The following is a 53,315-nucleotide window of genomic DNA, read 5'->3' as shown; positions in this document are numbered from 1 at the left end:
TGCCGCTGGCAGCCACCTGCCGGCACACGGCGGCGATGACCGGAAGGGGAACGCCGAACGCGGCGGGGGCGCTGACGCCGGGCGCCACGCCGGCGGGGAGCACATCCAGGTCGATGGTCAGGTAGAGGACGTCGATGTCCGCAAGGAAGGACGCCACGAACTCCCGGACGCGGTCCGTCCCGCAGTCCTCGTCCAGCAGGTACTGCACACCCAGGTGCCGGGCGGTGTCGAACAGTGCCCGGGTGTTGTTGGCCTCCGAAATGCCGACGACGGCATACCGGAACTGGCGGCCGGCGGCGGCTTCAGCGCGGGCCATCTGGAGGAACGGCGTGCCGGAGCTGGGAACCGGCTCGTCCCGCAGGTCGAAATGGGCGTCGAGGTTCAGCACACCCAGGCGGGCGCCCTGCTGGACCGCCTGGGATGCACTCATTCCCAGATAGCTGGCGTAAGCGGTCTCGTGGCCCCCGCCGAGGACCGCCGTGAGGTGCCCGGCGTCGAGCAGTTCGGAGACCGCGCTGCCGAGCCGCGCCTGGGCGTCCTCGAGCGCACCCTCGGACACGGCCACGTCGCCTGCGTCCGCCACGGAACGGTCCGAGTGGAAGGCCAGGGGGCCCAGGGCTTTGCGGATTGCGGCAGGTGCGGCTGCGGCGCCGGTCCTGCCCTTGTTGCGGCGCACCCCTTCATCGCTCGCAAAGCCCAGCAGCACTGCGGGCCTGGAGGAGGTTCCGGAATCGCCGGTACCGGTGAAGGGCACCACCGCCTGCCACCAGCGGCGGTGTTCGGGGGCATCGCCGTCGAACCTTCCCGTCCAGGGCTGGGGCGGGACATCGACGGAAGGTTTCACGGAAGCCATGCCTCCAGCTCACCGCATGCCGGAGGCGAAAACCAGCAGCGCCGCCGCGGTGGTGTCTGGAATGCAAGAAAGCGACTCCCGGCGCTGCCGGGCCTAAGTGCAGGGGCTATGGTGGAGCAAGCCCTCCCGGGACCGCACTACGTTGCCTGCGCCGGACCGGCGCAACGAACAGGCCGGAGAACAGCACGTGTTTGAAGCCCCCAATATCCTGTTTGCCGCGGGAGGCCTGGCGGTGTTTACCGCCGCTGTGTTGCCCAAACTGCTGCGCAACATGCCGTTTTCGATGCCCATGGTCTTCCTCGGCGCGGGGATGGCGGCCTTTGCCTTGATTCCGACCCTGCCTGACCCTGACCCCCTGGCCCACGGCGACTTTGCCTTGCATCTTTCCGAGCTCTGCGTGATCATCTCGCTGATGGGTGCCGGACTGGCGCTGGACCGGCCACTGGGCCGCAGGAGCTGGTCCACCACCTGGCGGCTGCTGGGAGTGGCCATGCCGCTGTGCATCGTGCTCCTCACAGTGCTCGGGATGGGGTTCCTGGGGCTGGGCCTGGGTGCCGCCCTGCTGGTGGCCTCGAGCCTCGCCCCCACGGACCCTGTCCTCGCGTCGGAGGTCCAGGTGGGTGAACCGGCGGATAACGACGACGATGCCAACCAGGAGGACGAAGTGCGGTTCGGCCTCACCTCCGAAGCCGGCCTTAACGACGGCCTGGCGTTCCCCTTCGTGTACCTGGCCATTGCCATCAGCATCGCCGGTTCAGACCCCGCGGTATGGTTTCCGCAGTGGTTTGGCCTGGACGTGCTGTGGCGGCTGGCCATCGGCCTGCTCCTGGGCTTCCTCACCGGCAAGCTGCTGGCCCGGGTCTTCTTTTCGGCCCGGAAGGAAAGCCTGCGGCTCTCCAACCACTCAGAGGGGTTCGTCGCCCTGGCCGCGACCTTCCTGGCGTACGGGCTGGCCGAGATGGTGGAGGGGTACGGGTTCATCGCCGTGTTCGTCTGCGCCGTCACCATCAGGGCCGCGGAGCACACGCACGGCTACCACCGTGTGCTGCACTCCTACGTGGAGCAGTTGGAACGGCTCCTGACGGTGGTCATCCTGGTCCTGCTCGGTGGTGCCATCGCGCGGGGCCTCCTGGCCGGGATGGGGATGGCGGAGGTGCTGGTGGCGCTGGTGTTCCTGCTGCTGGTCCGCCCGCTGGCCGGCTGGCTGGGACTGATGGGCGGGAAGACCGGCCCGCGGGAACGGATCGCCCTGTCCTTCTTCGGCATCCGGGGCATCGGCTCCCTGTACTACCTCTCCTACGCACTGGGCAAGGGCGAGTTCTCCGACCAGGGGGAGTGGCTCTGGGGCTTCATCGGGCTGGTGGTGGCCATGTCCATCGTCATCCACGGCGCCACCACCTCGCCGCTGATGAACCGGCTGGACCGGCTGCGGGAAAAGAAGGCTCGCGCAGTCTTGGGGGACGAAGGCCTGGCCCCGAACACGCCCGTGTAGGGCTACATTCCCAGGGCTGCCTCGATGGGACCTACGGCGAAGAACAAAAGGAATGCTGCGGCCACGGCCCACATCAGCGGGTGGATGTTCTTCACCCGGCCCTGGACGGTGCGGATCAGCACGTAGGCGATGAAGCCGGCGCCCAGGCCGTTGGCGATGGAGTAGGTGAAGGGCATCAGGGTGAAGGTCAGGAAGGCGGGGATGGCGATGCCCCAGTCCTGCCAGTCGATCTTGCCCACCTGGGACACCATCATGAAGCCCACCACCACCAGCGCCGGTGCCACGGCCTCGAACGGGACCAGGTTGATCAGCGGGGTAAAGAACATGGCCACCAGGAACAGCAGGCCCGTGACAATCGATGCGATGCCTGTCCGGGCGCCCTCGCCGATGCCGGCGCCGGCCTCGACGTAGATTTGGTTGGAGGACACGGACGCGCCGCCGCCAACAATGGCACCCAGCGCATCCACCTGGAGGACGCGGTCCACGTCCGGAATGTTGCCGTGCTCGTCCACGGTGCCTGCTTCATTGGCCAGGCCCACCATGGTGCCCATCGCATCGAAGAAGATGCTGAGCAGGATGACGAAGGCCAGCAGCGTGGCCGCCACGAAGCCCAGGCGTTCGAACGCGCCGAAGGGGTCTGCCTTGCCGATCAGGGAAAGGTCCGGTGCGGCCCACTCCGAGAACGAGGGGGCCACCAGGGACCACCCCTCGGGGTTGTATTCCTTGCCCGGAACCACGCTGGGGCCGATGCGCAGCGTCTGTTCCAGGATGACGGAGATGACCGTGGAGGTGATGATGCCGATCAGGATGGCGCCTTTGACCTTGCGCACCACCAGCGCGATGGTCAGGACCAAACCGAAGACAAACACCGCCGTCGGCCAGCCCAGGAGCTTGCCGTCAAAGCCCAGGCCCACCGGGACGGTTGTTCCGGCCACGTCCGGGATCCGCCGGACAAAGCCCGCGTTTACGAGCCCGATCAGGGCGATGAACAGGCCGATCCCCACCACGATGGCGGTCTTGAGCCCGTCCGGCACGGCCTTGAAGACGGCGGTCCGGAAGCCCGTGAGGACCAGGATCAGCATGGTCACGCCGGACAGGACCACCAGTCCCATCATGTCCGGCCACGTCAGCCCTGGGTTGGTGGCCACGGTGACGGCAACGAAGGCGTTGACGCCCAGGCCGGTGGCAAGTGCGAAGGGATGCTTGGCCCAGGCACCCATCAGGATGGTCAGGATGCCCGCGATGAACGCCGTCACCGCTGCAACCGCCGGGAACCCAAGCGTGGTGCCACTGGAATCGGGGCCCGAGAGGATCAGCGGGTTCAGCACCACGATGTAGCTCATGGCGAAGAAGGTGGCGAAGCCGCCGCGGATTTCGCGGGAGAGGTTGGAACCGCGCTCGGTGATCTTGAAATACCGGTCCAGGGCAGAGCCTTGCTTAAGCATTAGTCCTCCGGGGGAGTATGTGGGGATAACTGCATCCTATGGCGGCGGCGGCGGAGGGCCCGGCAAATTCCCCTAGTCTGTAAGGAAGCCAACACAAGGAGCAGTCCCGCATGCGCCCCATCCGCCGTCCACTGAGCTTCCTGCTCGGTTTCCTCGTCTTTGCCGCCGCAGTGCTGGGCCTGGCCGGTCCGGCCGCGGCCCACGACGCCGCAGAGTCCAGCAGCCCGGCGCAGGGCGCGTCGGTTCCCGCCCCGCCCGAACAGGTGTCGGTGACGTTTAACAACAACCCCCTGGGCATCGGCGCGTCCTTCTCGGTCAAGGATGCGTCAGGCACCGAATGGGCCGACGGGCCGGTGCAGATCGTTGACAACGTGGCGTCGCAAAAGCTTCGGCCGGGAGGACCGGCAGGGGCATACACGGTTTCATGGCGGGTGGTCAGTTCGGATTCACACCCCATTGAGGGCACCTTCGGCTTTTCCGCGGCCGGCGCTGCGGGAGGGGCTGCACCGGCAGGAAGTCCGACGGCGGCCGCTACAGTTCCGGGAATGGGTACGGCTGAGCCGGGCGCGACGGCGGAACCGTCGGTGCCGGTGAACACCGAACAGCCGTTTCAATGGAGCATTGTGATTTTCGCCGCTGTGGCCGTGGGCCTGCTCGTTGCCCTGGCGTTCATCGCAAAGCGTCGGCTGTCAGTTGGCGAAGATCAGGCGGACGCTGAGTAGCCGGCGCAAGAGATCCAGACGCGAACAGGTTCCGGACGGTCAGCGCGGTCAGCCCCGCTACCAGGACAGCATCGCCAGGGTTCCCGTTGCCGGGGATGCCAGGGTGTCTGGATGGACTTTGGCCGAAATGGCCAGGCCAACGGTCTTGGCCTGGCGCAGGACTTCCTTGGGGGAGGGCGTAATCAGCTCACCGACGCCCACCAGGTAGATACCGATAGCCCGCATGGCCGCAGCCAGGTTCCGCCCCACGGCGATGCCGAACTCGTTGATCATCCGCCGGAGCTGGCCCTGCGCACAGCGGGTCAGGACGATGTGGTCCGCCAGGAGGACACCTGTGGCCGTGTGGACCTCCCACTGCGGGGCGGCCTCGGCGGGAGCGCCGTCCACCATTGTCAGCTGCATTGCACGGGTGCTGTTCCGGACGTCCACCTTGTGGCTGGCGGCATAGTTCCGCAGGTGCCGCAGGATCTCGTTCCGCTCACGGAGGGTGGCGGGGTCCGCCGCATCGCAGCGCTGCAGCGAGGCCGTCGCTGGCTGGGCGGCGCCCAGGACGTCGAGGCCGTCCACCACGATGGAGTCCACCCCGCGCCGGCGCAGCTCGGCCGCCACGGCAAGGCCGGAAAGCCCCGTGCCAATGATCACGGTGGTGGTCTGTTCGGTCCCGGCACTCCCAGGCATGCTTGACACTACAGTTCCCTCCTTCGAAGTTTCGGCTGGTGCCGGCATCCTTGCCGGCGCGCGCGTTCCGTGCCCCCCCAAAGTCCGGCCGCAGCACATTGGAGGGCAGCCCTGGCAGGCGGTGCCTGCGGGCTTCCCGGACCAACAATGTCCTGAAGACTACAGAACATTTCCGGCCAGGGATAGCCCAAAACGCAAACATTCTTCTGCGGGTGAACGCGCTTTCCGAGAGGGTGTGGAAAGGCTGTGGATAACATGTGGATTTCCGCGCTGGTCAGGCTTGCGAAGGCATCGCGGACGGAGAATAGTGAGAAGCGGAGGCGGGTTGTTCCGCCGGCGCGTGCGGCTGCCCGCCGGGTGCGGGAAACGCTCCCCGCTTCTGGCAGAATAGCCGCAGCATCAGGCGGCAGTAGCGCAAGGAGGCGGCCCCATGGGCGCACACGAGTTGCATCCGGATCCGGCCCGGGACGGCGGAGGCACTTCCGCCACGCCCGAGGGAATCGTGGTTGGCGTTGACGGCTCGGACCACGGCCAGTGCGCCTTGGTGTGGGCGGCCCGTGAAGCCCAGCGCCGGCGTCGTCCCCTGCACATCGTTACCGCATACTCAGTGCCCATCTTCGCTGCGTCCGGCTTGGACGGCGGCTATGCCACAGTGGACGACTCCGTGATCCGTGAGGGTGCCGAGGCTGTTGTCCGGCAGGCCCTGCAGAAGGTTTCCCAGTACGACATCGAGGTGACCTCGTCCGTGGAAAACGGGGACGCCTCTGGGGTGCTGCTGGAGATGTCCGAAACTGCCGAACTCCTGGTGTTCGGCACCCGCGGCCGCGGCGGCTTCGTGGGCCGGCTCCTGGGGTCGGTAAGCAGCGCCCTGCCCGCCCACGCCAAGTGCCCCACGGTGACCGTGCCGCTCGTCTGCTCCGACCGGCTCGGCGAAACCACCGAGGACCGGCGCATCAGGGCTGAACAGGCAAAAGCCGGGCATCAACGCGTGGAAAACGTGGTGGTGGTGGGCGTGGACGGGTCCGAACAGGCCCGGGTTGCCGTACTGGAAGCAGCAGACCAGGCTGAGCGGCTGGGGGCCACCCTGCGCGTAGTCTGTGCCGTTCCCCAGTACAGCGGTTCGCTGGCCTGGGTTCCGGCACCGATGGACCGCAAGGCCCTTTTCGCTGACATCCAGGTGACCCTGGACGCCGGTATGGCCTGGCTCCGCAGCCACTACCCGGCCCTTCCCGCCGAATCGCAGTTGCGGGACGGATCACCGGTGGACGTGCTGGTGGAGGAAAGCCGCCACGTGGAGCTGGTGGTGGTGGGAACCCGCGGCCGCGGCGGCTTCACCGGGATGCTGCTGGGTTCCACGTCCGACGGCGTGCTGCACCACGCCAAAGGCCCCGTCATGGTGGTCCCGGACCGGGAAGACCCCCGGCTGGCGGACCGTGCCAGGTTCGGACCCATCCTCGGCGACGCCGCCTGATCCCGTAGCCCCGCCACCAGGGACACACGGACATGCGGCCGCACGCGGAGCCCGAGGGAAGCCTTGCGGCGGACAGTCCCGGACTGGTCCGGGACCTGTCCTCCGTGAACGCCGGCATGCTGGACCTGGCAGGAGGCAAGGCTGCCAACCTGGGCGAACTGATGTCCGCGGGCCTGCCCGTGCCGGACGGCTTTTGCCTCACCACGGAGGCGTACCGCCGGGCCACCGGCACGCCTTCCTCCCTGCTTCCCGGCATCGCCAACGTCCAGGCCGCCCTGAAGGCGGCGCCTGGTGCCGGCCCCTTGGATCCTTCGGAGCTGGCCGATCTTGCTGCGGGTGCCCGCAGCGCTATCCTGGCCGCACTGATCCCCAATGACGTAGCTGCCGCCGTTGAACAGGCCTACCGTGGGCTGGGCCAAAACGCGCCGGTGGCGGTGCGGTCATCTGCCACCGCTGAAGACCTGCCGTTCGCAAGTTTCGCCGGGCAGCAGGACACCTACCTCAATGTGGTAGGCGTCGAGCCAGTGCTGGAAGCGGTGCGGAAGTGCTGGGCGTCGCTGTGGACGGACCGTGCCACCGCATACCGCGCCAGCCTGGGCATTGATCCCACCGGCGTCGCCCTTGCCGTGGTGGTCCAGCGGATGGTGGAGGCAGAGACCGCCGGGGTCATGTTCACCGCCAACCCGCTGACGGGCCGCCGGGGCCACACCGTCATCGATGCCAGCCCCGGCCTGGGCGAGGCAGTAGTGTCCGGGGCGGTAAACCCGGACCACTACGTGGTTGATGCCCTGACAGGCAGGGTCCTGGAGCGGAAACCGGGGGACAAGAAGCTGGCGGTCCGGGCAGTCCCGGGAGGCGGGACCCGGACCATCGAGGCGGCCGGCGCCGCGGCGGGCGAGTGCCTTGCCGACAGCCAGGCCGCCGCGCTGGCACGGCTGGGCCGGCAGGCAGAGCAATACTTCGGAGCGCCGCAGGACATCGAATGGGCCATCGACGGCTCCGGAATCCTGTGGCTGACCCAGTCCAGGCCCATCACCACCCTCTATCCGGTCCCGCAGCGGTCCGAAGCGCACGGCAGCGGTAACGGCACCAGGGTCTACCTCTGCTTCAGCCTTGCGCAGGGCCTGACCCGGCCCATCACACCCATGGGACGGGCGGCATTCCGGCTCATCGCCTCCTCGGTGGCGCAGGCGGCAGGGTTCCACGTTCCCGATCCGCGCCGGGGGCCGTCCCCCTACGCGGAAGCCGGGCAGCGGCTGTACTTCGACCTCACCACCCCGCTGCGAAGCACCGTGGGCCGGCGGATCCTTCCCCGCGTGTTCGACGTCATGGAGGCCCGCTCGGCCGGCCTGCTGAGGCAGCTCTTCGACGATCCGGCATTCTCCGTGACCCGCCGGACGCCGCTGGCGCTGCTCCGCCATGTTGTTCCCGCCGCGGTCCGGGCCAGGGCCCCCGAGTCGGTCCTGCGGGGGATGTTCAGGCCCGCTGCTGCACTCCGTCGCCTGGACCGCTTCACCCGCGAGTTCGAGGCGGCGCTGGAGGCACCGGACGCCGCCGGACCCGCCAGGCGCCTCGAGCACGCCGAAATGCTCCTGCGGACCCGCCTGTTCGCCATCGTTCCCGCCATCCTGCCGCTTCCCGCCCTGGGATTCGCCATGATGGCCGTGGCGGGGAGGGTGCTGGGCGGCACCCGGTGGGACGAACTCCAGCCGGTGCTTCGGGGCCTGCCCAACAACGTGACCACCGAGATGGACTTGGAGCTGTGGCGGCTCGCCGTCGCCATCAGGGACGACGCCGAGTCATACACCGCCCTCACAACCCAGGACCCCTCAGGCCTGGCCAAGGACTTCCAGGCCGGACGTGTCCCCGCCCGGCTTGAGGCCGGCCTCACCAGGTTCCTCGACCGGTACGGCCACCGCGCAGTGGCGGAGATCGACGTCGGGATGCCGCGCTGGTCCGATGACCCCGCCCACATCATCGGTGTCCTGGCCAACTACCTTCGGCTGGAGGACCCGGACCTGGCACCTGACGTGCAGTTCAGCAAGGCGGCCGAGGATGCAAACGCGCAGGTTGCAAGGCTCGTAGCCCGTGCAGGGGCACGCAGCCGCGTGCACGCTATGGTGGTCCGGGCTGCCCTGCGGAGGGCGCGGCTCTTTGCCGGGCTGCGGGAGCTGCCGAAGTACCAGCTGGTCCTGGGCCTCGCGGAGGTCCGCAGGCAGCTGCGGCACGTGGGCAGGGAACTCGCCGAAGCCGGAATCCTTGAACAGCCCGACGACATTTTCTTCCTCGACTTCCACGAAGCGCATCAGGCGCTGCCGGAACAGGCAGGCGGCGGAGCCCTGGACCTGCGGGAGCTGGTGGCGGAGCGGCGGGCCGCTTATGAGTGGGAACTCGGGCGGCGGCGCGTCCCCCGGGTGCTGCTCTCGGACGGCACCGAGCTCGAGGCGCTGCAGCCGGCGGCTGGTGCAGCTTCGAACGGCGCGCTGGCCGGGAGCCCCGCCTCCGCGGGATCCGTGACAGCAGCTGCCCGTGTCATCCTGGATCCCGTGGGCGCACACCTTGAGCCCGGCGAAATCCTGGTGGCCCCGTCCACGGACCCCGGCTGGACCCCGCTGTTCCTCACGGCGGGCGGCCTGGTGATGGAAATGGGCGGCCCCAACTCCCATGGCGCGGTGGTGGCCCGGGAGTATGGCATTCCGGCCGTCGTTGGTGTTCCCGATGCCACGGGCAGGATCACCACCGGGCAGAGGGTTACGGTCGACGGCGGCTCGGGAACCGTGACGCCTGCGTGACCGGTGCCCGTGGTACCAAAACGCCTTCCAGGAAGGGGCTTCCGGCCCGTGTCTACGCGCCTGCGCAGGCGTAATCTTGAGCTATGGGCTCAGACACAGCGGGCTCCGACACCACCGGCTCCGGCAGCTGGCTTCCACGGCGGAATCCGCCGGGTGCCAGGCGTGCCTGGCTGCGCTGGTTGCCTGCCATGACAGTACCTGCAGTGATCGCCGCCGGGGTACTCGCGGGAACTATCCCGGCCCGGGCTGGCGACCCTCTGCCCGAAAAGTCGCCGGCGGAAGTGCTGGCCCTGCTGGCTCAGCACAAGGTCTCCACCTTTTCCGCCACTGTTGAGCAATCGTCAGATTTGGGATTGCCGGAACTGCCCGCTGCCGGGCCCACATCCGGGCCCGCCTCTGCAGGCGGCGCAGCCTCCCTGTTCGAGCTGCTCTCCGGCGAGCACACCGCACGGGTATACATGGACGGCAAGACCAAGGTCCGGGTGCAGGTGGTGGACCGGCTGGCCGAACGGGACATAGTCCGCCGGGACAATGACCTCTGGTTCTATTCCTCCAAGGACAACTCCACGGCGCATCTGACCCTTCCGGCCGTCGCCAGCGACCTGCCGCTACACGTGCCGCCAAACGCCGGACATCAGGACCCGAACTTGCCTCCGGCCGAACCGGCCAACCCGGACGGCGTGCACACGCACACGCCCGCGGACATTGCCGGACATCTCCTGGCCAAGGTGGAGCCAAGCACGGCAGTGTCAGTGGGTGAGGACGTGGACGTGGCAGGGCGCACCGCCTACAACCTGGTGCTTGAACCGCGCACCGATGCCACGCTTGTGGGCAAGGTGGCCATTGCCGTTGATGGGGAAACCGGGCTGCCCCTGTCCGTCCAGGTGACCGCCCGGGGTGCCTCCACGCCGTCGTTCCGTGCCGGCTTCACCAGCCTGTCCCTGGATGTGCCGGACGACTCCCTCTTCACCTTCGTTCCCCCGCCCGGCAGCACCGTCAAGGAACTGCAGTTCCGTGACCCGGCCCGGTGGCCGCTCAGCTTCCGCGCCCCCGGCATGGTCATCACTCCCGAACATCTGGCGGCCCTCCGGCAGCATCAGGCCCGTCCCTCCGTCACGGGGAAGGGCTGGGAGACGGTTGTTGGCATCCCGGCCGCGGCGGCGGGCGGGACCCTTGCGGACTCCCTGCTGCGGGATCCTCTGCTGTCCCAGGCCGCAGTCGCCGTCCCGGGCGGACGGCTGCTGTCCACCACGCTCCTGAACGTGCTCGTCACCGATGACGGCCGCATCTTCGCCGGCATGGTGCCGGCGGACAGGCTGCAGGCCGCTGCCTCGGCGGCTCCGTGATCCCGCCGGGCGCAAGCGGCCCCGGGACATACAATCTTGCCATTGAGACGCAGGGCCTGACCAAGAACTTTGGCCGGCAGGTTGCCGTGGACGCCGTGGACCTCGCCGTGCCGCCAGGTTCCGTGTTCGGGTTCCTTGGTCCCAACGGATCCGGCAAAACCACTACTATCCGCATGCTGCTGGGACTTGCCGCGGCGTCAGCAGGAACGGTGACCCTGCTGGGAATGGAGATGCCGGGCAGGTTCCGGGACGTGCTGCCATGGGTGGGCGCGCTCGTGGAGGGACCCGCCTTCTACCCGTTCCTGTCCGGTGCAGCGAACCTTGCCCGCCTGGATGCCGCCGGCCGCAGCACCGTGCCCGCCACCCGGAAGGACCGGGTGGACCGTGCCCTTGAACGGGTGGGGCTCTCGCATGCCGCCGGCAAGAAGGTGCACGCCTACTCGCTGGGAATGAAGCAGCGGCTGGGCATCGCCAACGCCCTGCTCGCCCGCCGGGAACTGCTGGTGCTGGACGAGCCCACCAACGGACTGGACCCGCAGGGCACGCGCGAGGTGCGCAACCTGGTCCGTTCGCTGGCCCATGACGGGGCCACGGTCTTTGTCTCCAGCCACCTGCTCGCCGAGGTGGAGCAGATGTGCACGCACGCCGCCATCATGAGCGCCGGCCGCCTCGTGGCGCAGGGACCGCTCGCCGAACTGCGCCGGGCCGGCAGCGCACGGATCCGGCTGCTGACACCCGACGCCGGGCCGGCCAGGTTCGTGCTGGCCGGCCTGGGCCTGGCCGCGGAGGGCGGTGGAGCCCAGCCCGACGGCGAGGTCCTCCTCGCCAGCCTGTCCGCGGCAGCCGACGGCCGACTTCCCGAGGATATTGTGGGGCACCTGGTGGCGGGCGGCGTGCGGGTGCGGGGATTCGCCGTCGAACGCGAAAGCCTGGAAGACCGCTTTGTTGCCCTGACTGGAGAGGGGTTCGACGTTGCCCAGTAGCGTGCCGGCGGAAGTCCCCGGAACAGCCGCACCAGCGGCCCGGGAGGCGCGGGAGTCCGCATTCTCCCTGATGCTCTCGGAGCTGCGGGTCCTGTTCGGCCGCCGCCGAACGTGGGCGCTGCTGCTGGCGCTGGCAGCCATTCCCGTGCTGATCGCCATCGCGGTGCGGGTGTCGTCCGCCGTTCCGCCCGGCCGTGGCCCGGCCTTCTTGGACCGTATCAGCCAGAACGGCCTGTTTGTTGCCTTCACTGCCATGCTGGTCTCGGTGCCGCTGTTCCTGCCGCTCACGGTGGGGGTAGTGGCCGGGGACACCATCGCCGGCGAGGCAAACCTGGGCACCCTCCGGTACCTGCTGGTCGCGCCCGCCGGCCGGGTCCGGCTGCTGCTGGTCAAATACGCAGGGGCGCTCGCGTTCTGCATTGTCGCGCCGCTTGCTGTCGGCCTTGCCGGTGCCGCAATCGGTGCCGCCCTGTTTCCGGTGGGGCCCGTGACACTGCTGTCAGGCGACGTCATCCAGGCGCCCGAAGCCGCCGTCCGCATCCTCCTGATTGCCGCTTACCTGGCCGTCTCGCTGGCGGGGCTTTCCGCCGTCGGGCTCTTCCTGTCCACCCTCACGGTGGTTCCGGTGGGCGCAATGGCGGCCACCGTGGTGGTTTCGGTGGTGTCCCAGGTCCTGGACCAGCTGCCGCAGCTGGAATGGCTGCACCCGTGGCTGTTTAGCCATTACTGGTTCGGGTTCGGCGACATGCTGCGCCAGCCCCTGCTGTGGGACTCGTTCACCAGCAACGCCCTGCTGCAGGGCGGCTACATCGCGGTGTTCGGGGCGCTGGCCTACGGGCGGTTCGTCACCAGGGACATCCTGAGCTGACATCGGGACAGTGCCCGTGCGCCTATGCGTGCTGGTGCGCCTCATGCTCCGAGTGGCTGGCCGGTTCCAGCTGGAAGGTGCAGTGGTCCGTGTCGAAGTGGGAGCCCAGGCAGGTGATGAGCTTGTCCAGCAGCTGGTCTGCGCCACGCGCGTTCAGCACCCCGTCCTCCACCACCACGTGGGCTGAGAACACCGGCACGCCGGAGGTGATGGTCCAGATATGGATGTCATGCACGTCGGTGACGCCTGCCACGGACAGGATATGCTCACGGATCATCTGCACTTCCACGCCCTTGGGGCTGGCTTCCAGCAGGACATCCACCACGTCGCGCAGCAGGGTCCAGGCGCGCGGGAGGATCAGCGCGGCGATCACCACCGAGGCGATGGTGTCCGCGGCGTTGAAGCCGGTCAGCATGATCACCACGGCGGCCGCAATAACGGCGAATGAGCCCAGGAGGTCGCCGAGGACCTCCAGGTAGGCGCCGCGGACGTTGAGGCTTTCATGGTGGGCGCCGTGCAGGATCAACAGGGAGGCGACATTCGCCACCGCGCCAAGGATGGCGGCGAAGAGCATGATGTCTGTGGCCACTTCCGGCGCGGAGCCGATCCGGCGGATGGCCTCGGTGAAGATCACCACGGAGATCACGATCAGGATGAGGGCGTTGGCCAGGGCTGCCAGCACTTCTGCCCGCTGGTATCCGTACGTGCGCTGGTCGCTGGCGGGCCTTCCGGCGATCCACGCTGCGAGGAGGGCGAGCGTCACCCCGGCTGCGTCGGAGAGCATGTGCCCGGCGTCAGCCAGCAGGGAGAGCGACCCGGACAGGATGGCACCCACCACCTGGACCAGGACAACGGCAAGCGTAATCACCAGCACGGCCACGAGCCGCTTCCGGTGCTGGCCGGTAGCGGTGATGCCGTGGGTGTGGCTGTGGTGGTGTCCCATGCCTACAAGGCTAGCCCCAGCCCAGCTCGTGCAGCCGGTCATCGGAGATGCCGAAGTGGTGCGCGATCTCATGAACCACGGTTACCGCCACCTCGTGGATCACGTCCTCCCGCGACGAGCAGATTTCCAGGATGGGTTCCCGGAAGATGGTGATCCGGTCCGGCAGGGACCCTGCATCCCACCAGGAGTCGCGTTCGGTCAGCGGGACGCCCTCGTAGATTCCCAGCAGCACGGTGTCAGGATCTTCCCCCGGTCCGGGCACGTAATCGTCTTCGATGAAGACGGCCACGTTGTCCATGGCACGGGCAAGCTTCTCCGGGATGCTGTCCAGGGCATCGGACACTGCGGCCTCGAATTCATCCGCGGACATCCGGAAGCCCAGCGGCTCATGCGGACCGTCGGGAATGATTGGAAGGCCGGGCGGAAGGCTGGGAGGCATACTCCGACTTTAGCGCCGACCAGGCTCCGTGGACTCCGTCCCTGAACGGCTCCGGCGGCGGGTCAGCCCTACGCCCAGCAGGCAGATGACGCCGCCCGCCAGACCCCAGGCCGTGGGGATCTCGCCGAGCAGGAGCCAGGAAATGAGCACGGTGGCTCCGGGAACCAGGTAGGTGGTGGCCGCCAGCTTGCCGGCGTCCACGAGCGAGAGGGCGTAGGCCCACGTTGTGAAGGCGATGGCAGTGGGGAAGATGCCCAGGTACACCAGTCCGGCCGTGGCTCCGGGCGGCGCGGCCTGCACCTCGGACGCCAGTTGCCCGGCAAAAGGCAGGCAGCACACCGCCCCCACCAGGATTCCGAACCAGGTGGCCTGCGCCGCGGGGATTTTCCGCAGCACCGGCTTCTGGATGATCACGCTGACCGCCGCGAGCACGGCGGAAAGGAGGCACAGCGCAACCCCCGCCAGGTCCGCCGTCGCGCTTTCCCCTGTGCCGGTCGCGGGTCCGGCTGCCTGGCCGGACCCCAGCGCGATCAGCGCCACCCCCGCAAAAGCCACCGTGCTGCCGATCAGCAGCCACCGCGGAAAGCCCTCCTTGAGGAAGAGGCCGGCCATGATGGCCACCAGGATAGGGCTGACGTTGATGAGCAGGGCGCTCGTGCCTGCATCAAGGACATGCTCGGCGGCGTTGAGCGCCACGTTATAGCCGCCGAACCACATAACCCCGTAGGCCAGGATGGGCCACCACTCGTGCCCCCGCGGCAGCTTCCGGCTCTTCAGCAGTTGCGGCAGCACCAGGAAGGACAGTACGACGGCGGCAACCGCCAGCCTGCCAAGCGTCAGGGATCCGGGGGAGAAGTGCGGCCCGATGGCCCGGATGCCCACGAAGGCCGAGGCCCAGAACACCACCGTGACCGCCATCGCTGCCACGCCCAGGGCCTTGGCCGGGGAGGCTGCCGGAAGGGACTCGGAATTGTGTTTGCGGGCGGGGACGGTTGAGGGCATGGAGCCAATGTATCGGGACCGGACAGCCCGGGGCTGGCGGAAATCGGCCATGTCTAGGCAACTTCCTGCCAATCTTGCAGAGCCCTTGAGCGGGCGCGGCCGCCGCCCTCGGCTAGGATGCGGATTATGGTCTCAAGCCCTGCTCCGCCCCGCGATAAGGCACGCCTCGTCAGGACAATCATTTGGATCGTGCTGGCCGTCATCGTGATTGGCGGGGCCGTCTGGTTCGCGCTTTCGGTAGCTGGGAAGCAGCAGCAGGCGGCGCCCCCTGTGGCGGGCGCGGAACAACTGGTCCGGGCGGACAGCCACCGGCTCACCACCCCGGCGGTTGAGAAGGCCCAGCTGGTGGAGTTCCTCGACTTCGAGTGCCCGTCCTGCGGTTCCATCCATCCCGTGGTGGAGGAGCTCAAGGCGGAGTTCGGGGACCGGATCACGTTCGTGCACCGGCACTTCCCGCTGTCGATGCACCCGAACTCGGGCCAGGCCGCCCTCGCTGCCGAGGCCGCCGGGCAGCAGGGCCAGTACCAGCAGATGGCCAACAGGCTTTTCGAGACCCAGCCCCAGTGGGCCGGCAGCCAGCAGTCCCAGGCACCGCTGTTCCGCACCTACGCGGAGGCGCTGGGGCTGGACCTGGCCCTGTATGACGCCGCCGTCGCCGACCAGCAAACGGAGGAGCGGATCCTGGCGGATATCGCCGACGGAGAGGCACTGGGAGTCAGCGGCACCCCAACCTTCTTCCTGAACGGCGAAAAGCTGGTTCTCTCCACCAAAGCGGACTTCCGGCAGAAACTCGCTGACGCCGTCGAATAGCGGCGCACTGGATTGTTGCGCTGCCGCTCCAGGGGCCCGCGGCTACTTCGTCGCGGCCCACTCCAGCAGCCGTTCCACCGGCCAGGTGGTGATGATGCGGTCCTGCGGGACGTCGTTCCGCGCAGCGCGCTCGGCGCCGTACTGAAGGAAATCGAGCTGGCCGGGCGCATGCGCGTCGCTGTCGATTGAGAACAGGCAACCGGCCTCCAAGGCGAGCTGGATCAGTGGATCAGGCGGATCCTGCCGCTCTGGCCGGGAGTTGATTTCCACTGCCACATTGTTCTCGGCGCAGGCGGCAAACACTTCCTTGGCATCGAACTCCGACGGCGGGCGGGTACCCCGCGAGCCCTCCACCAGCCGGCCGGTGCAGTGGCCAAGCACGTTCGTATGCCGGGCCTGGATGCCGCCGAGCATCCGCCGGGTCATGGTTTTCCGGTCTGCGCGCAGCTTTGAGTGGACGCTGGAAACCACGATGTCCAGGCGGTCCAGCAGCTCCGGGTCCTGGTCCAGCTCGCCGGATTCCAGGATGTCCACCTCGATCCCCGTCAGCAGCCGCACCTTGCCCTCCGGCTGCCCGTTGGGCGTGGATTGCCCGTCGGCGTTGATCGCAGCCACCACATCGAGTTGCCTGATGAGCCGCTCCGCTGACAACCCGTTGGCAATGGTGAGGTTGGGCGAATGGTCGGTCAGCGCCAGGTACTCCCGCCCGAGCACCCCGGCGGCCGCCACCATCAGCTCTATGGGGGAGCCGCCGTCGGACCAGTCGCTGTGGCTGTGCAGGTCCCCCCGGAGGGCGCTGCGAAGTTCGCCGCCGCCGGCGGCCAGCGGCTGGGCGCCCTTTTCCCGCAGGTCGGCCAAATAGTCGGGGACACCGCCCGCCACCGCCTGCTGTATGACCTGGTAGGTCCGGTCGCCGATGCCCTTCATGGATTTCAGCCGGCCGGTCCTGGTCCGCTCGGCCACTTCTGCAGCCGGCAGCGGGCTGATGGCCGCGGCTGCTTTCCGGAAGGCCTGGACCTTGAAGGTGGCAGCGCGTCCGCGCTCCAGCCAGAAGGCAATTTCATTGAGCGCTGCAACGGCATCCATCAGTCCATCTTCACCTGTTCGCCCTGTTCAGGCACGGGGTTTTTGGCCGATTTTGGATTATCAGGAACTAGGCCCTATAGTTTTAGAGTCCAGTTCGGAGAACGCAAAGGACAAAGACGGAAAGCCTCGCTTTACGCCTTTTATTTTGCTCCGAACCGGTTCTGGCCCCCATCGTCTAGCGGCCTAGGACACCGCCCTTTCACGGCGGCGGCACGGGTTCGAATCCCGTTGGGGGTACGCAAGGAACTGGTCAAGCAGACTAAAAAAGTCTGGTAGGCTGGAAGCCTTGAAAAAAGCGGTAGAGATACTGCAAAAGCAAGAAAAGCAAGGCCCTGTAGCGCAGTTGGTTAGCGCGCCGCCCTGTCACGGCGGAGGTCGCGGGTTCAAGTCCCGTCAGGGTCGCTCTGATTGTTGGAAGCAATTCCGGCTCTCATGGTGACTAGTCACCTAGGCTCTGTAGCTCAGTTGGTAGAGCGTTCGACTGAAAATCGAAAGGTCACCGGATCGACGCCGGTCGGAGCCACCACTGGGAAGCATCAGTTCTTCGGAGCTGGTGCTTTTCTCATTTTCCGGGCCTACAGTTGTAAGGCCCGCACCAGGCACGTCTCGATCCCGGCATCAAAACCCCCGGGGCCAGCGCTTCTCCGGCCCTGAGCCTCTTTTGATGCCGTAATGCACCGCCGCGGACACGCGGCGCCAGCACAAGAGAACACTAGTCTGAGCGCCATACAGCGCATAAGGAGAAACAGGGAATGTCCGCCTCACCTGGCACCAGGACCATCAGCCAACCACCCGGGGAAACACCGCCGGCCGTGAAGGAGGAGGCGGGGCATCAACCCCGTGCCGGCGGCTCGAAACTGGCGCGGTGGGTCTTCTGGCCGGCAGCCGCCGTCATCGTCATATTTGTCCTGTTTGCCACGATCTTTCCGGCGGCCGCCACCGATCTCTTCGCATCCGTCCAGGGCAACGTCATCAGATGGTTTGGCTGGTACTACGTGGCAGCCGTTGCTCTTTTCGTTGTGTTTTCCCTGTGGATCGGCCTCAGCCGCTACGGCGATATCAAGCTGGGCCACGATGACGACGAGCCAGAGTTCTCCGTGATGTCCTGGTTCGCGCTGCTCTTCGCGGCGGGCATGGGCATTGGCCTTGTCTTCTTCGGTGTGGCGGAGCCCCTGAATCATTTTGCCGCTCCCAGGCCCGGTGTTGAAGGCTCCCCGCTGGAGCTCGCCCAGCAGGCCATGACGCAAACCTACCTTCACTGGGGCCTTCATGCCTGGGCCATCTACGTTGTGGTGGGCGTATCCATCGCCTACGCAGTACACCGCAGGAACCGCCCCATCTCCATCCGGTGGACGCTTGAGACGCTCCTGGGCCGCAGGCGCGTTGCCGGCGCGTGGGGCAACCTGATCGACATCGTGGCCCTGGTGGGGACGCTGTTCGGCGTCGCCACGTCGCTCGGCCTGGGCGTCCTGCAGATCTCGGCAGGCCTTGAAGAGGCAAACATCCTCCAGGCCACAACCATGACGCAGATCGGGTTGATCCTCTGCATCATTACCCTGACCATCATTTCGGTCGTGTCGGGCGTAGGCAGGGGCATGAAATGGCTCTCCAACACCAACCTGGTCCTGGCTGGGCTGCTGATGCTGGTTGTGCTGTTTACCGGCCCCACACTTTTCCTGATGCGTGAGTTCGTGCAGTCAATCGGGCACTACTTCCAGAACGTCGTGGGCCTAACTTTCAATACTTTGGCTTTCTCCGGCGCAGAGGGTGAGGCTTGGCAGGCCGCCTGGACCACCTTTTACTGGGGCTGGTGGATTTCGTGGGCGCCGTTCGTGGGTATCTTCATCGCCCGCATTTCCAAAGGCCGCACCGTCCGGCAGTTCGTCGCAGGCGTCCTCCTGGTACCCACCGCCCTGGGCTTCCTGTGGTTCTCCGTCCTTGGCGGTGCCGCCATCCACCGGGAGCTGTTCGGTGCCGGAGGCCTTATCGGCGACGACGGCAGCGTGGACACCGAGGGTGCGCTGTTCAACCTGCTGGGAAGCCTTCCCGGCGGGGTTGTCCTCACCTTAGGCGCAATTCTCCTGATCGCCATTTTCTTCATTACATCGGCGGATTCCGGCGCCCTTGTGATGGGCATGATCTCAACCGGCGGAGACGTGGAACCGAAGAACTGGCTGCGCGTCTTCTGGGCGCTGTCGGCCGCTGCCGTTGCCATTACCCTGCTCCTGGCCAATGGCCTGCAGGCGATCCAAACCGCGGCCATCCTCACCGCCGTGCCCTTCAGCGTGGTGATCATCCTGATGAGCATTTCCACGGCCAAGGCCTTCCACCGGGAACATCAGACCCTGATGCGCGCACAACGCAAGTTGGCCCGGGACCAGATGACCGCCCACGTCACCGAGCAGGTCCAGGATTCCATGCACGATTCCGTGCAGGAGCATTACCAGGAGCACGTTGCTGAACAGATTCAGGAATCCGTGCAGGAGCATTACCAGGAGCACCTGGCGGACCAGGTCAGCGAGGCCGTCCAGGCGCAGTTGACCGAGCGTTTGGCTACCGGCGAGGTTCCGCAAGTAAAGGCACCGGGAACTCCCAAGACATAGCCCCGGCTTCCTGGCCTGGCCGGTTCCGCAACTGTGTCCGGCCAGGCTCCCTTGTGCGGGTTCGCACGAGTCGCAATGTGGCTGCGCTCACGAATATTCGGCCAGTGCAGGACCACCTCGAATTAAATTGCCGGTCATATGTAACATTTGACGGCTTGCAAGGGATATGCCACGCGCGCGCAGTGGAAAATGTAAGCGCTTGCACAACGGGGCGGAACTCGGTTTTCGACGCCGCGAAACACGGTTTGAAATGCCGTGAAAGGCCTGCCTAGCGTGGAGACCGGCCCGGATATCCCCGGTATCACCACGGGCCGTATCTGGGACACCACCCACGTCCCGCCCCTCGACACGACGGCGTCCTCGATGACGCCTGCAAAGTTGTCGAGGCTCGCCGGAGTGCGGGGGACCAGGGCATCCGCCCGTCTTCCACGAACAGTTTCAACTCCGCGAGAAGAGCAAAAATGCACAAGCACCCCCAAGCACCCCGGATGCTGCGGTGGCGGTCCGCCGCCGCAGCACTGGCAACAGCCGTGGCTGCCTCGACCTTCCTTGCCGTCCCGTCGGCGCAGGCCAACGAGCCTGCCGATCCGCCGGCCGCCGAGCAGATGCCGGCACCCACCCCGGGGTTCCCTCTCCCCACGGAACACACCCAGCAGGCCTACGATCCGGCGTCGGACTTCACCTCCAAGTGGACCCGCGCGGACGCCAAGCAGATCATGGCGCAGAGCGATTCCACCGTGGCTCCGGGTGAGAACTCCATGAGCCCGGATGTCACCATGCCGGAGATCCCCGAGGATTTCCCCACCATGAATGACGACGTCTGGGTCTGGGACACCTGGTCCCTCACGGACGAGCACTCGAACCAGATCAGCTACAAGGGCTGGGACGTCATCTTCTCCCTCGTGGCTGATCGCCACGCCGGGTACGGCTTCGACCAGCGCCACTGGAACGCCCGGATCGGCTATTTCTTCCGCAAGACCAACGCCGACCCGGCCAAGGACAAGTGGAACTACGGCGGCCACGTCTTCGCTGACGGCGCCTCGATCGGCAATACCGAGTGGTCCGGCTCCACCCGCCTGATGCAGGGCAACCACGTCAACGTGTTCTATACGGCAACAACGTTCTACGACGTGGCTGAGCGGAACGCGGGCCGCGGCGGGATCGCCCCGGACGCGGCAATCGCCAAGGCCCTGGGCAAGATCCACGCAGACGAGAACGGCGTCACTTTCGACGGGTTCCAGCACACCAAGCTGCTTGAACCGGACGGCAAGATGTACCAGACCAAGGAACAGAACCCCGGCTTCGCCTTCCGCGATCCGTACACCTTCGCGGACCCGGCACACCCCGGCAAGACCTTCATGGTCTTCGAAGGCAACACCGGCGGCACCCGTGGGGAATACCGCTGCAAGCAGGAAGACCTCGGCTACCAGCCAGGAGACCCCAACGCCGAAAACCTGAATGAAGTCAACAGCACCGGCGCCTACTACCAGACCGCCAACGTGGGCTTGGCCGTGGCGGACAACAAGGACTTGACCAAGTGGTCCTTCCTGCCGCCAATCCTGTCCGCAAACTGCGTCAATGACCAGACTGAGCGCCCCCAGATCTTCATCCAGAACGAGAACGGCAAGAACAAGTACTACCTGTTCACCATCAGCCACCAGTTCACCTACGCGGCAGGCATGCGCGGCCCTGACGGTGTCTACGGCTTCGTGGGCGACGGTGTCCGTTCCGACTACCAGCCGATGAACAACAGCGGCCTGGCCCTGGGTTCACCGACTGACCTGAACCTCCCGTCCGAGTCCCCGGAGGCGCCCACCCCCAACCAGAACGGCCGCCAGTTCCAGGCTTACTCGCACTACGTGCAGCCCGGTGGCCTGGTGCAGTCGTTCATCGACAACGTCAACGGCGTCCGCGGCGGATCCCTGTCGCCGACGGTGAAGATCAACTTCAAGAACGGTATCTCCCAGGTTGACCGCAGCTTCGGCCAGAACGGTCTTGGCCCCTTCGGTTACCTGCCCACCAACGTCAAGGTGGGCGGCCAGGGCCACTACAAGTAGGCCGCGGCACAAACCCAAACGCCGCTGCTTCAGCGGCACCGCCCAGGCGGGGATGCTCTTGGGGGCATCCCCGCCTGGGTCCTTTAACTACTGTCCCCCAGTTAACAGCGCAGCACCGCAGGCTAGGGATAGGGTTGGATCAACAGAAGGGGGAGTGCCTGATGGAATACCAGAACCCACAACCCGAGCCGGGCATCCGCAGCGGCGCCGCGCCGGTTCCTGTCCCGGCGCCCGGGCTGGGACGGACCGTGATTTCGGAAACCGCCGTGGCCAAGGTGGCAGGGATCGCCGCCCGCGCTGTTCCCGGCGTCTACTCCCTGGGCACGGTCCCGTCCCGCGCCCTGGGGGCCATCCGGGACGCCGTAGGCAGCTCCGACCATGCGGCCGGGGTCCGTGCCGAGGTGGGAGAAACCCAGGTAGCAGTGGATATCAGCCTCGTGGCCAGTTACGGCACGCCGCTGCATGCCCTCGCCAACCAGGTGCGCGCCGCCGTCTACCGGGCGGTGGAGGAACTGGTGGGGCTCCAGGTCATCGAGGTGAACGTCGAGGTCACCGATGTCTACGTACCGCCTCCCGTTAAGCCGGCCACCGGAACCCCTGAAAGGGAGGCACTGCTGTGAGCCTGACACTGGCCGGTGCCGCCATGGGCGCCTTCGTGGCCTTCATGTCCCTCCAGTTCGGGCTATGGGGGTTCCTGGTATCCCTGCTCTTCATGGCCATCGGGGCACTCCTGGGCCGCGCCGCCGAGGGGAAGCTGGACCTCCGCGGCGTCCTCGATGCCATCATCGGCCGGCGCTCATCATCATGAGCACGCCCGCCTCGGCGACGCGGGCACAGGTGCTCAGTGGCCACAACCGCATCAGCACGCAGGCGCTGACGAGCCTTGCTAAGGCGGCGGCTGCAGCGGCGTTTGACGTTGACGCCCAGGACGTCCGGGCAGACTGGACGGACGACGACGGCCAGTTGGCTTTATCTCTTGTCACGCCCATCAGCATCCCGCCTCTAAAGACAGTCGTCCTGGATCCGGCGCGGGTGGAGAGGTTCGGCGGTTCCATCTGGGACCGGACGGTCCAGGCCAAGTCCCGCATCCTGGAGACCGTTACGGAGCTCAGCGGTGCCAGGTTGAGCAGGGTGGACATCCGCATCAGCGGCGCAAAGATCAGTGAAGGAGGCCGGGTCCGGTGAGCAGCAGGGTGGACGCCGCGGCCGGGCGGTCCCGGGGTGAGGAGGGCCGCCGCGACGAGGGGCGGGGCCTGGACATGCGCCGCGTGGCCTACCGCGAAACGCACTCCACGCGCGCCGCGGTGGCCATCGTCGCTGCCGTGCTGGTCATTGTGCTGGCGGCCTACGGACTCCTGGAAGCAGCGGTGCACGCTATCGGCCAGCCTGCCTGGCTTATCGAGCCGCAAGTGGCTGCGCAACGCATTGTGGAGCTTCCCGCCGGGATTTCGCCGCTGCTGCTCGGCGCCGTCGGCGCGGTCCTTGCGATGGCCGGCCTTATCTTCCTGCTTAACGGGATACTCCCGGGGCGGCGGGCGCGGCACCTCCTCTCGGGTGCCGGACAGGCTTCCGGAGGCTCGGTCGTCGTGGTTGACGATGAAGTCATCGCCTCATCGCTTGCCCGCCGTGCCCGGCTGGCGGCAAACGTGGCGCCGGAGCAGGTGATGGTGGTTGTTTCGCGGCGCCAGGTCCTGGTGAATGTCAGGCCCACGTCCGGCGTGCCGGTGGACGATGGGACAGTCCTCACCGCCGTCCAGGACGAGCTGGACCAGATGGGGCTGGAGCCGTCGCCCGAAGTCCGGGTCCATGTAACGCCGACGGGAGTGATTGGGGCATGAACAGCACGCCAAGCCTCCTCAACCGGATCCTCCTCACTGTCCTGGGGCTGGTGCTCCTTGCCGTCGGCGTCCTGCTGATGCTGCTGGCAACTGTCCCGCCCGTGGCCGCCTGGTGGCAGTCCTGGTCCCCGGGGATCTGGGCCGGGATCAACCAGGTCTTCAACGCCACCAGGTTCCCGGGGCGCACCGAAAGCTGGCTCTGGATTGTGGTGGCCCTGGTCCTGCTGCTGCTGATCGGGCTGATGGTGGCCTGGATCGCCCAGCAGGGCAAGGGCCGGTCCAACCTGTTGGCCGCCGAATATGATTCGGGCGATGTTCCCGGTGACGTCCGCATCGGCGGGGGAGTGGCGGAACAGGCCCTCAAGCATGCGCTGGCAGGGCGGCCGGACCTTGCCGGTTCCACGGTAGCAACCTATGACGTCAAGGGCTCACCCGCGTTGAAAGTCCGGCTGCTGCCGCGCCAGGGCGTGGCGCCGCACCTGCTGGCAGCCGAGGTCACCGGCCTGCTCGCCGCGCTCGAAACGGTTGTTGGCAAGGAAACACCGGTCCTCGTCCATATCGGGGCGGGGGCACGGACGCGCTTCGGCCGTGCCGAGCGCGTCCGCTGATCACCCTACTCCCGCTCCAGGTAGACAGCGCAGTCGACCGGAACCTCCCGCACAGCAGCCAGCTCTTCGGCGGGAACAGGTCCGCTGGCCAGCGCCACCCGGTATCCCGCCGGGATGGGAGCGGATGCAAATCCCATGTTTGCGAGGACCAGGACATCCCCGTTGCGGAACGCCAGCAGCCCGGCGTCCGGAGCGTGGATATCATCCCACTCCAGCGTGCCCAGGCCCAGCCTGCGCCCGGAGCGGAAGGCAAGGGCAGCCTTGTAGAACTCCAGGGTGGAGCCCTCCTCTCCCTCCTGCTGGTCAGCCGCGAGGGGGCCGAAACTGTCCGGCTGCGGAAGCCATGGCCGTGCCGGGCTGTGCGCGGACGAGAAGCCGTAACCGGGCAGGTCGGCGGCCCAGGGCAGCGGCACCCGGCAGCCGTCCCGGCCAATCTCAGCACCGTTCGTCCGGAAAAATGTGGGGTCCTGCCTGGCGCCGGCCGGAAGCGTGGTGTGTTCCGGCAGCCCCAGTTCCTCGCCCTGGTACAGGTAGGCGGAACCGGGCAGCGCCAGGGAAACCAGCGTTGCGGCCCGGGCGCGGGCCAGTCCCAGGGCGGAGTCCGGCTGCTCATCATCCGCGGCCAGGCCTTTGGGAAAAGTAGTGGGGTCGGAAAGCCCGAACCGGGTGGGGTGCCGGACGGTGTCATGGTTGCTCAGCACCCAGGTGCACGGCGCCCCCACTGAGGCGGCGGCCGCCAGGGACGCCTCGATTGCGGCCGCCATGCGCTCGGCATCCCAGCCCGCCAGAAGGAAATCGAAATTGAAAGCCTGCTGCATCTCATCCGGCCGCACGTAGCGGGCCAGCCGTTCCGCCGGTTCCACCCATGCTTCGGCCACCATCATCCGGTCGCTGCCGTACTCCGCCAGCACCCGGTGCCAGTCACGGTAGATGTCGTGCACGCCCTCCTGGTCGAAGAAGGGCGACGGCGGGTAGACCGGGGAGACGGCACGGTGCGGTTCCTCGACGTCGGTATGTGCCCCCGGTGCATCACCAGGCGGCAGCGTCAGGCTGTGCGTTCCTTCCACCATGGCCGCCGCGCCGTCCCAGTCGGGAAGGCCCTTTTCCTTGACCATGCCGTGCGCAACGTCCACCCTGAAACCATCCACGCCGCGGTCCAGCCAGAACCGGAGGACGGAACGCATCTCCTCGTGGACCTCGGGGTTCTCCCAGTTGAGGTCGGGCTGCCTGGTGTCGAACAGGTGGAGATACCATTCGCCGGGCGAACCGTCCGGCCCGGCCACGCGGCTCCAGGCCGGCCCGCCGAAGATCGACTTCCAGTTGTTGGGTGCGCGGTTGCCGTCACTGGACCCCGGCACGCTGTCCTTGCCGGGGCGGAAGATATAGCGGTCCCGCTCGGGGGAGCCGGGCGCCGCCTTAAGGGCCTCCTGGAACCATGCGTGCTCATCGGACGTGTGGTTGGGAACCAGGTCCACGATGACCTTCAGGCCCCGGCTGTGGGCATCCTGCAACATTGCATCGAAGTCGTCGAGGGACCCGAACAACGGGTCCACCTGCCGGTAGTCCGCCACGTCGTACCCGCCGTCGGCCTGCGGCGACTTATAGAAGGGGGACAGCCAGATGGCGTCCACTCCCAGCTTCTCAAGATACGGCAGGTGTTCCATCACACCGCGCAGGTCACCCATGCCGTCCCCGTTTCCATCTGCGAAGGAACGCGGGTAGATCTGGTAGACGACGGCGTCTGCCCACCATTCCGGCCGGGTGTGACCGAAGGCGGGAACGGCCAGGTTGGACATTTGGTTCCCCTCAGATAACTTTTTGATGTAAACGCTTGCATTGCACGCAGCAACCTTACTAGTGTGACAGTCACCACATCAACCTCACCTAGCAAGCGCACTGCCGACTTACTTGTCACTCAGCGAGGAGCTTCAAGCCAATGAAAACCCCTAGATTCCTTCTTCCGGCCGCCACTGCCGGTGTCCTGGCTCTGACCCTGTCCGCGTGTGCGGGCGGGGGCGGCGGAACCACGGGTGGCGGCGGCGGCGGCGACGCCGAAGCCAACCTCGAGGGCCGCGGTCCCATCACCTACGTCCAGGGCAAGGACAACAGCAATGTGGTCCGCCCGCTCCTCGAGAAGTGGAATGCTGCGCATCCGGATGAACAGGTGACGTTCAAGGAGCAGACAGACCAGGCAGACCAGCAGCACGACGACCTGGTCCAGAACTTCCAGGCGAAGAACGAAAACTATGACGTCGTCAGCGTCGATGTTGTCTGGACTGCAGAATTCGCCGCCCGTGGCTGGCTCCAGCCGTTGGAAGGTGACATGGCCATCGAAACGGACGGCATGCTTGAACCCACCATCGAAGCAGGCTCCTACCAGGACAAGCTCTACACCGCCCCCGTATCCTCTGACGGTGGCATCCTGTACTACCGCAAGGACCTTGTTCCGGAAGCTCCCAAGACCTGGGACGAAATGATGGGGATGTGCTCCATCGCCAAGGAAAACAACATCGGCTGCTACGCGGGCCAGTTCAAACAGTACGAAGGCCTCACGGTCAACGCTTCCGAAGCAATCAACTCCGCCGGCGGTTCCGTCCTGGATGACGACGGCAAGCCGAGCCTGACCACGGACGATGCCGAGAAAGGGCTGAACAACCTGGTGGAGGCTTTTGAAAACGGCAACATCCCCGCCGAAGCCATCACGTACCAGGAAGAGGAGAGCCGCCGTGCGTTCCAGGAAGGCAAACTGCTGTTCCTCCGCAACTGGCCTTACGTCTACAACCTGGCCACTACCGAAGGTTCCTCGCAGGTGAAGGACGTGCTGGGTATGGCTGCACTTCCGGGTGAGGATGGCCCCGGCGCTTCTTCGCTTGGCGGACACAATGCCGCCATCAGCGTCTACTCAAAGAACAAGGCCACGGCCCGTGACTTCGTGAAGTTCCTGGTCGAGGAAGAGCAGCAGAAGTTCTTCGCCACCCAGGGTTCGCTCGCTCCGGTCCTTGCCGATCTTTATGAAGACCAGGAACTTGTTGCCAAGCTGCCGTACCTGCCAGTCCTGAAGACCTCCATCGAGAACGCGGTACCGCGTCCGGTCACCCCGTTCTACCCGGCCGTCACCCAGGCTATCCAGGAGAATGCCTACGCCGCCCTGAAGGGTGAAAAGTCCGCTAAGGACGCGCTGTCCGACATGCAGAAGTCCATCGAGTCCGCCGGCGCAGGATCGTAGCTCAATCATGGCAACCGAACTAGGCCCGACGCCGGCAACCAAGCCGGCGTCGGGCGGCGCCCCGGTCCATCATGGACCCAAGGGCGTCGGAGAAGACAACCAGATTTTGAGCCAGGGCAAGTGGGCCACGTGGCTGCTTGCCCCTACCATCATCGCGTTGGCCATTGTGATCGTTTATCCGATCATCAGCGCTATCGTGATGTCTTTCCAGAAGGATGCAGGCCTGGACCCGGCCACCGGTTTGTTCACCGCAGGTGGCCCTGCGGGCATCCAGAACTATGTGAACTGGCTGGGCCAGCAATGTGCCGCTCCCGGCGGCGGCACTGTAGCCTGCCCCCCCGGCACCTTGGGTGGCCAGTTCTGGACCGCTACCGGGACCACGTTCCTTTTCACGGTCATCACCGTCACCTTTGAAACAATCCTTGGTTTCTGGATGGCGATGATCATGGCCAGGACCTTCAAGGGCCGTAGCCTGGTCCGCGCGGCCGTGCTGGTGCCGTGGGCCATCCCCACCGCCGTAACCGCCCAGCTGTGGCTGTTCATGTTCGACTTCAACGGCATCGTCAACAAGCTGTTCAACGCCTCCATCCTCTGGACGGGCAGTGAATGGCCGGCCAAATGGGCAGTCATCATTGCTGACACCTGGAAGACCACACCGTTCATGGCGCTGTTGATTCTGGCGGGTCTCCAGATGATTCCGGCGGATGTTTACGAGGCCGCAAAGGTGGACGGCGCCAGTGCCTGGCAACGGTTCAAGCTGATTACGCTTCCCTTGGTGAAGCCAGCCCTGATGGTGGCCATCCTGTTCCGCACCCTTGACGCGCTGCGTATGTTCGACCTTCCCTACATCCTCACGCAGGGTGCCAACAACACCACCACGCTGTCCATCCTGGTGATCAACCAGATCAGGCAAGGCTTCAACTCGGCAGCCGCATTGTCCACCATCACGTTCCTGATCATCTTCCTGGTGGCGTTTATCTTCGTCCGCTTCCTTGGAGCCAACGTCGTGGAGCAAAGCGGAGCAACCGGTAAGGGGAAGAAATGACAACCTCAACCGCCTCCACTGATCTGCGGACGCAGCAGGACAGAGGCCGCAAGATTGCGCAGAACCGGGAGAAGTGGGCAAGTGCCCGGACGTACATCAGTGCTGCAGTCATCCTGATCTGGTGCCTTGCACCGGCTTACTGGATGGTGGTGACGGCCTTCCGCGAAGTGGGTTTCACCTACGACACCACGCCTTGGCCAACACATGTAACACTGGACAACTTCACCACCGCGTTCGATACCTCGTTCGGCAACAGATTCGGCCAGGCGCTGCTTAACAGCGTTTTCATCGGCGTCATGGTGACTGCGATCTCGCTGCTCATTGGTGTCTTTGCCGCATATGCGCTGGCCCGGTTGAACTTCCGGTTCAAGTTCCTGGTGCTGGGCTTCATCCTGGGCGCTTCCATGTTCCCGGGCGTTGCACTCATCACCCCGCTGTTCCAGCTGTTCACCAACATTGGCTGGATGGGTACTTACCAGGCGCTGATCATCCCTAACATCTCCTTCGTCCTGCCGCTGACCGTCTATACGCTGACTTCCTTCTTCCGTGAAATGCCGTGGGAGCTTGAGGAATCGGCGCGCGTCGATGGCTGCACCCAGGGCCAGGCGTTCCGTAAGGTGATCATGCCGCTGGCCGCGCCAGCAATCTTCACGACGGCGATCCTGGCGTTCATTTCCTCCTGGAACGAGTTCCTGATCGCCAGCCAGCTGTCCAACGAGGCTACGCAACCGGTGACGGTTGCCATCGCCAGCTTTGCCGGGGCACAGCCCAACCAGATTCCATACACGGCCATCATGGCTGCGGGCACCATCGTCACCATTCCGCTGGTGATCCTGGTGCTTGTGTTCCAGCGCAAGATTGTGGCCGGCCTGACGGCGGGTGCAGTCAAGTGACAGGCGATGCTTCCCGCTCCCGCTCCACGGGGGCGGGAAGCGACCGCAGGCGCGTCCGGTCCGGCGAGGACTTTGACATCATCATCGGGTTCCTTGGTTTTTGGGCCCTGGTGCTGCTGGTGGTCACCGTCTGGATGGAAGTGACTGCGCAGCCCGCACTCGGCTGGGCCTTGGGGCTGCTGGCCACGCTCCTGGCGCTGTACGGCATGGTCCGTTTGCGCCGGAAGCTCCCCGAACGCAGGTAGCCGGCGGAAGGCCATTTCCGTCACGGTTTTAACGCTGCATGGCCGGAGAGTGCGAAGATACGAAGGCTCGGGGGGCCAGCGCAGGGCGAGCGGCAGCTTCAAGCTGCATGGAGTTATTGAGGGGACACGGTGGCACGCACAACAGAAAGATCCCAAAGGGGCGGCCACTCAGGAGTCAGCATCGAGGACGTTGCGGCAGCCGCCGGTGTCTCGACTGCCACAGTGTCCCGGGCCGTCCGTGGCCTGCCCCGCGTGTCGCCGGCCACCCGCGAACGGATCCTTGAAGTAGCGGGGAACCTGGGCTACGTGGCCTCTTCTTCCGCGTCCGGGCTGGCTACCGGCCGCACCAAGACCATTGGCGTGCTGGCCCCGTTCGTCAGCCGCTGGTTCTTTTCGAAAGCCATTGAGGGGGCGGACCGGGAGCTCCACGCCCGGCAATACAACCTCTCCCTGTTCAACCTCGGCGGCCACGGCAGCAACCGGGAGCGGCTGTTCAGTAAAACCATGGTCTACAAGCAGATTGACGCCCTGCTGGTCCTCTGTATGGCGCTGACCCATGAAGAGCTGGACCACCTGCAGAAAATCGACATTCCGCTGGTGGTGGTGGGCGGACACGTCGAGGAGTGCGCCTACATCGGCATTGACGACTACGCCGCCGCCTCCACAGCCGTGCGGCACCTGATCGATCTGGGCCACCGCGATATCGCACTGCTCCACGGCGACGACGAGACGGACCTGAACTTCGACGTTCCCAGGGTCCGGATCCTCGCCTTCAAGGATGTTATGACGTCCGCCGGATTGCCCACCCGCCCGGAGTGGGACGAATGGGGCGACTTCACGGTCCGCAGCGGGCAGGAGGCCTTCCGCCGGCTGTGGGCACGTCCCGGTGCCAAACCCACAGCCATCTTCTGCGCCTCCGACGAGATGGCTATGGGCGTCATCTTCGAGGCCCAACGCATCGGCGTCCGCGTGCCGGAGGAACTGTCAGTCGTGGGGATCGACAACCACGATTTTGCCGACGCCATGGGGCTGACCACCGTGGGGCAGCGGCCTGACGAACAGGCTGAGCTGGCCACCAAGATGCTCCTTGACGAACTGGACGGCGAGGTGGGGTCGGTGCAGTCCGCCGTCGCACCGCATGAACTCATCGTCCGGCGGACCACCGCGCCGCCCCCGGCCAAGCGTTCCGCCGCATGATTCCGGCGTCCTGACAAGGGCCCATTCCGGGACGTGACGAAGGTCAGGATGCGCGTGCCAACTGCCGGATGGGGATCCAGCGGGAGGCCAGGCGCCGGTAGGCTGCCGCAGCTCCGGTCATGTCGCCCTCCGCGAGGCATTCGATGCCCAGCCGGATGTCCATGGGGGAATCGTCCGGATACACCTTGTCCGCCACGGCACCGTAGTCCAGCTCCACCATCGATTCCACATGGAACTGCTCCAGCCACTCGGTGAGCTGGGCCAGGTCGTCCAGCATGTCCAGGTCCGGGGCCGCCAGGGCAAGGTTGGCAACCGCGTAACGGGCACGTTCCAGGGCGTCGGTGATCGATGCCCACACCCGGACCGTGAGGATGCGGCCGGCTGCCTCCACCACGTCCTTGTGGTCCGACTCCATGAACAGCGAAAACCAGCTGAACGGGATCCCCCAGGTTGACGCCCGGGTATGCACCCGGATGGAACCGTCGCGGGCCTTGACCTGGTCGATCCGTTCCTGGTGCTTGTCCCGCTGTTCCTCGGGGATCAGCAGTTCCGCAAGCGGGCCGTGGATTCCCTCCATCAGGGCGTTGGCCGCCAGGCCTGCACGGAGGACCAGCTGGCTGGGACAGTACAGCAGCACCGGCTCGGCGTCAGCGCCGTCGTCGGCCGCTCCGCCCTGGGGAGCCGGGGCCGTGGTGACCCGCACCAGGTCGGTGCGTCCGGTGGGAAACGGGTCCCCGCCTGAACGGGTGATGCGCCCGAGCGAGGCGAGCAGTTCGGCGTTTTCGACGGCGGCACGCGAGGCTGTGCGTGCACCAGCCGCCTGGATCGCGGCGCGCTGCTCTTCCGGGAACGCGTCCAGCGGTTCGTAGACCCGCAGCGTGGAGGAAAAAGGCAGGCCTGCCTGGCCCCGGTAGAGGTTTCCCGTCATCGCGGTCTCCTTATCTGGGTCCAGGTGGCCGTCATCAGTCCGCCAGTTCCACCAGCACGGGGGCGTGGTCCGAGGCGCCCTTGCCCTTGCGTTCCTCGCGGTCAATGGAGGCACCGATAACCCGGCTGGCCAGCGCGGGGGAGGCGAGGACGAAGTCGATGCGCATGCCTTCCCGCTTGGGGAAGCGCAGCTGGGTGTAGTCCCAGTAGGTGTATACGCCGGGGCCGGGAGTGTAGGGGCGCACAACATCGGTGAAGCCGGCGGATTCGAAGGCGTGGAAAGCCGCACGCTCCGGTGGGCTGACATGGGTGTAGCGGTTGTTCACGAACAGGTCGATGTCCCACACGTCCTCATCGAACGGTGCGATGTTCCAGTCGCCCATCAAAGCCACCTGGGCCTGCGGGTTCTCGGCGACCAGCCCCTGCGCGTGCGTCTTGAGGCTCTCCAGCCATTTGAGTTTGTAGGGCATGTGCTCGTCATCCAGCGACCGGCCGTTGGGAACGTACAGGCTCCAGATCCGGATGCCGGCGCAGGTGGCGGCCATGGCCCGGGCCTCCTGCACGGGGTCCTTTCCGGCCTTGCCGAACGAGGGCTGGTCAAGGAAGGTGCGTTCGACGTCCTCCAGGCCCACCCGGGATGCGATGGCCACGCCGTTCCACTGGTTCACACCGAAGTGGGCCACCTCGTAGCCCATCCGCTCAAACAGTTCCCAGGGGAAGTTATCGTCCTTGCACTTGGTTTCCTGGATGGCCAGGACGTCGCAGTCGCTGCGCTGAAGCCAGGCTTCGACGCGGTCAGCGCGGGCACGGAGCGAATTTACATTCCAGGTAGCTATCTTCACAGTTCCTAACTTACCGTGGCTGCACTGCAGCAGGTAAAGCAGGGCGGGGCGTTCCGAAGTACCCGCGGGCGGGGTGTCCGGCTAATGGAACTTAGTTGGAAGTCCGAGTATATTCGCAACCAGAGATGACCTGAGCCACAAAACCGGAACATTGCGAAGGAGCATCAGCCATGGTGCGCGAGCTGTCCCATTACGTCGGAGGCCGGCATGCGGAGGGGAGCTCCGGACGGTTCGGGGATGTCTTCGACCCCTGCACCGGTCGCGTCCAGGCCCGGGTTCCGCTGGCGGGCCGGGATGAGGTGCAGGACGCCATAGCCGCCGCCGGGAAGGCGCAGCCTGCGTGGTCGGCCATGAACCCCCAGCGGCGGGCCAGGATCCTCCTGAAGTTCGTGGACCTGGTGAACTCGCAGATGGACGAGCTGGCGCGGCTGCTGTCCGCCGAGCATGGCAAGACCCTTGCCGACTCCAAGGGGGATATCCAGCGCGGCCTGGAAGTGGTGGAGTTCGCCGCCGGCGCTCCCCACCTGGTCAAGGGCGAGTTTTCCAGTGACACCGGGGCCGGGATCGACATCCATTCGCTCCGCCAGCCGCTCGGCGTCGTGGCCGGCATTACGCCGTTCAATTTCCCGGCCATGATCCCCCTGTGGAAGTCCGGCCCGGCCCTGGCGGCGGGCAACGCCTTCATCCTCAAACCCTCTGAGCGGGACCCCTCGGTACCGCTCCGGCTGGCGGAACTCTACAGCGAGGCGGGCGTGCCGGACGGCGTGTTCAGCGTGGTCAACGGGGACAAGGAAGCCGTGGACGCCATCCTCGAAGACCCGCGGATTAAGGCGGTCGGCTTTGTTGGTTCCACCCCCATTGCCCGGTACATCTACGCGACGGCGGCCGCGCACGGGAAACGGGCCCAGTGCTTCGGCGGAGCCAAAAACCACATGGTGGTCATGCCGGATGCGGACCTGGACCAGGCCGCGGATGCCCTGATCGGTTCCGGTTACGGCTCCGCCGGCGAGCGCTGCATGGCCATCTCCGTGGCAGTCCCGGTAGGCCGGGAGACCGCGGACCGGCTGGTGGAAAAACTGGAGGAACGGGTCAAGGAACTCCGGGTGGGCTCCAGCATGGCGCCGGACTCGGACTTCGGCCCTGTGGTGTCAGCCGCTGCCAAGGAACGCATCGAGGGCTACATCGGGGCGGGCGTGGACGAGGGCGCCACCCTCCTGGCCGACGGCCGCGGATTCACTGTGGAAGGCTACGAGGACGGCTTTTGGGTGGGCCCCACGCTCTTCGACCATGTCACCCCGGATATGACGGTGTACCGTGAAGAGATTTTCGGGCCCGTCCTGAGCGTGGTCCGCGCGTCCGGCTACGAGGAAGCGCTGCGGCTCTGCACTGACAACCCGTACGGCAATGGCGTCGCCATCTTCACCCGCGACGGCGACGCTGCCCGGGACTTCGCCACCCGCGTGGACGTCGGCATGGTGGGCGTCAATGTCCCCATCCCCGTGCCACTGGCCTACTACACCTTCGGCGGCTGGAAGGCGTCCGGCTTCGGCGACCTGAACCAGCACGGCGCGGACGCCTTCCGGTTCTACACCAAGACAAAGACCGTCACCACACGCTGGCCCTCCGGAATCCGGCAGGGATCCAGCTTCATCATGCCGGAAGGAAGCTGATGACGGAACGTGCGCCAGACGGACCGGAGGTGCTGTTCGAGCGGCGGGGCCCGCTGGCGGTGATCACCCTGAACAGGCCGCGGGCAGTCAACGCACTCACCGCCGGCATGGTGGGCATGATCCTGCATCAGCTCACTGCGTGGGCGGACGACGACGGCGTGGCCACCGTCCTGGTCCAGGGCGCCGGAGAGCGGGGCCTCTGCGCCGGCGGGGACATCGTGGCCATCTACGAGGACATCCCGCACGGCGGCAAGCGGACCGCGGACTTCTGGCAGGCCGAGTACCGGATGAACTCCCTGATAGCGCGCTACCCCAAACCGTACGTGGCCCTCATGGACGGCCTGGTCCTTGGCGGCGGGGTGGGCATTTCCGCCCACGGCTCCGTCCGCGTGGTCACCGAGCGGACCAGGACAGGGATGCCGGAAACCACCATTGGCTTCGCCCCCGACGTCGGCGGGACTTTCCTGCTCGCCCGCGCGCCGGGGGAGACGGGAACCCACGCGGCGCTGACAGGAGCGCACCTGGACGGACCGGACGCCCTGTACCTGGGCCTTGCCGACCATTACGTCCCGTCCACCCGTTTGCCCCACCTGGTGGCATCGCTCGAAAGCGAAAGCCCGGTAGACGCCGTCGGACGCTGGGCCGGGGACGCCCCGCCCTCCGCCCTGGCGGGCCAGCGGGAGTGGATTGACGCCTGCTATGCGGAACCGGATGCCGGGGACATTGTCCGCCGGCTCCGTACCTGGCATGGCCACGGCTCAGCGGAGGCCAAGCAGGCCGCGGATGCGATTGAGGCAAAATCGCCAACCTCGGTCAAAGTGACGCTGGACTCGGTGCGCCGGGCCCGGGGCCTGACGCTGGATGAGGCCCTCGCCGAGGAATACCGCGTGGGCCTGCGCTTCCTCTCCGGCCCTGACTTCCGGGAGGGCATCCGCGCCCAGGTGGTGGACAAAGACCGTACTCCGCGCTGGCAGCCGCCCACACTCGGCGAGGTACTCCCGGAGCATGTGGCCCGTTTCTTCCAGCCGCTGGACGGCGGGGAACTGGACCTTGGCACAGCGTTGGACAGGGGCACTGCGGCAGACCTGAAGTTAAAGGAGACGGACCATGCCTGACAAGTACACCGTGGCGTTCCTGGGCCTGGGACACATGGGCATTCCCATGGCCGCGAACCTGGTCACGGCAGGGCACGCCGTGGCCGGCTACGACGTGGTGCCTGCCGCGCTGGAGGCCGCCCGGGCAAGGCAGATTCCGGTGGCAGCCGGCGCCACCGAGACGCTCGCCGGTGCCGACGTGGTGCTGACCATGTTCCAGAGCGGCCAGCAGGTGCTCGACGCATACCGCGGGACCGATGGCCGGCCCGGCCTGTTGGCGGCAGCTGCCCCGGGGACCATGTTCCTGGACTGCTCAACCATCAACGTTGACGAGGCACGCGAGGCGGCCCGGCTGGCAGTCGAGGCAGGACACCGCTCCGTTGATGCCCCCGTTTCCGGTGGCGTGGTGGGAGCCGAGGCGGGAACCCTCACCTTCATGGTGGGCGCGGAGGAAGCGGACTTCGAGGCTGTCCGGCCCCTGTTGGAGGTGATGGGCAAACGGGTGGTGCATTGCGGTGCCCACGGCGCCGGCCAGGCGGCCAAGGTCTGCAACAACCTCATCCTTGGCGTATCGATGATCGCCGTCAGCGAGGCCTTCGTCCTGGGGGAGAAGCTGGGACTCAGCCACCAGGCGCTCTTCGACGTTGCATCGGCAGCCTCCGGGCAATGCTGGGCACTGACCACCAACTGCCCCGTCCCCGGCCCTGTCCCCACCAGTCCGGCCAACCGCGACTACCAGCCAGGGTTCGCCGGCGCGCTGATGGCCAAGGACCTCAACCTTGCCGTCAACGCCCTGCATAGCACCGGCGTCACCGGGCGGATGGGGCAGCTGGCAGCCGAGATCTACGATACTTTTTCCGCGGAAGGCGGTGCCGGCCGGGACTTCTCGGCGATCATCACCGACATCCGGGCAAAATCCGCCGCCGGAGCACCGGCGGCACCAGGCGCGGCTGCGCCACCAAACACCGCCGGGTCCGGCACAGCAATGAAAAAGGCACCAACAGCGCACGACGACGGGAGTCCTGAATGACGGAGTACGCCAACATCCTGGTGGAGCAGCAGGGGCGGGTGGGGCTGGTCACCCTCAACCGGCCGCAGGCGCTGAATGCGCTGAACAAGGCCACCATGGAGGAATTGGTCGCCGCCGTCAGCGCGATGGATTCGGACCCCGGAGTGGGGGCCGTGGTGATTACAGGATCGGGCAAGGCCTTCGCCGCCGGAGCCGACATCAAGGAGATGGCGGCCCAGGGCTACATGGACATGTACGCGGCCGACTGGTTCCGCGGATGGGAGGACCTCACCCGGCTGCGCATCCCCACCATCGCCGCCGTATCGGGGTTCGCCCTGGGCGGCGGCTGCGAGCTGGCGATGATGTGCGATCTCATCATCGCCGGCGACAACGCCAAGTTCGGCCAGCCCGAGATCAACCTGGGGGTGCTGCCCGGGATGGGCGGGTCGCAGCGCCTGACCCGTGCCCTGGGCAAAGCCAAAGCCATGGACCTGATCCTGACGGGCAGGTTCATCGGTGCCGAAGAGGCCGAACGCAGCGGCCTGGTGTCCCGGGTTGTCCCCGCCGAGGATGTGGTGACGGAATCCCTCAAAGCCGCGGAGGTCATCGCATCCAAGTCCAAGCCGGTGGCCATGGCGGCTAAGGAAGCCGTGAACGCCGCCTTCGAAACCGGGCTCGCGCAGGGCGTCCTGTTCGAGCGCCGGCTCTTCCACTCCCTGTTTGCCACCGAGGACCAGAAGGAAGGCATGGCGGCGTTCACGGAGAAGCGCCAGCCGGCTTTCAAACACCGGTAAGGGCCTGCGACTCCCGGTAGGTGGCGAGGTCGCGCTCCATTTCCTCCGCCATCAGATGGTTGTTGATGGCGACGGCGGTCCATGCGGCTGATGCGGCCGACGCCAGCACCTGCGCCTTCATGTCCGTGACGTTGCCAGCGGCCCAGACGCCGGGAACCGCCGTGGCGCCGTCGGCAGCCGTCTCAAGGTAGTCGCCGATTCCCATCGGGTGCGGTGACGGGGACAGGCCAAGGCCGGTAAATGCCCGGACACGGGCGGAGGTCCGTGCACCCACCACCAGGGCGTCAAGGGCAACCTCCGGACCGCCTGCCAGTGCCACCCCGCGCAGGGCGTCGCCTTCCACCCGGAGGGTTTCCACGGCGCCGGCAACCACCCTGACGCCCCGCGCTGCCAGCTGTTCGAGTTCCGGTTCCGAAGGGTTGGTGCGCTCGTTGAGGAACAGGGTGATATTGCTGCTCCACTGCCGGAACAGCAGGGCCTGGTGCACGGACCACGGCCCGTTGCCCAGGACGCCGATCGCCTGGTCCTGCACCTCCCAGCCGTGGCAGAACGGGCAGTGCAGCACGTCCTTGCCCCACCGCTCCCGCAAGCCGGGAATCTCCGGCAGTTCGTCCACCAGGCCGGTGGCAACCAGGAGCCGCCGGCCGCGGATCTGCCTCCCGTCGTCGAGCGTTATCCCAAAGCCCTGCCGCACGTCGCCGGTGGCGGCAATTGCCTCACCGCGGAGGATCACCCCGCCGTAGCCCTCCACCTCGGCACGTCCGGCGGCCAGCAGGGCTGCCGGGCTGATCCCGTCACGGGAGAGGAAGCCGTGGACGCCGCGCGCGGGCGCGTTGCGCGGATCGCCGCTGTCCACCACGGCCACGGAACGGCGGGTGCGGCCCAGCATCTGGGCTGCACTGAGGCCTGCGGCACCGCCGCCGACGATAATGACGTCATAGAAGGGATCACGGGGGCTTGAATGCGTGTTTTCAGTCATGCGTCCATGGTCCGATCATGCCTTGAGTTCCGCAAACAAGTTTGCCGTTATGGCAAAATGGACGGATGGATGAAAACCTCGACGACGTCCTGGCGGCCGTGGGCCCGCGGCTGAAGGCCCTTCGGGTCAGCCGGGACGTCACGCTGACGGCGCTGGCGGAGGCCACCGGAATCTCGGTCAGCACGCTGTCCCGGCTCGAAGCCGGCCAGCGGCGCCCCAACCTCGAACTGCTCCTGCCCCTGGCCAAGGCGTACCAGGTGCCGCTTGATGAACTGGTGGGAGCGCCGGAGACGGGCGATCCGCGTGTGCACCTTCGCCCCATCGAGGCACGGGGGATGACCATCATTCCGCTGACCCGGAAACCGGGCGGTATCCAGGCCTACAAGCACATCCTGCCGGCCGGACGGCTGGAGGAACCCAGTCCGCAGGTGCACGAAGGCTACGAGTGGCTGTATGTCCTGAACGGGAAACTGCGCATGGTGCTGGGCAGCCAGGACCTGGTCCTGGGGCCGGGCGAGGCGGCGGAGTTCGATACCCGCATCCCCCACTGGTTCGGCAGGGCTGACGGCGGGGCGGTGGAATTCCTCAGCCTGTTCGGCACGCAGGGCGAACGGATGCATGTGAGGGCAAAGCCCGCCTCCAAGAGATAGGGGGGTTTGCCGGGCTGTCAGGTTTCCCCCAGCGCCGTAAGGTAGACAGGACCGCAGGAAGTTTGCAGCGGAAATGGGGGAGAAGCAGATGCGGGTACCGGCGGCGGGTACGGCGGACGGACTTGGCGGCGTTGTGGGTTTTGCTGCGCAGGCAATCGACAGGCTGGGGGAATGGGGTGTGGGAGCCTTCACCCTCGCCGAAACGGTACTGCCACCCATTCCGAGCGAGGTGATCCTTCCGCTGGCGGGCTACCTTGCCAAGCAGGGGGCCCTCAATCTGTTCCTCGTCTTTGCCGCCAGCCTGTTGGGCGCCTACGCCGGTGCGCTGTTCCTCTATTGGCTGGGTGCGAAGCTTGGGCTGGAACGCTCCATCCGCGGGCTGTCCAAACTTCCCCTGGTGGACCGGGAGGATTTCGAGCATGCGGCTGAATGGTTCCGCCGCCATGGCCGGTCTTCCATCTTCTTCGGCCGGCTCCTTCCGGGTGTCCGCAGCCTCATTTCGTTGCCGGCCGGGGCCTCCGCCATGCCGCTGGGAACCTTCAGCCTCTACACGCTCGCCGGAAGCGGGTTGTGGAACGGTGCCCTGATCGGACTGGGGTACGCCCTGGGCACCCAGTACCGGCTTATCGAGCAGTACTCCCGGTTCCTCAACTACGCGGTGTACGGGGCACTGGCCGTCACAGTGGTCCTGCTGGTTATCCGGAGGGTGAAGCGGGCCAAGGCGAACCGCTGACCGGCTGCTCCCCCGCATTCAGTCCGCGAAGTCGCCCGCATTCCTGCGGAAGTCACCCAGGATCCGGATCAGGAGGTCCACGTCCGCGGGGCTGAATCCGGGATCACTGAACACCTCACTGTTTAACGCAGCCGTGGAACGTTTTGCCAGGCTGCGCCCCTCGTCGGTGAGGGCGATCAGCGTGGTGCGGCCATCCGTCGGGTGGGGGGAGCGGGCCACCAGCCCGGCGCGTTCGAGCCGGTCCACGGCGTTGGTGACCGACGTCGGATGGACTTGGAGCAGGGCGCTCGCCTTCTTCATGGGCAGGGATCCCTTCCGCGTAAAACTCAGCAGCGCCAGGAGCTCATAGCGGGCAAACGTGAGGCCGAACGGCTTGAGGGTGGCTTCAATCCTGGCAAGGAGGATCTGCTGCGTCCGCATGACGGCGGTGATGGCCGCCATGGGCGCGGCAACTTCTGCCCACCCGTGCTCCTCCCAGTTACGCCGGGCCTCGGCGATGGGATCGCGGGGCAAATGCGTGCCCATATAGCCCCTTTCCGGAAAATCCTGTGAATATACTAGGACATCCAACGGTTTGGCGAGGGAGGAATTCCGTGCAGCCCCAGGAGCATGGCGGCAGGCCGCCCTTTCCGGACGCGGACCTGCTCCATGTGGTGGAACTCCTTCCGCCTGCAGAACGGCAACGTTATGCGCGGACCCGGGAATTTCTGCAGGCATCCGTCCGGCCGGCATCCCTCGGCTACTGGAACCGCGAGGAGTTTCCGTTCGGCCTGCTGCAGGACATGGCCGTCCACGGACTGGGGGCCCTGCAGGTGGATGGCAGCTCCGCCCTGTTCAAAGGGCTGATGTACGCGGAGCTGGCCCGCGCCGACGTCTCCCTCTCGGCGGTTGCCGGCATCCACAATGAGCTGATCGTGGGCATGATCAGCCAACTGGGCTCCGAGGAGCAGAAGAGCCGCTGGCTGCCCGGGCTCAGGGGCTTCACCGCACTGGGGGCCTTCGCCCTGACCGAGCCCGGCCACGGTTCGGACATCTCCCGGGGGCTTGAAACCTCCGCCACGCTCGAGGGCGGCGAGTGGGTCCTCAACGGGGTCAAGCGCTGGATCGGCGCCGGGACCATCGCCGATTTTGCCCTCGTCTGGGCGCGGGACCAGGCCGACCAGGAGATCAAGGGCTTCATCGTGGAGACCGGCCGTCCCGGTTTCACTGCTACCAAAATTGCCAACAAAATTGGACTGCGCATCATGCAGAACGCGGACATCACGCTGGAGGATGTCCGGATCCCTGCCGGCAACCTGCTCCCCGGGGCCGGCCACTTTGCAGCCGCCCAAGAACTCCTGCGCGATTCCCGGGCGTGGGTGGGCTGGCAGGCCGCCGGCATCCAGTTCGCCGCGTTCGACGTTGCCCGGGACTATGCGCTGGGCCGGCACCAGTTCGGCCGTCCCCTCGCGGGATTCCAGCTAATCCAGCAGCAACTCGCTGACATCCTGGGCAACGCTTCGGCATCCCTGGCACTGATGGTTCAGCTGGCGCGGCTACAGGAGGAAGGCCGGCTGGAGATGGCGCAGGCTGCCATGGCCAAGGCCACCACCACGCGGCTGGCCCGGGCAACAGTTGCGATGGGACGGTCGCTGCTGGGCGGCAACGGCATCAGCGGTGACTACGGCATGGCCAAGCTGTTCGGTGATGCCGAGATCCTCTACACCTACGAAGGCAGTTACGAGATCAATTCACTCCTGGTGGGGCGGGCGGTCACCGGGATTTCCGCCTTCACCTGAGTCCCGCTTGTGCTTGCGTGCCCACTATAGGGCGTTGTCCCGGGCCACCGCCCCCGATAGCATCGAAGAGGTAAGCCTACTTACTGTTTGTCTGCTCCCCTGGGGATGCGGGAAGGGAAGCCCGATGCGCGTCAAGAACTCCGTCATTGTGATCACCGGTGCGTCGAGCGGCATTGGCCGGGCCACAGCGCTTCGCTGCGCATCCAAAGGCGCCTGCCTGGTCCTGGCCTCGCGCGGTACCAAGGCCCTTGAGGCGGTGGCCCGGGAATGCAGGAAGCGCGGGGCGAAAGCCATTGCCGTAGCCACCGACGTGACGGATCCGGCAGCGGTGGACAACCTGGCCGACCGTGCCGTGGCGGAGTTCGGACGCCTCGACGTATGGGTCAATAACGCAGCAGTGGGCGCATTCGGCCGGCTCCTCGACATTCCAGCCGCGGATTTCCAGCGTGTTCTTGACGTGAATATTTCCGGCTACGTGAATGGTGCGCGCGCTGCCCTGGCCCGGCAGGCTGCCCAGGGTTCGGGGGTCCTGGTCAATGTTGCTTCAGTTGTTGGCGAAACCCCATTGCCATACTCAGCAGCGTATTCCGTCACAAAGGCGGCGGTCCGGTCCCTCAGTGTCAGCCTGCGCTCGGAACTGGCACTTGAAGGACTGTCCGGCGTGCACGTGTGCACAGTCCTGCCAGCCACCATCGACACCCCGTTCTACCAGCACGCTGCCAACTACACCGGCCGGCGCGCACGTGCCCTGCCCCCGGTCTACACGCCGGAACGCGTGGCCAGGGCAATCGTCAACGTCATCGAGCACCCCCGCCGCGAGACCGTGGCGGGAGGTCCCGTGGCACGCCTGCTGGTCCTGCAACACAAGGTCACGCCGAAACTGGTGGAAGCGTCCATCGCCCGTCAGGTGGACAAAAAGCAGCTGCCCCGCGGCAAGTCCGCCTCTGTCACCCCGGGAAACCTGCACCGTACTTCGGAATCAATCAGGAAAGGCTCCGTGACCGGCGGCTGGCATGGCCGGAGTAGGACGGCCCGGCGCAGGTTCTTCACCGCGGCGGCAGTGGCTGGCGCCGTGATGGCCGCAGGCAGGCTGCGGGGATGACGGTCCCCGGACGGGTGCTCCGGGAACCTGACCCGGCCTCACGGCCGCGATTCCCGAAAGGGGAGCAAACCCTGTTAAAGGTTCTTGTCCGCGTAGGCGTGCAGGGCGTCCCGCACGAAGCCTGCGCCGGTCTCTCCGCCGTAGTTGGCCGCAAACCGGGCGTCCGCAACGTACATGTCCGCGAGCCCGGTGACGTAGCCTTTGACGTCTCCGCCGCTTTCCGCGGCCGGGGTGCCAGGGATGGACATCAGCCATTCAACGTGGCGACGGGCAAGATCCTGGGCTTCGGGGCTGCCCGGACGGACACCTGATCCGGCCGCGGCCAGCCAGTCCTTCCCCAGCCGTTCAGAGCGTGACTTCCACTCCCTTTTCTCCGCTTCGTCCATGCCCCGCCACCACGAGTCCCCCTTCGCATAGGCGTCCTTGCCCCATCGCTCCTCAACCTCGTCCTTGTACTGTGTGTGGTCGAAGCCGTCGAACATTGCTTCTGCCATGAGTTCTCCTCCTCCTTTAACCGTTTCGAGTGTTTGCCGGACGGACGCGATCTGGCGGGACAGCCGGTCCTGCTCCTGCCGCAGCCACTCCAGGTGGCGGGTCAACGCCTTGACGGCGTCCGTCTGCTGCTGGAAGACCTCAGCTATGGCGGGCAGCCCCAGGCCCAGTCCGCGAAGGAGCAGGATCCGCTGCAGTTGCAGGAGGGCGGCGCCGTCGTAGTGGCGGTAGCCGTTGCTGCCCACCCGGCTGGGCTTGAGCAGCCCGATGTCGTCATAGTGCCGAAGGGTGCGGCTGGTGGTGCCGGCCATCCTGGCGACGTCCTGGATGGACCAGTCCTTCGCTGCTTCCGCCGTGGTTTCTTCCATGGTCCGAGCGTAGGGGTTGACGCAGCGTCAAGGTCAAGGGGCGGGCGGGCCAGGTTCAGCGGGCGCGGCGGTTCCGGGGTGACCGGGTGCGGGCCTGGGCCACCAGGCGGCGGAAAGCGAGGATGAAGACGGCTTCGATCAGGAGCATCAGGCACACCAGCAACCACTGCTCCCGGGCAACAAAAACAATGCAGCCGGTCAGCGCCAGGACCGTGCCCAACGCCAGGGTGTACGTTGCGAAGCCGACGGCAACCCGGGCGCTGCGCACTCCCGTGCGGAACCCGAAACCGTGCGGTTCACCGCCGGGGTATCCGGGAACACGGTCCGGCGCGGCAGGTCCCAGGGCATCAAATTCTTCCCAGGGATCCTTGTCCTGCGCTTCTGCGGCCATGCTCCAATTATCCCAAAAAGGGGTTCCCGGAGGGGCCGGGCCGGGAGGCCTCATAAAACAGCGGCCCCTCCAGCTTTCGCTGGAGGGGCCGCTGGACGGGTGCTTCCGGTGCAGGCGCCGGAAGTTGCCCAAGCCTTAGAGGGGGCGGATGTTCTCTGCCTGCGGGCCCTTGGGGCCCTGGGTCACATCGAATTCGACCTTCTGGTTCTCGTCCAGGGAGCGGTAACCGCTGCTGGCGATTGCCGAGTAGTGGGCGAAAACGTCAGCGGACCCGTCATCGGGGGCAATGAAGCCAAAACCCTTTTCGGCGTTGAACCATTTAACTGTGCCTGTTGCCATGGCTGCATTCCTTCATGTGACTCTGATTCTCTCCCCGGGCATCAGCCCGAAGTGTGCGGAGAACGTCCCCCGCTGCTCCCCAACGTACGGGGACAACGGCCTCTGTGCAAGGGGTGGCCCGGCATGGCGTGCTCAACGCATGCCTTCACGGCGGATCGCGGTGGCTATCGCAGCCGCCCTGGTCTCCACTCCGAGCTTGGCATAGATGTGGGCGAGGTGGGTCTTGACGGTGGCTTCGGAGATGTAAAGGCGCTGGCCCAGTTCCCTGTTGCTGAGCCCCTCAGTGAGGAGGCTGAGCAACTCGGCCTCCCGCGGGGTGAGGATCTCGTCCGGGTTGCGCAGCTGCTGGAATAACCGGGACGCCACGGGCGGGCTCATGACGCTTTTGCCCTGCACGGCTCCGCGGATGGCAACGAAGATTTCCTCCGGCGCGGCATCCTTCAGGAGATAGCCCATGGCGCCGGCGTCCACGGCGCGCACAATGTCCGCATCGGAGTCGTAGGTGGTGAACACCAGGATGGCCTGCCGCTTGTTGAGCCCGCGGATCCTGCGGATGGCCTCGATGCCGTCCATGCCCGCACCCATGGCCAGGTCCATCACCACCACAGCGGGGGAGTGCTCGCGCACCTGGACCAGGGCTTCCTCGCCGGAGGCGGCCTCTCCCACCACCGCGATGTCCGGCTGGGTGCCGAGCAGGGCGCGGAGCCCGCTGCGGACCACCAAATGGTCGTCCACCAGCAGGACGGTGATGGCGCTCATGCTTTACCCCCCGCGCCTTCGCCCACGGCTGGAGCCGCGGGCAGCTGGGCGGCCACGATGGTCCCTTGACCGGGTGAGCTTTCCACGGAGAAGGTACCGCCAAGCTGTTCCACCCGCTGGCGCATGGCCCTCAGACCGTACCCTCCGGCGTCCGACGGCGGTGCTGCCGCCGCCGGATCAAACCCGGCGCCGTCGTCGTAAATGTCCAGGGTGACGGCCTCCGGAAGGAATCCCAGGGTCACGGTGGCGGCAGTGGCTGACGCATGCAGCTTGATGTTGGAGGCGGAGCTTTGCACGACGCGGAGCAGGGCATGGCGGACCTCCCCGGACACGTGCCGCGGTTCGCCGGTCACCAGGAGCCGGGTCTGGGGCACGTACTGCCTCGCGGCGACGAGCAGGGCTTCGGGCAGGGGGGACCCGTCCAACCCGGGGGAGGCCAGTTCGTGGACGAGGCTGCGGGTTTCGGACAGGTTGGTGCGCAGGAGCCCGGCTGCCTGCCGGAGTTCGTCCCGGGCGGCAGGGCGTGGCCAGGCCCGTCCGGCGGCCTCGAGCAGGAGCAGGCTGCTGGCCAGTCCCTGGGTGACGGTGTCGTGGATTTCCCGTGACACGCGTTCGCGTTCGGCAATGGTGCCCGCGCGGCGCTCACTGGCGGCCAACTCGCCCTGCGCCCGCGAGACTTCAGCGTGCAGGCGGCGCTGTTCCTCGGCGTCGTGCTGGATGCGGTCGTAGATCAGTGTCAGCATCAGTCCCACTGCCAGCGGGCCCAGGAGCATGGCGAGGTCCGTGCCGTCGCTCATCCGGAACAGCCCCGCTGCCGTGGCTGCCGCCGTGGTGCCTGCCGCCAGGTAGGCGGCGGTTCCGGCCAAAGCGCTGCGGCAGAGGAAGAAGAGCGCGAACGAGCACCAGGCAAAGCTCGGGGCCGCGACCACCAGCACCGCCCAGACAGCCACCAGGGTGAACATCCACGGCATGCCCGGCCTGCCCCGCGCCGCGAGAACGGCCACGGCGGCATAGAGCAGGCTCGCCGCGGCAGCCAGGCCCAGGATCAGCAGGTTGTCGGCGGGGCTGTGCCGCATGACGTAGCGCACCAGCGAGGCCACCAGGAGCACCGCGAATCCCAGGTGCACTGCGGTGCCGATGCTGCCCAGGCCGGTGCGGGGTGTATCCCGCCGGGGCGGGGTTCCCGGGGCGGCAGCGGTGGCCGGGGCAGTGCCGGCGGCTCGGGTAGGCATGGGATGTCCCGTTCTGGCTGGTGGGAAACGCTACCTTCCATGCTATTGCCCCCGCCGATGCTGGTCTCTCAGCCATTTGGCTGATACGGCTGGCTTTTGGGTGGAGGCTTCAGCAGACGAAGGCCCGATGCCCGTCGCCGCCGCCCCCGGAAGGATTGGTGCGTACCCACCATGACCGTCCTAGGAGACACCGTGAAGAAGTCGCACAAAGCCTTCGCCGCCGCCGCTGCCGGCGCCCTCGTCCTGACCGCCGGAGCTACGGCGGCAGCCAACGCCGGAACCAGCCCCGCACCGGCAGCGGTCCCCGCCGTCGACGTCCAGCCCGTGCCCGAAACGGTGGTGCAGCAGAACCGCATCAGCGTGGGGGCATCGGCCACAGCCGTCAGCGCAGCCCTGGCCAAATGTCAGGCGGACAGGCTGCCCTTCGTCACCGTCGCGCTGGTGGACCGGTTCGGCACCGTCCAGGCGCTGCTCCGCGGTGACAACGCCGCCGAACACACCATCGAAGCGGCCAAGCAGAAGGCGTATACCGCTGCCGCCTTCGGTGCCCCCACCAGTGAACTGGCCAAGCGCATCAACGGCACCGGCCCTTCCATCGCCGACCTCCCGGGTACCCTGTTCCTGGCCGGCGGCGTCCCGCTGAAGGTCAACGGCGTCTCGGTGGCGGGCATCGGCGTCGGCGGTGCTCCGGACGGTGCGCTGGATGAAGCCTGCGCCTCGGCAGGGGCTGATGCCATTGCCGGCACTGCCAAGTAGGCTCCGCGTATGAGGCGATTCCGGATTGCCGTGATGCTTGCCGCCGGCGGGCTGTTGCTCAGCGCCTGCCAGGCCGGTCCGCCGGAGCCGCAGGCGGTTGACTCTGCGTCCGCCCCCGCCCCCTCCAGCCCCCTGCCCGCTCCCGGACAGCCCCCGACGGCGGCGCCCTCCCCGCCGCCCCCACCGGCCCTGTCCGCCGGGGAACAGGCGCAGCTGGACCAGGAACTGATCGCAGCCGCCAAGGCCAACAACGCCCCGCTGGTGGCCTCGCTGATCGGGCGGGGCGGGAACGTCAACGCCAAGGACGCCATCCAGGATTCCGCGTTCCTCTATGCCGGAGCCGAAGGCTTCAACGAGGTCCTCCGGCTGACGCTGGCGGCGGGTGCGGATGTTGCCAGCACCAACCGCTACGGCGGGACGGCACTGATTCCCGCGAGCGAGCACGGGCACGTGGAGACGGTGCAGATCCTGATCGCGGCCGGGGTGCCGGTAAACCACGTCAACAACCTGGGCTGGACGGCCATGCAGGAAGCCATCCTGCTCAACAACGGTGGCCCGCGCCAGCTGGAAGTGGTGCGCCTGCTCCTGGACGCCGGTGCGGACCCGGACATCAGCGATCCGGAGGGCCGTACTGCCCTCCAGAACGCGGAGCGGCGGGGGTTCGCGGAAATCGCGGCCCTGATCCGCTCCCGCAGCTAGAGTTTTTGTCCAGATACGGCGGGTTCCGGGCCGCGTAAGGCGCCATATCTGGACAAAAACTCGAAGGGTTAGAGGGCTTCGAGGATGCTGACGTAGTTGGCGATGCCCACGCCGCCCATGTTCTGGACCGCGGCGCGGCGGGGGCCATTCAGTTGCATGTCGCCGGCGGTGCCGGTGAGCTGCATGGCGGCGAGGACGTGCTGCGAGACGCCGGTGGCGCCCACCGGGTGGCCCTTGGATTTGAGGCCGCCGGAGACGTTGACGGGCAGCTTCCCGTCCTTGAACACCCAGCCCTCTTCAAGGGCGCGGGCGCCCTGGCCGGGGTCGGTGAGGCCCATGGCCTCGTACATGAGCAACTCGGCGATGGTGAAGCAGTCGTGGACCTCCGCGAAGTCAAGGTCTGCGATTCCGACGCCGGCCATCGCCAGGGCGCGCTGCCAGGATACGCGGGTGGCTTCGAAGGCCACGGGGTCACGGCGGGAGGCTGGGAAGAAGTCGTTTGCCTGGCCGAACCCGGCCAACCGCACGGGCGAAGCCGCACCGCCCGTAGGTGATGTGGACAGGACGACGGCGGCGGCGCCGTCGGATACGGGGGAGCAGTCCGTGCGGCGCAGGGGATCAGCCACCATGGGATTCTTGTCCGAGAGGGTGCGGCAGAACTCCTCACCGAGGTCCTTGCGGAGCTGGGCGTAGGGGTTGTCCACGCCATTGCGGTGGTTCTTGGCCGCGATGGTGCCCAGCACGTCGCCGAGCTTGCCGTGGGGGTCGTAGCGTTTGGCGTAGTGCTTGGCCACGTCAGCGAACAGCCCGGTGAAGCCTGTGGTGGAGGACTTGCCCGCCATGTCGTAGTCGGCGCCCAGCAGCCCGGCGCCCACAACGTCGGCCCCGGCGTGGGTCATCTTCTCCGCACCGATCACCAGGACGGTCCTGGCGGTCCCGGCGAGCAGGGACTTGGTGCCCTGCTGGAACGCGGCGGAGCCGGAGGCGCAGGCGTTCTCCACCCGAGTGGCGGGAACGTTGGCGAGGCCGGGGGAGACCTGCAGTGCCAGCGACGACGGGAAGGCCAGGGGCATCATCCCGGAGTTGAACTGGCCCACGTAGACCTCGTCCACCTGTCCGGGATCGATCCCCGCGGTGTTAATGGCGTCGGTGGCCACCTGCACGATCAGGGACTCCAGGGTGTCGTCGGTGAGCTTGCCGAACTTGCTGTGCCCCCATCCGGTGATGAGGATGTCCTTGCCGAACTGTTCCTTGAGGCTCATGCGATGGCTCCTTCGCGCTCGAGGGCGATGTCGAATTCCGCGCCGGTCTTGTCGTGGATCACGCTGAGCGTCACGTCCGGAGCGAGGCGGGTGAGCGTGAGCCGCCGCCCGCCGTCGTCCTTCTTCACCAGGTCGAAGACGGCAAGGTCTGTGATGATGCGGTCCACGCAGTCCAGCCCGGTAAGTGGCAGCGTGCATTCGCGGACGATCTTTGGGGTGCCGTCTTTGGCGTTGTGTTCTGTGAGGACCACGACCCGGGGTGTGCCGGCCACCAGGTCCATGGCACCGCCCATGCCCTTGACCATCTTGCCGGGGATGGTCCAGTTGGCCAGGTCACCGGTGCCGGAGACCTGCATGGCGCCGAGGATGGCGACCTTGACGTGCCCCCCGCGGATCATGCCGAACGAGGTTGCGGAGTCGAAGATGCTGCCGCCGGGCAGGACGGTGACGGTCTGCTTGCCTGCGTTGATCAGGTCAGCGTCCTCTTCGCCCTCGTAGGGGAACGGGCCCATGCCCAGCAGGCCGTTTTCGCTCTGCAGGACTACGCGGATGCCGTCGGGCAGGTTGTTGGCCACCAGCGTGGGGATGCCGATGCCCAGGTTCACGTAGTCGCCGTCGTTCAGTTCCTCGGCCGCGATGGCGGCCATTTCATCCCTGGTCCAGGCCATGGGGTTTCTCCTTTGAAAAAGTGGTGGGTGTTCAGACGGCCAGCGCTTCAGCGGCGGGCTCGGTGCGGGGCCAAACGGTGCGCTGTTCGATGTCCTTGGCCCGTGCGGTGGCCTGCACCAGGCGCTGGACGAACACGCCGGGGGTGACGATGTGGTTCGGGTCCAGGGCGCCGGGCGGGAGGATGACCTCGGCCTCGGCGATGGTTTGCTTCCCGGCGGTGGCCACCACGGGGTTGAAGTTGCGTGCGGTGTAGCGGTAGATGAGGTTGCCGTCGGTGTCGGCGGTGTGGGCGTGGACCAGCGCGACGTCGGCCACGATGCCGCGCTCCTGGACGTACGTTTCGCCGCCGAACACCTCGTGCGGCTTGCCCTCGGCAACCAGGGTGCCGACGCCCGTCCTCGTGTAGAAGGCGGGGATACCGGCACCGCCGGCGCGCAGCCGCTCGGCCAGGGTGCCCTGCGGGGTGAACTCCACCTCGAGCTTTCCGGCGAGGTACTGCTCCGCGAACAGCTTGTTCTCGCCCACATAGGACGCGATGACTTTGCGGACCTGGCCCGCTTCAATCAGGATGCCCAGGCCCTTGCCGTCCACACCCATGTTGTTCGAGACCACCGTCAGGTCCTTTACCCCGGAATCCCGCACGGCCTCAATCAGGTCGGAGGGAATACCGCTCAGGCCGAACCCGCCCACGGCCAGGGTCATCCCGTCCTCAAGCGTCCCCTGCAGGGCCGCAGCGGCCGTGGGGTGAAGTTTGCTCATGGTTTCTCCTCGTTGAGCGTCAGCGTGTCCACTTTATGGACCAATGGTTGTGCCTTCGAGGCTAAAGAGGCTGATTGGGGGTGTCAAGAGGCGGAATGTGAGCAAAAACGTGCGCATCTACACTGTGGACGGTAGGCTTCTGCATGTCCATATTATGGACGAAAGGAGCAGGAATGGGTGCAGTTCAGGTGCAGGGAGCGCAGGTGGTCAGCAGGATCGCCGGATTGTTACGCCTGGTGTCGCGCAGTGCGGAGGGCATGCCGCTGGCCGGCCTGGTCCGCGAATCCGGGCTGACCCGGCCCACGGTCCATCGGCTGCTGACCTCCCTTGCGGGCGAGGGACTGCTGGACCAGGATCCAGCATCCGGCAACTGGGTGCTGGGGCCGGAAGTCCTTTTGATGGGGTCGGTCGCCTCTGCCCGGTTCCCGCTGGAGGACATTGCGCGCCCCAGCCTGCGCCGGCTCGCTGAGGCCACCGGGGAGAGTGCCTTCTTTTCCGTCCGCCGCGGCACGGAGACCGTCTGCCTGCTGCGGGAGGAGGGCAGCTTTCCGGTCCGGTCTTTCGTCCTCCATGAGGGCGTCCGGTTCCCCCTGGGTGTGGCCTCCGCCGGCACGGCCATCATGGCGTTCCTGCCTGAGGCCGAGCAGGAGGAGTTGCTGGCGGACTGGACAAAGCATGCGGGCACCTTCGCTGCAAACCACACGAAGCAGCTTGTCCGCGAGAACCTGGCCCGTACCCGGTTGCAGGGCTACTCAGTGAACCCCGGCCTGGTGCTTGAAGGCAGCTGGGGGATGGGCGCGGCCGTGTTCGACCGGTCAGGCCGGCCCGCCTGGGCCCTGTCCCTGACGGGGATCGAGCCCCGGTTCCGGCCGGACCGCCAGGAAGAGCTGGGCGCGCTGCTGATGGCGGAGGCCCACCGGATTACCCAGCAGCTGGCTGGCACCGAGGGCGGAGGGGTGCCCTACTGAAACCCTTGGCCTGCCAGGATCTGGTTCTGTTTCCGGGTTCTGATGCGGACGTACCATCAGGCATGGAAAAGCTGAAATTCGAGGTAGAAATTAGCGCTCCCGCGGAAACCGTCTGGGCCACGATGCTCGATGATGCCACATACCGGGAATGGACGAGTGCGTTCAACGAGTCAGGTTCCTACTATGAGGGTGACTGGAACCGGGGCAGTGAGATTCGGTTCCTTGGCCCTGACGATGAACCTGTGGCCCTCGGTAAGCTCAAGGACCTCGCCGAAGCCCGGTCCTCCAGCTGACGTCGCTCAACGCGAACAACCGTTAACCAAAATGCGCGACGGCGCGCCACTCCTGAAAGTGCGGCGCGCCGCTTCGCGCTTCCCGAAAGGTAAGGAAGCCCAGTGGAGGCCGGGCTCTGTATGTCAGAGCCCGGTGCGTGCCTCTTCGGGGCCCTCGCCCTTCCACCAGGTGTCAAAGATACTGACGGGCACAGTGCGCTTGTGCCGGGTGCGCAGGTACTTCTGCTCGATGCGTTCCGCGACGTCCCCGGGAACGTCCCGGCCCTCCAGGTAGTCGTCGATCTGGTCGTAGGTCAGGCCCAGCTCGTCTTCATCCGTGCGGCCCGGCTGGTCGTCCAGGAGGTCTGCGGTGGGTACCTTTTCCCAGATCCGTGCAGGGGCGCCAAGCTCTGCCAGCAGGGCGCGGTTTTGCCGCTTGTTCAAACCGAACAACGGAAGGATGTCCGCGCCGCCGTCGCCATATTTGGTGAAAAATCCGGTGACGGACTCCGCGCCGTGGTCGGTGCCGACCACCAGGTAGTTGTGCTCGCCTGCCAGCGCGTACTGGGCGATCATGCGGGTCCGGGCCTTGGTGTTTCCCTTGTGGAAGTCGGAAATTTCGCTGCCCACGGTCTTTTCGAACTCGTCCTCGAAACCGTCAACGGCCGCGGAAATGTTGAAGGTCCATTCCGTCTTGGGCCGGATGAAATCAAGGGCGGCCTGGGCGTCCTCCTCATCGTGCTGGACACCGTAGGGAAGGCGGACCGCCACGAAATTGGCCTCCACGCCCTCGGCCTCCAGCTCGTCAACAGCCAGCTGGGCGAGCTTTCCGGCCAGGGACGAATCCAGGCCGCCGGAAATGCCCAGGACAAATCCCCTGGTCTGTGTTGCCTTGAGGTAGTCCTTAAGGAACGTGACACGCTTGCGCACCTCCCCGGCGGGATCGATCCGGGGCTGTACGCCCATTTCCTTGATAATGGTGGCCTGGAGTTCGCGCATGTGCTCCAGCCTAGCCAGCGGCGTTGACAGTGCTCAAGCATGTCCACCGGCCTGTCCCGACTAAACTGGAACCCATGACTTCCCCCAGTGAGACTGCAGTGGATGCTGCAGCTGCCCGTGCCCGCCTGCTCGAACTGATCAAGGAACTTGCCGTGGTCCGCGGCAAGGTGATCCTCTCCAGCGGAGCGGAGGCTGACTACTACATCGACCTCCGCCGGATCACACTGCACCATGAGGCATCCAAGCTGGTGGGCCAGGTAATGCTTGCGCTTGCCGACGACGCCGGGATCGACTTCGAATGCGCCGGTGGCCTTACCATGGGGGCTGACCCGGTGGGGACGGCCGTGATGCATGCAGCCGCCGACGCCGGCCGCGCCGTTGACGCCTTCGTGGTCCGCAAGGCGCAGAAGTCCTACGGCATGGGCCGCCAGGTGGAAGGCCCGTCCGTGGAAGGCCGCAAAGTCCTGGTCCTGGAAGACACCTCCACCACCGGCGGCTCCGCCCTGACGGCCGTCGAGGGCGTCCGCAACGCCGGCGGCAATGTTGTTGCGGTGGCAGTGATCGTGGACCGCGATACCGGAGCCAAAGAAAAGATTGAAGCCGAAACCGGTGTTCCCTACCTGTTTGCGTTCAGCAAGGACGAGCTGGGACTTTCCTAGCAGCAGCCGTCGACCCCGCACGCCGAGAGGGCGGCGGGGGTCAGCTGTAGCAGCGTTCCGGGGACTGGGGCTGCACCCTTTGTTGGATGACCGGCTGAGGCTGGCCTATCATTTGCCATAACCCCTTAACTCCCCGTACGGAGAACTTGCCCCATGCTCCCCTCTGAACAGCCCTTGAACACCAACGAGCAGATCCAGAACCTCATCCTGGACAGTGCCGATTTCGAGGACTTCCTCAACGAGCTGGCGCGATTCTCCGCGCACCAGGTGGCAGGCGATGGAGAAGACGCCCTCTGTGGTATTACCCTTCTGCGTGACCGCAAGGCGGCCACCATCGGCTGGAGCAGCGACTCCGCGCGGGAAGTGGACGAGATCCAGTATTCCCTGGCACAGGGCCCCTGCCTGACTGCGGCCGAGGAGGAGCGTGAGGTCCACGTGCCGGACCTCCTTCAGGAGAACCGCTGGGGTCCC

Annotated in this window: 55 protein-coding genes and 3 tRNA genes (2 of these 58 cut by a window edge); 37 read left to right on the top strand and 21 right to left on the bottom strand. The window is 66.5% G+C overall.

Annotated features, from left to right (window positions below; genetic code table 11):
- Positions 1-853, bottom strand: the 5' portion of a protein-coding gene (gene hutG, locus AC5RU7_RS10565) for a formimidoylglutamase (protein ID WP_494052167.1). The gene continues 101 nt to the left of window position 1, outside the view; 853 of the gene's 954 nt are visible here — the first part of the coding sequence; it begins with the start codon at positions 851-853; its stop codon lies beyond the left edge, outside the window.
- Between the two features lie 187 nt (positions 854-1,040).
- On the opposite strand from hutG, the gene AC5RU7_RS10560 reads away from it, so the two are divergent.
- Complete coding sequence (locus AC5RU7_RS10560; protein ID WP_494052166.1) at positions 1,041-2,345, top strand: cation:proton antiporter; 1,305 nt, start codon at positions 1,041-1,043, stop codon at positions 2,343-2,345.
- Positions 2,346-2,347: 2 nt separating this feature from the next.
- Here the strand turns inward: AC5RU7_RS10560 and AC5RU7_RS10555 are convergent, their stop codons facing one another.
- Entirely contained in the window at positions 2,348-3,790 is a 1,443-nt protein-coding gene (locus AC5RU7_RS10555) for an NCS2 family permease (RefSeq protein WP_494052165.1), read from the bottom strand.
- A gap of 110 nt (positions 3,791-3,900) precedes the next feature.
- On the opposite strand from AC5RU7_RS10555, the gene AC5RU7_RS10550 reads away from it, so the two are divergent.
- Positions 3,901-4,512, top strand: coding sequence for a copper resistance CopC family protein (locus tag AC5RU7_RS10550; RefSeq protein WP_494052164.1), 612 nt, complete (start codon positions 3,901-3,903; stop codon positions 4,510-4,512).
- A gap of 57 nt (positions 4,513-4,569) precedes the next feature.
- On the opposite strand, the gene AC5RU7_RS10545 is transcribed toward AC5RU7_RS10550, so the two are convergent.
- Positions 4,570-5,190 carry an NAD(P)-binding protein gene (locus AC5RU7_RS10545; protein WP_494052205.1) on the bottom strand — a complete coding sequence of 207 codons (621 nt, stop codon included), beginning with the start codon at positions 5,188-5,190 and terminating at the stop codon, positions 4,570-4,572.
- A gap of 430 nt (positions 5,191-5,620) precedes the next feature.
- On the opposite strand from AC5RU7_RS10545, the gene AC5RU7_RS10540 reads away from it, so the two are divergent.
- The 5 genes from AC5RU7_RS10540 to AC5RU7_RS10520 all read left to right on the top strand — a co-directional run bounded on the left by AC5RU7_RS10540 (position 5,621) and on the right by AC5RU7_RS10520 (position 12,650).
- Entirely contained in the window at positions 5,621-6,661 is a 1,041-nt protein-coding gene (locus tag AC5RU7_RS10540) for a universal stress protein (RefSeq protein ID WP_494052163.1), read from the top strand.
- A 32-nt stretch (positions 6,662-6,693) separates the two neighbouring features.
- Positions 6,694-9,453, top strand: coding sequence for a PEP/pyruvate-binding domain-containing protein (locus AC5RU7_RS10535; protein WP_494052162.1), 2,760 nt, complete (start codon positions 6,694-6,696; stop codon positions 9,451-9,453).
- Between the two features lie 83 nt (positions 9,454-9,536).
- On the top strand, positions 9,537-10,799 hold the full coding sequence (locus AC5RU7_RS10530) for a LolA family protein (protein ID WP_494052161.1): 1,263 nt from the start codon (positions 9,537-9,539) through the stop codon (positions 10,797-10,799).
- Positions 10,796-11,782 carry an ABC transporter ATP-binding protein gene (locus AC5RU7_RS10525; RefSeq protein WP_494052160.1) on the top strand — a complete coding sequence of 329 codons (987 nt, stop codon included), beginning with the start codon at positions 10,796-10,798 and terminating at the stop codon, positions 11,780-11,782. Before AC5RU7_RS10530 ends, AC5RU7_RS10525 begins: the two co-directional genes overlap by 4 nt.
- A 70-nt stretch (positions 11,783-11,852) precedes the next feature.
- The gene (locus AC5RU7_RS10520) at positions 11,853-12,650 is read left to right on the top strand and encodes an ABC transporter permease (protein ID WP_494052204.1); all 798 of its coding nucleotides are present in this window, start codon (positions 11,853-11,855) and stop codon (positions 12,648-12,650) included.
- Positions 12,651-12,672: 22 nt separating this feature from the next.
- On the opposite strand, the gene AC5RU7_RS10515 is transcribed toward AC5RU7_RS10520, so the two are convergent.
- From AC5RU7_RS10515 to AC5RU7_RS10505, 3 genes are read right to left on the bottom strand one after another with little or no spacing between them, the layout of a single operon-like run.
- Positions 12,673-13,593, bottom strand: coding sequence for a cation diffusion facilitator family transporter (locus AC5RU7_RS10515; protein WP_494052159.1), 921 nt, complete (start codon positions 13,591-13,593; stop codon positions 12,673-12,675).
- A 10-nt stretch (positions 13,594-13,603) separates the two neighbouring features.
- Entirely contained in the window at positions 13,604-14,032 is a 429-nt protein-coding gene (locus AC5RU7_RS10510; RefSeq protein WP_494010922.1) for a metallopeptidase family protein, read from the bottom strand.
- 9 nt (positions 14,033-14,041) lie between these two features.
- Positions 14,042-15,034, bottom strand: coding sequence for a DMT family transporter (locus tag AC5RU7_RS10505; protein WP_494052158.1), 993 nt, complete (start codon positions 15,032-15,034; stop codon positions 14,042-14,044).
- 126 nt (positions 15,035-15,160) lie between these two features.
- Between AC5RU7_RS10505 and AC5RU7_RS10500 the strand changes: the two genes are divergently transcribed.
- On the top strand, positions 15,161-15,844 hold the full coding sequence (locus tag AC5RU7_RS10500) for a DsbA family protein (protein WP_494052157.1): 684 nt from the start codon (positions 15,161-15,163) through the stop codon (positions 15,842-15,844).
- Positions 15,845-15,886: 42 nt separating this feature from the next.
- Here the strand turns inward: AC5RU7_RS10500 and AC5RU7_RS10495 are convergent, their stop codons facing one another.
- Positions 15,887-16,930 carry a PHP domain-containing protein gene (locus AC5RU7_RS10495; protein ID WP_494052156.1) on the bottom strand — a complete coding sequence of 348 codons (1,044 nt, stop codon included), beginning with the start codon at positions 16,928-16,930 and terminating at the stop codon, positions 15,887-15,889.
- Between the two features lie 164 nt (positions 16,931-17,094).
- On the opposite strand from AC5RU7_RS10495, the gene AC5RU7_RS10490 reads away from it, so the two are divergent.
- From AC5RU7_RS10490 to AC5RU7_RS10445, 10 genes are all read left to right on the top strand, one after another.
- Positions 17,095-17,167: transfer RNA gene (locus AC5RU7_RS10490), tRNA-Glu, on the top strand.
- 91 nt (positions 17,168-17,258) lie between these two features.
- Positions 17,259-17,332 (top strand) — tRNA-Asp (locus AC5RU7_RS10485).
- A 48-nt stretch (positions 17,333-17,380) separates the two neighbouring features.
- Positions 17,381-17,456: transfer RNA gene (locus tag AC5RU7_RS10480), tRNA-Phe, on the top strand.
- Between the two features lie 226 nt (positions 17,457-17,682).
- Entirely contained in the window at positions 17,683-19,533 is a 1,851-nt protein-coding gene (locus AC5RU7_RS10475) for a BCCT family transporter (RefSeq protein WP_494052155.1), read from the top strand.
- A gap of 461 nt (positions 19,534-19,994) precedes the next feature.
- Positions 19,995-21,590 carry a glycoside hydrolase family 68 protein gene (locus AC5RU7_RS10470; protein WP_494052154.1) on the top strand — a complete coding sequence of 532 codons (1,596 nt, stop codon included), beginning with the start codon at positions 19,995-19,997 and terminating at the stop codon, positions 21,588-21,590.
- Positions 21,591-21,751: 161 nt separating this feature from the next.
- Positions 21,752-22,210, top strand: a complete 459-nt coding sequence (locus AC5RU7_RS10465; RefSeq protein ID WP_494052153.1) for an Asp23/Gls24 family envelope stress response protein — start codon at positions 21,752-21,754, stop codon at positions 22,208-22,210.
- Positions 22,207-22,398, top strand: coding sequence for a hypothetical protein (locus tag AC5RU7_RS10460; protein ID WP_494010915.1), 192 nt, complete (start codon positions 22,207-22,209; stop codon positions 22,396-22,398). The genes AC5RU7_RS10465 and AC5RU7_RS10460 overlap by 4 nt, the downstream gene beginning before the upstream one ends.
- Positions 22,395-22,775 (top strand): hypothetical protein, encoded by a 381-nt coding sequence (locus AC5RU7_RS10455; RefSeq protein ID WP_494052152.1) that lies wholly within the window; start codon positions 22,395-22,397, stop codon positions 22,773-22,775. The genes AC5RU7_RS10460 and AC5RU7_RS10455 overlap by 4 nt, the downstream gene beginning before the upstream one ends.
- Positions 22,772-23,428 (top strand): DUF6286 domain-containing protein, encoded by a 657-nt coding sequence (locus AC5RU7_RS10450; RefSeq protein WP_494052151.1) that lies wholly within the window; start codon positions 22,772-22,774, stop codon positions 23,426-23,428. Before AC5RU7_RS10455 ends, AC5RU7_RS10450 begins: the two co-directional genes overlap by 4 nt.
- Positions 23,425-24,036 (top strand): hypothetical protein, encoded by a 612-nt coding sequence (locus AC5RU7_RS10445; protein WP_494052150.1) that lies wholly within the window; start codon positions 23,425-23,427, stop codon positions 24,034-24,036. The genes AC5RU7_RS10450 and AC5RU7_RS10445 overlap by 4 nt, the downstream gene beginning before the upstream one ends.
- A gap of 5 nt (positions 24,037-24,041) precedes the next feature.
- Here the strand turns inward: AC5RU7_RS10445 and AC5RU7_RS10440 are convergent, their stop codons facing one another.
- Positions 24,042-25,832 carry a glycoside hydrolase family 13 protein gene (locus AC5RU7_RS10440; RefSeq protein ID WP_494052149.1) on the bottom strand — a complete coding sequence of 597 codons (1,791 nt, stop codon included), beginning with the start codon at positions 25,830-25,832 and terminating at the stop codon, positions 24,042-24,044.
- A 140-nt stretch (positions 25,833-25,972) separates the two neighbouring features.
- On the opposite strand from AC5RU7_RS10440, the gene AC5RU7_RS10435 reads away from it, so the two are divergent.
- From AC5RU7_RS10435 to AC5RU7_RS10415, 5 genes are all read left to right on the top strand, one after another.
- Positions 25,973-27,262, top strand: coding sequence for an ABC transporter substrate-binding protein (locus tag AC5RU7_RS10435; protein ID WP_494052148.1), 1,290 nt, complete (start codon positions 25,973-25,975; stop codon positions 27,260-27,262).
- Between the two features lie 7 nt (positions 27,263-27,269).
- Positions 27,270-28,307 (top strand): carbohydrate ABC transporter permease, encoded by a 1,038-nt coding sequence (locus tag AC5RU7_RS10430; RefSeq protein WP_494010909.1) that lies wholly within the window; start codon positions 27,270-27,272, stop codon positions 28,305-28,307.
- The gene (locus AC5RU7_RS10425) at positions 28,304-29,200 is read left to right on the top strand and encodes a carbohydrate ABC transporter permease (RefSeq protein ID WP_494010908.1); all 897 of its coding nucleotides are present in this window, start codon (positions 28,304-28,306) and stop codon (positions 29,198-29,200) included. The genes AC5RU7_RS10430 and AC5RU7_RS10425 overlap by 4 nt, the downstream gene beginning before the upstream one ends.
- A complete protein-coding gene (locus AC5RU7_RS10420; protein ID WP_494010907.1) occupies positions 29,197-29,445 on the top strand; it encodes a hypothetical protein in 249 nt (82 codons plus the stop codon). Before AC5RU7_RS10425 ends, AC5RU7_RS10420 begins: the two co-directional genes overlap by 4 nt.
- A gap of 129 nt (positions 29,446-29,574) precedes the next feature.
- Positions 29,575-30,642, top strand: a complete 1,068-nt coding sequence (locus AC5RU7_RS10415; RefSeq protein WP_494052147.1) for a LacI family DNA-binding transcriptional regulator — start codon at positions 29,575-29,577, stop codon at positions 30,640-30,642.
- A gap of 43 nt (positions 30,643-30,685) precedes the next feature.
- Here the strand turns inward: AC5RU7_RS10415 and AC5RU7_RS10410 are convergent, their stop codons facing one another.
- Together AC5RU7_RS10410 and AC5RU7_RS10405 are read right to left on the bottom strand one after the other, a co-directional pair.
- On the bottom strand, positions 30,686-31,570 hold the full coding sequence (locus AC5RU7_RS10410) for a DUF8083 family protein (RefSeq protein ID WP_494010905.1): 885 nt from the start codon (positions 31,568-31,570) through the stop codon (positions 30,686-30,688).
- A gap of 34 nt (positions 31,571-31,604) precedes the next feature.
- The gene (locus tag AC5RU7_RS10405; protein WP_494052146.1) at positions 31,605-32,411 is read right to left on the bottom strand and encodes an exodeoxyribonuclease III; all 807 of its coding nucleotides are present in this window, start codon (positions 32,409-32,411) and stop codon (positions 31,605-31,607) included.
- Between the two features lie 170 nt (positions 32,412-32,581).
- On the opposite strand from AC5RU7_RS10405, the gene AC5RU7_RS10400 reads away from it, so the two are divergent.
- Genes AC5RU7_RS10400 through AC5RU7_RS10385 form a run of 4 tightly spaced genes read left to right on the top strand, consistent with a single transcriptional unit; the run spans position 32,582 to position 36,978 of the window.
- Complete coding sequence (locus tag AC5RU7_RS10400) at positions 32,582-34,081, top strand: CoA-acylating methylmalonate-semialdehyde dehydrogenase (RefSeq protein WP_494052145.1); 1,500 nt, start codon at positions 32,582-32,584, stop codon at positions 34,079-34,081.
- On the top strand, positions 34,081-35,196 hold the full coding sequence (locus AC5RU7_RS10395; RefSeq protein ID WP_494010902.1) for an enoyl-CoA hydratase/isomerase family protein: 1,116 nt from the start codon (positions 34,081-34,083) through the stop codon (positions 35,194-35,196). The genes AC5RU7_RS10400 and AC5RU7_RS10395 overlap by 1 nt, the downstream gene beginning before the upstream one ends.
- Positions 35,189-36,205 (top strand): 3-hydroxyisobutyrate dehydrogenase, encoded by a 1,017-nt coding sequence (mmsB, locus tag AC5RU7_RS10390; protein ID WP_494052144.1) that lies wholly within the window; start codon positions 35,189-35,191, stop codon positions 36,203-36,205. Before AC5RU7_RS10395 ends, mmsB begins: the two co-directional genes overlap by 8 nt.
- Positions 36,202-36,978 (top strand): enoyl-CoA hydratase, encoded by a 777-nt coding sequence (locus AC5RU7_RS10385; RefSeq protein WP_494010900.1) that lies wholly within the window; start codon positions 36,202-36,204, stop codon positions 36,976-36,978. Before mmsB ends, AC5RU7_RS10385 begins: the two co-directional genes overlap by 4 nt.
- On the opposite strand, the gene AC5RU7_RS10380 is transcribed toward AC5RU7_RS10385, so the two are convergent.
- Positions 36,965-37,957, bottom strand: coding sequence for an NAD(P)/FAD-dependent oxidoreductase (locus tag AC5RU7_RS10380; protein WP_494052143.1), 993 nt, complete (start codon positions 37,955-37,957; stop codon positions 36,965-36,967). The genes AC5RU7_RS10385 and AC5RU7_RS10380 overlap by 14 nt on opposite strands.
- A gap of 65 nt (positions 37,958-38,022) precedes the next feature.
- Between AC5RU7_RS10380 and AC5RU7_RS10375 the strand changes: the two genes are divergently transcribed.
- Together AC5RU7_RS10375 and AC5RU7_RS10370 are read left to right on the top strand one after the other, a co-directional pair.
- Positions 38,023-38,607, top strand: coding sequence for a helix-turn-helix domain-containing protein (locus AC5RU7_RS10375; RefSeq protein WP_494052142.1), 585 nt, complete (start codon positions 38,023-38,025; stop codon positions 38,605-38,607).
- Between the two features lie 73 nt (positions 38,608-38,680).
- A complete protein-coding gene (locus AC5RU7_RS10370; RefSeq protein WP_494052141.1) occupies positions 38,681-39,340 on the top strand; it encodes a DedA family protein in 660 nt (219 codons plus the stop codon).
- A gap of 18 nt (positions 39,341-39,358) precedes the next feature.
- On the opposite strand, the gene AC5RU7_RS10365 is transcribed toward AC5RU7_RS10370, so the two are convergent.
- A complete protein-coding gene (locus AC5RU7_RS10365; protein WP_494052140.1) occupies positions 39,359-39,865 on the bottom strand; it encodes a MarR family winged helix-turn-helix transcriptional regulator in 507 nt (168 codons plus the stop codon).
- Between the two features lie 68 nt (positions 39,866-39,933).
- Here AC5RU7_RS10365 and AC5RU7_RS10360 point away from each other — a divergent pair, with 68 nt between their 5' ends.
- Positions 39,934-41,118, top strand: coding sequence for an acyl-CoA dehydrogenase family protein (locus AC5RU7_RS10360; protein WP_494052139.1), 1,185 nt, complete (start codon positions 39,934-39,936; stop codon positions 41,116-41,118).
- Positions 41,119-41,242: 124 nt separating this feature from the next.
- Positions 41,243-42,220: an SDR family oxidoreductase gene (locus AC5RU7_RS10355; RefSeq protein ID WP_494052138.1), complete on the top strand. Its 978-nt coding sequence runs from the start codon at positions 41,243-41,245 to the stop codon at positions 42,218-42,220.
- Positions 42,221-42,294: 74 nt separating this feature from the next.
- On the opposite strand, the gene AC5RU7_RS10350 is transcribed toward AC5RU7_RS10355, so the two are convergent.
- The 5 genes from AC5RU7_RS10350 to AC5RU7_RS10330 form a co-directional block, all read right to left on the bottom strand.
- Complete coding sequence (locus AC5RU7_RS10350) at positions 42,295-43,080, bottom strand: MerR family transcriptional regulator (protein WP_494052137.1); 786 nt, start codon at positions 43,078-43,080, stop codon at positions 42,295-42,297.
- 55 nt (positions 43,081-43,135) lie between these two features.
- Positions 43,136-43,471 carry a hypothetical protein gene (locus AC5RU7_RS10345; RefSeq protein WP_494010892.1) on the bottom strand — a complete coding sequence of 112 codons (336 nt, stop codon included), beginning with the start codon at positions 43,469-43,471 and terminating at the stop codon, positions 43,136-43,138.
- Between the two features lie 135 nt (positions 43,472-43,606).
- Positions 43,607-43,810, bottom strand: coding sequence for a cold-shock protein (locus AC5RU7_RS10340; RefSeq protein WP_013599688.1), 204 nt, complete (start codon positions 43,808-43,810; stop codon positions 43,607-43,609).
- Positions 43,811-43,942: 132 nt separating this feature from the next.
- The gene (locus AC5RU7_RS10335; protein WP_494052136.1) at positions 43,943-44,569 is read right to left on the bottom strand and encodes a response regulator; all 627 of its coding nucleotides are present in this window, start codon (positions 44,567-44,569) and stop codon (positions 43,943-43,945) included.
- A complete protein-coding gene (locus tag AC5RU7_RS10330; protein ID WP_494052135.1) occupies positions 44,566-45,801 on the bottom strand; it encodes a sensor histidine kinase in 1,236 nt (411 codons plus the stop codon). Before AC5RU7_RS10330 ends, AC5RU7_RS10335 begins: the two co-directional genes overlap by 4 nt.
- Before the next feature lie 192 nt (positions 45,802-45,993).
- Between AC5RU7_RS10330 and AC5RU7_RS10325 the strand changes: the two genes are divergently transcribed.
- Positions 45,994-46,557: a GlcG/HbpS family heme-binding protein gene (locus AC5RU7_RS10325; RefSeq protein ID WP_494052203.1), complete on the top strand. Its 564-nt coding sequence runs from the start codon at positions 45,994-45,996 to the stop codon at positions 46,555-46,557.
- 9 nt (positions 46,558-46,566) lie between these two features.
- On the top strand, positions 46,567-47,256 hold the full coding sequence (locus tag AC5RU7_RS10320; RefSeq protein ID WP_494052134.1) for an ankyrin repeat domain-containing protein: 690 nt from the start codon (positions 46,567-46,569) through the stop codon (positions 47,254-47,256).
- A 68-nt stretch (positions 47,257-47,324) separates the two neighbouring features.
- Here the strand turns inward: AC5RU7_RS10320 and AC5RU7_RS10315 are convergent, their stop codons facing one another.
- From AC5RU7_RS10315 to AC5RU7_RS10305, 3 genes are read right to left on the bottom strand one after another with little or no spacing between them, the layout of a single operon-like run.
- A complete protein-coding gene (locus AC5RU7_RS10315; protein ID WP_494052133.1) occupies positions 47,325-48,518 on the bottom strand; it encodes an acetyl-CoA acetyltransferase in 1,194 nt (397 codons plus the stop codon).
- Complete coding sequence (locus AC5RU7_RS10310; RefSeq protein WP_494052132.1) at positions 48,515-49,186, bottom strand: 3-oxoacid CoA-transferase subunit B; 672 nt, start codon at positions 49,184-49,186, stop codon at positions 48,515-48,517. The genes AC5RU7_RS10315 and AC5RU7_RS10310 overlap by 4 nt, the downstream gene beginning before the upstream one ends.
- 31 nt (positions 49,187-49,217) lie before the next feature.
- Positions 49,218-49,946, bottom strand: a complete 729-nt coding sequence (locus AC5RU7_RS10305; protein ID WP_494052131.1) for a CoA transferase subunit A — start codon at positions 49,944-49,946, stop codon at positions 49,218-49,220.
- Positions 49,947-50,119: 173 nt separating this feature from the next.
- Here AC5RU7_RS10305 and AC5RU7_RS10300 point away from each other — a divergent pair, with 173 nt between their 5' ends.
- Positions 50,120-50,914 carry an IclR family transcriptional regulator gene (locus AC5RU7_RS10300; protein WP_494052130.1) on the top strand — a complete coding sequence of 265 codons (795 nt, stop codon included), beginning with the start codon at positions 50,120-50,122 and terminating at the stop codon, positions 50,912-50,914.
- 62 nt (positions 50,915-50,976) lie between these two features.
- Positions 50,977-51,207, top strand: a complete 231-nt coding sequence (locus AC5RU7_RS10295; protein WP_494052129.1) for a hypothetical protein — start codon at positions 50,977-50,979, stop codon at positions 51,205-51,207.
- Positions 51,208-51,330: 123 nt separating this feature from the next.
- On the opposite strand, the gene nadE is transcribed toward AC5RU7_RS10295, so the two are convergent.
- Complete coding sequence (gene nadE / locus AC5RU7_RS10290; RefSeq protein ID WP_494052128.1) at positions 51,331-52,185, bottom strand: NAD(+) synthase; 855 nt, start codon at positions 52,183-52,185, stop codon at positions 51,331-51,333.
- A gap of 74 nt (positions 52,186-52,259) precedes the next feature.
- Here nadE and pyrE point away from each other — a divergent pair, with 74 nt between their 5' ends.
- Complete coding sequence (pyrE, locus tag AC5RU7_RS10285) at positions 52,260-52,844, top strand: orotate phosphoribosyltransferase (protein ID WP_009357201.1); 585 nt, start codon at positions 52,260-52,262, stop codon at positions 52,842-52,844.
- A gap of 153 nt (positions 52,845-52,997) precedes the next feature.
- On the top strand, positions 52,998-53,315 hold the beginning of the coding sequence (locus AC5RU7_RS10280; RefSeq protein ID WP_494052127.1) for a GAF and ANTAR domain-containing protein. Its footprint extends 450 nt past the window's final position; the window shows 318 of its 768 coding nt (coding positions 1-318); its start codon is at positions 52,998-53,000; its stop codon lies off the right edge, out of view.

The organism is Arthrobacter sp. K410C (assembly GCF_059090105.1).
The sequence above is the reverse complement of the archived record's forward strand: the minus strand, read 5'-3'. Positions and strand labels throughout refer to the sequence as shown.

What these genes read in the sequence shown, in the direction of transcription:
- AC5RU7_RS10555 (WP_494052165.1), bottom strand. Translation starts at nt 3,790, where the DNA reads ATGCTTAAGCAAGGCTCTGCCCTGGACCGGTATTTCAAGATCACCGAG.
- AC5RU7_RS10550 (WP_494052164.1), top strand. Translation starts at nt 3,901, where the DNA reads ATGCGCCCCATCCGCCGTCCACTGAGCTTCCTGCTCGGTTTCCTCGTC.
- AC5RU7_RS10545 (WP_494052205.1), bottom strand. Translation starts at nt 5,190, where the DNA reads ATGCCTGGGAGTGCCGGGACCGAACAGACCACCACCGTGATCATTGGC.
- AC5RU7_RS10540 (WP_494052163.1), top strand. Translation starts at nt 5,621, where the DNA reads ATGGGCGCACACGAGTTGCATCCGGATCCGGCCCGGGACGGCGGAGGC.
- AC5RU7_RS10535 (WP_494052162.1), top strand. Translation starts at nt 6,694, where the DNA reads ATGCGGCCGCACGCGGAGCCCGAGGGAAGCCTTGCGGCGGACAGTCCC.
- AC5RU7_RS10530 (WP_494052161.1), top strand. Translation starts at nt 9,537, where the DNA reads ATGGGCTCAGACACAGCGGGCTCCGACACCACCGGCTCCGGCAGCTGG.
- AC5RU7_RS10520 (WP_494052204.1), top strand. Translation starts at nt 11,853, where the DNA reads ATGCTCTCGGAGCTGCGGGTCCTGTTCGGCCGCCGCCGAACGTGGGCG.
- AC5RU7_RS10515 (WP_494052159.1), bottom strand. Translation starts at nt 13,593, where the DNA reads ATGGGACACCACCACAGCCACACCCACGGCATCACCGCTACCGGCCAG.
- AC5RU7_RS10510 (WP_494010922.1), bottom strand. Translation starts at nt 14,032, where the DNA reads ATGCCTCCCAGCCTTCCGCCCGGCCTTCCAATCATTCCCGACGGTCCG.
- AC5RU7_RS10505 (WP_494052158.1), bottom strand. Translation starts at nt 15,034, where the DNA reads ATGCCCTCAACCGTCCCCGCCCGCAAACACAATTCCGAGTCCCTTCCG.
- AC5RU7_RS10500 (WP_494052157.1), top strand. Translation starts at nt 15,161, where the DNA reads ATGGTCTCAAGCCCTGCTCCGCCCCGCGATAAGGCACGCCTCGTCAGG.
- AC5RU7_RS10495 (WP_494052156.1), bottom strand. Translation starts at nt 16,930, where the DNA reads ATGGATGCCGTTGCAGCGCTCAATGAAATTGCCTTCTGGCTGGAGCGC.
- AC5RU7_RS10475 (WP_494052155.1), top strand. Translation starts at nt 17,683, where the DNA reads ATGTCCGCCTCACCTGGCACCAGGACCATCAGCCAACCACCCGGGGAA.
- AC5RU7_RS10470 (WP_494052154.1), top strand. Translation starts at nt 19,995, where the DNA reads ATGCACAAGCACCCCCAAGCACCCCGGATGCTGCGGTGGCGGTCCGCC.
- AC5RU7_RS10465 (WP_494052153.1), top strand. Translation starts at nt 21,752, where the DNA reads ATGGAATACCAGAACCCACAACCCGAGCCGGGCATCCGCAGCGGCGCC.
- AC5RU7_RS10455 (WP_494052152.1), top strand. Translation starts at nt 22,395, where the DNA reads ATGAGCACGCCCGCCTCGGCGACGCGGGCACAGGTGCTCAGTGGCCAC.
- AC5RU7_RS10445 (WP_494052150.1), top strand. Translation starts at nt 23,425, where the DNA reads ATGAACAGCACGCCAAGCCTCCTCAACCGGATCCTCCTCACTGTCCTG.
- AC5RU7_RS10440 (WP_494052149.1), bottom strand. Translation starts at nt 25,832, where the DNA reads ATGTCCAACCTGGCCGTTCCCGCCTTCGGTCACACCCGGCCGGAATGG.
- AC5RU7_RS10435 (WP_494052148.1), top strand. Translation starts at nt 25,973, where the DNA reads ATGAAAACCCCTAGATTCCTTCTTCCGGCCGCCACTGCCGGTGTCCTG.
- AC5RU7_RS10430 (WP_494010909.1), top strand. Translation starts at nt 27,270, where the DNA reads ATGGCAACCGAACTAGGCCCGACGCCGGCAACCAAGCCGGCGTCGGGC.
- AC5RU7_RS10425 (WP_494010908.1), top strand. Translation starts at nt 28,304, where the DNA reads ATGACAACCTCAACCGCCTCCACTGATCTGCGGACGCAGCAGGACAGA.
- AC5RU7_RS10410 (WP_494010905.1), bottom strand. Translation starts at nt 31,570, where the DNA reads ATGACGGGAAACCTCTACCGGGGCCAGGCAGGCCTGCCTTTTTCCTCC.
- AC5RU7_RS10400 (WP_494052145.1), top strand. Translation starts at nt 32,582, where the DNA reads ATGGTGCGCGAGCTGTCCCATTACGTCGGAGGCCGGCATGCGGAGGGG.
- AC5RU7_RS10395 (WP_494010902.1), top strand. Translation starts at nt 34,081, where the DNA reads ATGACGGAACGTGCGCCAGACGGACCGGAGGTGCTGTTCGAGCGGCGG.
- mmsB (WP_494052144.1), top strand. Translation starts at nt 35,189, where the DNA reads ATGCCTGACAAGTACACCGTGGCGTTCCTGGGCCTGGGACACATGGGC.
- AC5RU7_RS10385 (WP_494010900.1), top strand. Translation starts at nt 36,202, where the DNA reads ATGACGGAGTACGCCAACATCCTGGTGGAGCAGCAGGGGCGGGTGGGG.
- AC5RU7_RS10380 (WP_494052143.1), bottom strand. Translation starts at nt 37,957, where the DNA reads ATGACTGAAAACACGCATTCAAGCCCCCGTGATCCCTTCTATGACGTC.
- AC5RU7_RS10375 (WP_494052142.1), top strand. Translation starts at nt 38,023, where the DNA reads ATGGATGAAAACCTCGACGACGTCCTGGCGGCCGTGGGCCCGCGGCTG.
- AC5RU7_RS10370 (WP_494052141.1), top strand. Translation starts at nt 38,681, where the DNA reads ATGGGGGAGAAGCAGATGCGGGTACCGGCGGCGGGTACGGCGGACGGA.
- AC5RU7_RS10365 (WP_494052140.1), bottom strand. Translation starts at nt 39,865, where the DNA reads ATGGGCACGCATTTGCCCCGCGATCCCATCGCCGAGGCCCGGCGTAAC.
- AC5RU7_RS10355 (WP_494052138.1), top strand. Translation starts at nt 41,243, where the DNA reads ATGCGCGTCAAGAACTCCGTCATTGTGATCACCGGTGCGTCGAGCGGC.
- AC5RU7_RS10350 (WP_494052137.1), bottom strand. Translation starts at nt 43,080, where the DNA reads ATGGAAGAAACCACGGCGGAAGCAGCGAAGGACTGGTCCATCCAGGAC.
- AC5RU7_RS10345 (WP_494010892.1), bottom strand. Translation starts at nt 43,471, where the DNA reads ATGGCCGCAGAAGCGCAGGACAAGGATCCCTGGGAAGAATTTGATGCC.
- AC5RU7_RS10340 (WP_013599688.1), bottom strand. Translation starts at nt 43,810, where the DNA reads ATGGCAACAGGCACAGTTAAATGGTTCAACGCCGAAAAGGGTTTTGGC.
- AC5RU7_RS10335 (WP_494052136.1), bottom strand. Translation starts at nt 44,569, where the DNA reads ATGAGCGCCATCACCGTCCTGCTGGTGGACGACCATTTGGTGGTCCGC.
- AC5RU7_RS10330 (WP_494052135.1), bottom strand. Translation starts at nt 45,801, where the DNA reads ATGCCTACCCGAGCCGCCGGCACTGCCCCGGCCACCGCTGCCGCCCCG.
- AC5RU7_RS10320 (WP_494052134.1), top strand. Translation starts at nt 46,567, where the DNA reads ATGAGGCGATTCCGGATTGCCGTGATGCTTGCCGCCGGCGGGCTGTTG.
- AC5RU7_RS10315 (WP_494052133.1), bottom strand. Translation starts at nt 48,518, where the DNA reads ATGAGCCTCAAGGAACAGTTCGGCAAGGACATCCTCATCACCGGATGG.
- AC5RU7_RS10310 (WP_494052132.1), bottom strand. Translation starts at nt 49,186, where the DNA reads ATGGCCTGGACCAGGGATGAAATGGCCGCCATCGCGGCCGAGGAACTG.
- AC5RU7_RS10305 (WP_494052131.1), bottom strand. Translation starts at nt 49,946, where the DNA reads ATGAGCAAACTTCACCCCACGGCCGCTGCGGCCCTGCAGGGGACGCTT.
- AC5RU7_RS10300 (WP_494052130.1), top strand. Translation starts at nt 50,120, where the DNA reads ATGGGTGCAGTTCAGGTGCAGGGAGCGCAGGTGGTCAGCAGGATCGCC.
- AC5RU7_RS10295 (WP_494052129.1), top strand. Translation starts at nt 50,977, where the DNA reads ATGGAAAAGCTGAAATTCGAGGTAGAAATTAGCGCTCCCGCGGAAACC.
- nadE (WP_494052128.1), bottom strand. Translation starts at nt 52,185, where the DNA reads ATGCGCGAACTCCAGGCCACCATTATCAAGGAAATGGGCGTACAGCCC.
- pyrE (WP_009357201.1), top strand. Translation starts at nt 52,260, where the DNA reads ATGACTTCCCCCAGTGAGACTGCAGTGGATGCTGCAGCTGCCCGTGCC.